We start from the raw sequence: 51,243 nt of genomic DNA on the forward strand, positions 1-51,243 counted from the left end.
ATTAACATTTCAATAAAATCACTCGAACTGACAGGGTATGTCACATCGAGTGAATTTGATGTCCGATAGGAAAATCAAATTTGTATCGAGATGTTACTCATTTTTTATATCTAATTACAGGAAACATAGTTCCTTTTTTAAACTCGGTATTTTCTGTTTTTGGAATTTCAATAAAACCATCAGCATTTACAAGGCTTGCTAAATCGGCTGAGCCATTTCCTTTAATTGGAATTGCTATTAATTGTCCGTTTTCAGAAATTAATTTAACTTGTAAAAAGTAGGTTAAATTAGGTTTAAAAATAACATTTTCATTAATAATAGCCGTTTCTTTTAGATATTTTATTCCTGCTGATTTGTAATACCAATCATAAAAATACACCAAGCAATTTACAAAAGTGGCAATTGGATTTCCAGGAAAAGCAAAAACAATAGTATTATTATCAGATTGACTAGGTTGATAAACACCCTGTTTACTAGTGTTTAAATCATCTGCGATGCCGAACCAGAAAGGTTTTCCTGGGCGTTGGGCTACCTTGTGAAATAATTTATCAACGCCTAATTCGGTTAAAACTTCGGGTAAAAAATCAAACTTTCCTTTGCTAACTGCGCCACTAAATAATAATACATCGTATTGTTGTAAATAGCCGCTTATTTTTTGTTTTAAAATAGTTTTGTTATCGGTAATATGTGCGGTTTCTGAAGGGATATCTAACTCTTTTAATAAAGAAACCAAGGTGTAAACATTCGATCTTCTTATTTGATACGCTAGCGGATTTTCATTTACATCAACCAATTCATCACCAGTAGAAATAATCATTACTTTAGGCTGTTTTGCTACTTTTATAACTGATTTACCAACCGTAGCAATTACGCCAATTTCTGCCGCTGAAATAAGGGTGTTTTTATGGATTAAAACATCGTTTTGTACGTTGTCTTTTCCTTTGGGATGTACATTCTGATGTGTATTAATTGTATCAATAGTAATTGTTGCAATTCCATTTTTGATACTAACATCTTCATATCTGATTACCGTATCGCAATTTTTTGGCAATACTGCGCCTGTCATTACTTCAATGCAGTTTGCTGAATTTTGCAACGTTAATTGCGCACTTCCTGCAGGCTGAATTCCTTCAATTTTAAAAGTGCGTTCTCCATTTTTAAAATGAATATAATTTATTGCAATTCCGTCCATGGCAACACGATTAAAAGGAGGGAAGTCTCTATCGGCAACAATATTTTCTTTTAAAATCCGCCCAACAGATTCTATAAATGGAATGTTTTCTGTTCCAAAATCTTGGGTGTTTTCTAGGATTATCTCTTTTGCTTTTTTTACTGAAATCATATATTTACTGATACTTTTTTATAAAATATTACCCACCGATTGTACTCATACTCTCACTTACACTTCCTTGTTTTCTATTTGCTTCGGCAATAAAACCATTTTCAGGTTTTTCTTTTATTAATGATAAAAAAAGTGTTTTTAAATCATCATTAGAAGCACCATTTCTGATAAAATCACGGAGGTTAAAAACACCATCATCAAACAAACAATTTTTAAAAGTTCCTGTTGATGTAATTCTTATACGGTTGCAATCATTGCAAATAGTACGGGTAAAAGCAGGAATAATCCCTACAGTTCCTTGATGATTTTTGATAGAAAAATTACGAGAAGTTGATGATTTTTCTGAGATGATATTCTCTACAGAATATTTCGATTTTATCTCCTTTATAATTTTATTATAATTCCAGTTTTCTTGAATATCTCGCTGTCCTTTTCCGTTAAAAGGCATTTCTTCAATAAATCGAACAGCCATATTTTTATCTTTAGTTAAACCTACAAAATCAGTAATTTCATTGGTGTTAAAACCTGATTGTACAACGATATTCAACTTTAAGTGAAGACTACTTTTTTCTAGTAATTCTAAGGTTTTATATACCTGATTAAAAGTATCACGACGTGTAATTTTCGCAAATTTATCGGCATGTAAACTATCAATACTTAAATTGATCGTTTTTACTTTTTTAAGCTTTTCTAAGGTTGTAATATGTTGGGCAACCAATACGCCGTTTGTGGTAATATTTATTTCGTCTAATAAATCATTATAAGATAGCATTTCTAAAAACGACATAAAATCTTTACGAGCAAAGGGTTCGCCACCCGTTAGCCGAACTTTATTAACACCGAGTTCGGTAAGTACTCGAATAATTCGGTACATTTCTTTGTAGGTTAACAGCTCTTTTCTAGGAACAATATCAATTCCGTGGGCGGGCATACAATATTGGCAACGAAGGTTACAGCGATCGGTTACAGCCAAGCGAACATAGTTTATTTGCCTGCCGAAATTATCAATAAGTTTGTGCATACAACAAAGATACGGATTAATGAAACAGTTATTTCCTGTCTTTTATCATAGTTTTATAGTGATGTTTTTTGTGGAAAAGACAGGTTCTTAAACAATTTCCATTTTCTTCAACAAAAAAGAAGCGTTCATATTTTGACATACGCCATTTTTCATTTTATAATCGAAATCTAATTCATTATTAATAATTTCGGCATCAAAATAATAATTTTTCACACTGCTATATTCGTTTGATAAATCACATAAACTTACGTCATGCGTAGCAATAATTCCTGTTGATTTTGAGTTGTTTAATTTTTCAACAAATTTTTTAGAACCGATTGCTTTATCTTGACTATTTGTTCCTTTTAAAATTTCATCTAAAATGATAAAATAATTATCAGTTTTAATTTCGTTTACGATAAATTTTAAACGTTTTAATTCGGCATAAAAATACGATTCGTCTTCGCTTAACGAATCTGAAGTTCGCATACTGGTAATTAATTTTATCGGATTATAGCTTGCTTTTTCAGCACAAATCGGCAAACCTGTGTTCGACATTACAATTGCCAATGAAATGGATCTTAAAAACGTACTTTTCCCTGCCATATTTGCACCTGTAACGATAAAAAAGTTTTCGGTATCAATAATAAAATCGTTGTCAATTCTTTTAGAAGGATTTAATAAAGGATGCCCTAAATTTACGGCGTTTAAAACGGCTTTTTCATTGCTGATACTAGGAAAAATATATTCAGGTTTGTTAAAAACAAAGTTGGCTAAGGAGTTTTGTGCATCAAAAAAAGAAACCACATCAAACCATTGCGCAACGGTTGTTTTATAAGAAGTAATCCATTTTTCTATTTTAATAGTATTGCGGATATCTAACAAAAACAGCCCGTTTCCGAATAGTGCAATCATCAAATTACCACGTTGGTCAAAGGCATCTAATTTTTTAGAAAATTCTTTAAAAATATCCGAAGCTTTTTTATTTCCCTTTTCACTTTCTTGTTGAATTTGTTGCTGTTTATCTTTTAAAATTGAATTTGTAAAAGTTTCATTTTCTATCTGTGCTAATAATTGATGATATTGATTAAAAGTTTCTTTGGCTTTTCCTGTTTCTGTAGCTAATTCTTGAATATTTTTAAAATAGAAAGCGGTAATAAACAATCCAATTAAAAACCAAATTAAAAGGATTGAAAAAGGAATAATACTAAAACTTAATAATCCAATTAATATTAATGATACCCCTGAAAAAGCATACGAAAATAACATCAAAAAAGAAGGAATCTTTTGTTGATATGAAGTTATCCAGTTTACAATACTAGGAATGGCTGTTTTGGTATTTATTAAACTAGCAATCGCCGTAAAATGTTGTCGCCAAATTGTTTTTAAAGCTAGTTCTTGCGTTACTTTTTGGCGTTTATCAATGTCTTTTATAGTGTTACTTGTTAAAATAGTTGCTAATAATTTTCGACCTTCACTTGTTGCTGTTCGGTTTATATATTGAAAAAAAGAACCGACTCCAAATAAATCAATATCGTTGCTAAAATAATGCTCAGGATTGGTAAATTCTTCACCGCTATCTAAATTTGAATAGTTTCCTTTTAATACTTCTATTTCAGTTTTATTGATGTTTAATTTTGCCTCTGCAAGACTTTTTTGCTGTTTTAATTTGAGGTGTTTTGTAATTAAAACCCCGAAGGTAATAATTGCTAAACCTGTTAGGATAAAAAATAAATTATCTTTTGTAAAGCCTACGTATGCTGATGTTGCAATGGTTAAAAAAGCCAAAAGACGTAAAATTCGCGTGGTTAACAACTGTTTTTTTAGCGTAATTAACGTGGTGTTTAAGCTGTTTATTTCTTCTTTATAAAATTGAATTGGTTCTTGCATTTTCTTGAAAATAATAGTGTAGATAAATATTGAGGTAAATGTACATATAGCAACTTACATATCTTTATAAAATTGTATTTTCGTTGTATGCCAACTTCATTAGAACTTCAACTAAAAACATTGCCCACTTCGCCAGGAGTTTATCAATATTTTGATAACAACGAAGTGATTATTTATGTCGGAAAAGCAAAAAATTTAAAGAAGCGTGTTTCCTCTTATTTTACCAAAACTCATGAAAATGGTAAAACACGAATCCTAGTAAAAAAGATTGCCCGCATTGAACATATTGTGGTTAGTACGGAAACTGATGCTTTATTATTAGAAAATAATCTGATAAAAAAATACAAACCTCGCTATAATATTTTACTAAAGGATGACAAATCGTATCCGTGGATTTGTATTAAAAAAGAGCGATTTCCACGAGTTTTTTCTACTCGAAGCGTTGTAAAAGATGGCTCGGAATATTTTGGTCCTTATACCAATATTAAAATGGTGCAGTCGCTGTTAAGTTTGATAAAAGAACTGTATCCACTGCGAACTTGCACTTATGATTTGAGTGAACAAAAAATAGCATCTTATAAATATAAAGTGTGCTTAGAATATCATTTAAAAAATTGCAAAGGTGCTTGTGAAGGCTATCAGCAAGAAGAAGATTATCAGCAAGAAATTACAGCAATTCGAAATATATTAAAAGGAAATTTTAAAGAAATTTTAGATAAATTACAAAGCTTAATGCTCGGTTTTGCTTCGGAAATGAAATTTGAAGAAGCTCAGAAAATCAAAGAAAAATTAGCGTTGCTACAAAATTATCAAGCAAAATCGACTATTGTAAATCCGTCTATTAATAATGTGGATGTATTTTCAATTATTTCGGATGAAACTTATGGTTATGCAAATTTCTTTAAAGTGATGAACGGGTCAATTGTACAATCGTACACCACCGAAATAAAAAAGAAATTAGAAGAAAGCAATAAACAGTTGTTAGAGCTGTTTATTATTGAAACCCGAAATCGATTTAATTCTTTATCGAGAGAAGTTTACGTGCCTTTTGATGTTGATTTAGGAGAACAAATAAAAGTAACAGTTCCAAAATTAGGCGATAAAAAAAGAGTGGTAGATTTATCAGAAAGAAATGCAAAATATTATCGAATTGAACAATTAAAACAATTAAAAATAGTAAATCCTGAGCGTCATATAAATAGAATAATGAGGCAAATGCAAAGAGATTTACGTTTGCAAGATGAACCTCGACATATTGAATGTTTCGATAATTCAAATATTCAAGGAACGCATCCCGTAGCCGCCTGTGTGGTTTTTAAAGACGGAAAACCTAGTAAAAAAGAGTATCGACATTATAATATTAAAACTGTTGTAGGAGCAGATGATTTTGCCTCGATGGAAGAAGTTGTTTTTAGAAGATATAAACGTTTGTTAGCCGAAAAACAACCATTGCCACAACTTATTATTATTGATGGAGGAAAAGGACAATTATCATCCGCCTTAAAAAGTTTAGATGCTTTAAATTTACGAGGAAAAATAGCCATTATTGGAATTGCAAAACGATTGGAAGAAATTTATTATCCGAATGATTCTGTTCCGTTGTATTTAGATAAAAAATCGGAAAGTTTAAAAATAATTCAATTTTTACGAAATGAAGCCCATCGCTTCGGAATTACCTTTCATCGGAATAAACGAAGTAAAACGGCTATAAAATCGGAATTAGAAGAAATTCCAGGTATCGGTGAACAAACTATTGCTACTTTATTACGTAGATTTAAATCTGTAAAAAGAGTAAAAGAAGCAACATTAGACGCTTTAGAAGAAACAATAGGAGTGTCAAAAGCAAAGAAGGTAGTGCAATTTTATCAAAAGAAAGCGCTTTAAAAATTGGCTTAAAAATTGATGCTAAAATCAGCAGAAAAATAAAAAGTAAAAAGATGAAGAAGTTACTAATATTATTGTTTTTTCCAGTGGTAATGCTGGCTCAAAATCAACCAAAAATAGGACTGGTTTTAAGTGGTGGTGGGGCTAAAGGGCTTGCTCATATTGCAGTTTTAAAAGAATTGGAAAAATCGGGTGTTCAAATAGATTATATTGGTGGAACAAGTATGGGGGCTATTATTGGTGGCTTATACGCTTCAGGATATACTGCCGATCAAATTAAGGAAATTGTGTTAACGACCGATTTTATGGCAATGGTAAGAGATCAGGTGCCTAGAAGAGAAAAGCCTTTTTTTAATAAAGAACACAACGAAAAATACGCTATTACTTTGCCTATTAAAAACAAAACAATAGGACTTCCTTTAGGATTGTCAAAAGGACAAAATGTTTTAAATTTTTTAACAGAATTATTAGCTCCTGTTGATGAAATTAAAAATTTTTCAAAGCTACCAATTCCTTTTTATTGTGTTGCCACCAATATTGAAACAGGTAGTCAGGAGGTTTTGGAAAAGGGTTCTTTGCCTTTAGCTTTAAGGGCTAGTGGTGCATTTCCATCATTATTAAATCCTGTAGAAATTAACGGAAAATTAATGATCGATGGTGGTGTAGTCAATAATTTTCCTGTTGATATAATGAAAAAAAAAGTCGATTTTATTATTGGTGTTAGTGTGCAAGGAAAGTTGTTAGAAAAAGTAGAACTATCATCGGCAGCTTCTTTATTAATGCAAATTATTAACTTTCAGATGTATAAAAAATCGGATGAACAAGTAGCGTTGCTAGATGTTTATTTACAACCAAATTTAACCGATTATAATGTGATTTCTTTTGATAAAATTGCTGAAATTTTAAAAGAAGGTGAAAAAACAGTCAAACCTTTTAAGCCTGTTTTTGATAGTATTGCCAAATTACAACCCATCAAAAGAAAAGCTGCTGTTATAAATTTAAATAAAGGAAAATTTTTAGTCGATAGAATTATTATCAAAGGAAATAAAAATTATACGAACGATTATATTTTAGGAAAACTTCAGTTGTCAGAAGGTGACAGTGTTTCTTACCGAGGAATTTCAAGAAAAATAAACAGTTTAACTGCTACCAATAATTTTAGAAGAATAGATTATCTTTTAAGTAAATCTTTTTCAGGTAAAAAAATTATGCTAACTGTAAAGGAAGAGCCTATTCATTCTTATTTACGACTGGGCTTACATTATGATGTTTTATATAAATCGGCAGTATTATTAAATTACAATTACAAAAAACTGCTAAAACAAAATGATGAATTGTCTTTCGATGTTGCTATTGGTGATCGAATTCGTTATAATTTTGAATATTATATTGATAACGGAATAAAACCAAGTTACGGTATTTCGTCGCGGTATAATTCTTTTAAAGATGAGTTTTTATTTGACAAAAGTTTAATTAATATAAGATACAATGATTTTACAAATGCATTTTATTTAAAAACTACTTTTAATAAGAAATTTGCTTTGGGTACAGGAATTGAGCATAAATGGTTGCAAGCTTCTTCAGGAAATGTTTTAAAAGAAGGTAAGCAATTGTTTTTTGATAAAAGTAATTATGTAAGTTTATATGGTTTTTTAAAATTAGATAGCTACAATAAAGTGATATTTCCTACGGAAGGTTTTTATGCTGATTTTGGTTTTAAATGGTATGTTTGGTCTGATAGAAATAACAAGTTAAACAAGCTACCGACAGAAAATGATTTATTTCATCAATTTTCACAAGCAAATGCCACGGTTGGTTTTGCTACGACCTTATTAAATAATTTCACCTTTCAATACACTTCTGATATAGGCTATACTTTAGGTAAAAAAACATCTCAAATGCTTGATTATCGTTTGGGAGGATACAACAAAAATTATATCAATAATTTTAAGCCTTTATATGGATATGCCTCAGGAGCTTTAAGTAATCAGTCTTTTTTAAAGTCAGAATTTAATTTTAGATATAAAATTGCAAGCAATCATTACGCTACATTTATTGCTAATTATGCGCGTGTAGAAGAAGATATTCTTTTGGGAGGTAACTTTTTTAACAATACCAAATCGGGCTATGCTTTGGGGTATAGTATGGAAACTTTTTTAGGCCCTGTTGAATTGAAATATACTTGGTCGCCAGATCATAGCGAAAAACATTGGTTATTTAATTTAGGATTTTGGTTTTAAACATAAAAAACCCCATTTCTTAGTGAAATGGGGTTTTTATGATAATTAAGATAGCCTTACTTATTTACTTTTTTTTCAAGAAAAACTTGTATTGTAAATATTGATACGCATCTCTTGGTAATACTTTAATCCACTTTTTGTGTTGTAAAATCCATTTTAAACGAATAGAAATAAACCCTTTTGTTAAATAAGCGGCTATAAAAGGATGTACATTTAATGTAACTTCTTTATATTCTTTACCACTATTAAGCAAGCGTTCTAATTCAGCTTCTATTTTATCAATTAAAATAATAGGAGCTTCAACTTCTCCGTTTTTATTAGGATTAGACTCTCGTGTTTTTATTGCTAATTCAGGTCGTACACGCTGTCTTGTAATTTGTATTAAACCAAACTTACTCGGAGGTAATATTTTGTGTTTAGTACGGTCTAAAGACATTGCATCTTTTAAATGTTGATATAATTTCTGTCTGTTTTCAGTAGTCTTCATATCAATAAAGTCAACCACTATAATTCCACCCATATCACGCAGTTGTAACTGACGTGCTACTTCGGTTGCGGAAATCAAGTTGACTTCTAAAGCAGTTTCTTCTTGGCTTAACCCCTTGTTTGAGCGATTACCACTGTTAACATCAATAACATGTAGTGCTTCGGTGTGTTCAATAACTAAATACGCACCTTTGCTCATTGAAACTGTTTTACCAAACGATGTTTTTATCTGACGTTCAATACCAAATTTCTCAAAAATTGGTGTGTCAGATTTGTGAAGTTTTACAATATCTTCCTTTTCAGGATAAATTTCTTGTAAATATTCTTTAATTTCAACCATTAAAGTTTCATCGTTGGTTACAATACTTGTAAAAGAATCGTTCATCACATCTCTTAAGATAGAGGATGCTCTGTTCAACTCACTTAAAATTTTTGTTGGGGTGTTTTGATTGGCAATGCTGTTACACATTTTTTCCCAACGTTCTAGTGAATTTTGTAAATCTTTATCTAGTTCTGCTACCTTTTTGTCTTGGGCAACAGTACGTAAAATAAGCCCAAACCCTTTTGGTTTGATGCTTTTTGCTAATTTTTTTAAACGTTCTTTTTCTTTTGGGTCTGCTATTTTTTGAGATACAGATACTCTGTTAGAAAAAGGAACTAAAACTAAATACCTACCAGCTATTGATAGTTCCGAGCTAATGCGCGGTCCTTTGGTAGAAATGGGTTCTTTTACAATTTGTACTAATAAATTTTGACCTGACTTTAGTACATCATGAATACTTCCGTCTTTATTGATGTCGTTTTCAGCACGAAAATTTTTTAAAGTGAAATCTTTATAATTACCTATGCTTACCTTCTTAATAAAATTATTTAAAGACTGTACTTGTGGTCCTAAATCATGATAGTGTAAAAAACCATCCTTAGGATATCCAACATTTACAAAAGCGGCATTTAATCCTGTCATCACTTTTCCTATTTTAGCTAGAAAAATATCTCCGACAGCAAATTTATTATCGCTTGTTTCTTTGTTTAATTCAATAAGTCTACCATCTCTTAGTAGGGCGAAATCAATATCAGAAGAATTTGAACGAATTATTAATTCTGTTTTCATTCTGAATATAGTTTTGTGCCTACGTAAAAATTTTACGAAGACGGATTAAAATTTGTAAACAGGTATAATTTTTATACCGTTTCAAGGTGTTAAAACCTTAATGTCAATGAACTGATTTTTTTTTTCAAATACTTTTAAAAGCAATGAAAAAGTAAGCGTTAGCTTACTTTTTCTTATGGCGATTTGCTCTTGCTCTTTTCTTTCTTTTGTGTGTCGAGATTTTTGCTCTCTTTCTTTTTTTACCGCTTGGCATAATTAAAATGTTTTATAAAATCTTCAGAAGTAAAGATTTTTGGTTAATACTTTATTATTTTACAGATACTTTAGTTTTAACACCCTCTGTAAACACTTTTGATGGTTTAAAAGCTGGGATGTTGTGTGCAGGTATTTTAATAGTTGTATTTTTAGAAATATTTCTACCAGTTTTTTCTGCTCTTGTTTTGATAATAAAACTACCAAAACCTCTTAAATATACATTATCTCCGCCTTCTAGTGCATCTTTTACCTCGTCCATAAACGCTTCCACAGTTGCTAATACATCTGCTTTTTCAATTCCGCTCTTATCTGAAATCTTCGATACGATATCTGCCTTTGTCATCCTATATATATTTTGGGTTTATTCTTGAAAATGAGGCTGCAAATATATGATAATTATATTTATTCCAAAAAGTTAACAAGAATAAAATTTTTTTAAAAACAAAAACCCTAATAATTTAAAAAATTATTAGGGTTTTTTTATTGTTCTAATAAATTACAATTTTAAAACAAACCAAGCATTTGCATCGGCAGTACTTGTTAATTTAACTTGCGTTGGGGTAATTTGATCTATTGTATATGGAGCTCCTTTAATAATATAATCAACTAAAGGATCTAAATGTGTGTAATAAGACCAGTTTAAACCTTGAGCTCCTTTAGATATGGTTAATTCACTATCATTATTAATAAGTGAAAAATCTAATTTTTGCTGTGTACTCCACGTTGTTGTTGGTGCTTTCGATTTAAAAAGAATACCAGGCGAAGTTTCATTTGTCGTTGTATTTCCAAATAAAATTGAGCGCTGTAATTCTTCACCATAAGCGGCACCATTGGCATTGTATATTTCAACATATTTATTAAAAAACTCATCAGAAGTGTCTGAAGGGTTTGTGGTGTCAATACTCCAATCTTGGTTTATATTAAATGGGCTTTTAGCTAAGTCAATAACAACCTTACCATCAAGAGATGTTAATTGATTTAAGGCTTTATTTAAGGTAAATTCACTTACTTGATTACCATCAACAGTAATTGCTTCATATAATTTAATTCCTGTAGGTGTAAAGTGATACGCCATGTCAATAGCCTGTTCAACCTCTTGATCTTCTCCATTTTCTTCTGATGTAGGAAAAGTAATATGACGGTTCGTTAGGCTAATTTCTGTAGCTTTACCATTAATGGCAGCACCAAAAACAATAGAAATAAAACTACCAACTTCGTTTACTTTCGCTAAATATACTTCAGGAGCTTCGGTAAGTTTAAGCATTCGCATTTTATTACGCGACTGCGCTCCTGTTAAGGTAATAACATCTGCTGTTTTAGAAGTTAATGCAAACTCGTAATCACCACCAGCTCCATCAGAATCGTTACTATTTGGGTTTGCGTAATAGTGCGTTAGCCAAGTGTAGGTATTAAAGGTTAATAAGGGTCCTGCGTTTGCAATTACATCAAACATATTTGATGCTTTTGTTGCAAAGGCACTTTCATGTACAACCTCTGTGGTTAAATCTTTATTGAATTTTACACCATAGTTAAAACCACCGATGTTTTGCTTTTCGTCAGGATAATATTCAATAATCCATCCATTTTCAGATGAAGTTAATAAATCTCTATATTCAGAGATTGATTTTTGAATTCTAACAGAAGTCGGTTCGTTAAATATTGCTTCTTCGGTATTGTTGTTACAAGATATTGTAACCCCTACGAATAGCAAAAATACTAGGAATTTATTTATTGTTTTTTTCATTTTTTCTAGTTTATTTTATCTAAATCTTGTGAACTTAAATTGTTGTACCTTTTTTGTATTTCAGTACGTAGCTCATCAATATCTATTTCCCAATTACTAATTAAATAACTTTTAATAATTGCCATTTTAGCATTAATAAGCGCTGCTCCTTCACCTGCTTCTACAAGTGTAGCATCCCATTTTTCGTTAGAATATAATACATAATGAGAAATTAATTCAACAAAATCATCACTTACTTGGTTACTAGAATAATCGCTAATAAAACCTGCTTTTAAAGATTCGCCAGCTTTCCATTTTTTACTCCATTCATCGCCAATATATCCTGCACCAACAATTTGATTAAAATCAGTAGAAAAAGGTTTCTTTTGGTGTAAAACATGCCCAAATTCATGGTGAATAGTATTAAAATAAGAACTGTTTAATTCTTCAACATTCGTAACATCTAACTCATTGATGTTATAAAGCGATACTTTAAGCCCTCCTTCTGCTGTTCCTAATAAAATAGTTCCATTGCTATTATATCCTGGTGATCCTACAAAAACTAATTGTTTAGGAAAGGTTTCTTTTAAAAAGCTAGCAGGTGCTATTGCATTATAAGCATCTAAACACAAATACTTAATTAGGTTGGCTAATTTTATTGATTTTTCATATTCAGAAGGAACTAATGTGTAATTAAAATCAGTTTGAATATCTGGTAATTTATATAAAATTTCAATATTATAAGGCGTTACAAATTCTTTCTTTAAAAATTTGTCAAAGTCATTCTGATGCCCAAAATCAGTGTTAATGGCACTTCTGTTTGGGTTTGGTAAATTAGTTTCTTCGCAACCACTAAATGTAATGGCTAGTGCTAAAACTATATATTTTATATTTTTCATAATTGTAGTAATTTTAGTTTTATCTAGGGTTAGGAGTTAAACCTGCGGTAATAACATCTTTAGGTAATTGTAATGCTTTACGGTTGTCGTTTGCTGTTAAAACATCGGCAACACTAATTGCTCCGTTTTTACCATTTAGGTATCTTGGTACAACAATTCCGTATCGTTTATTATCAAACCATCTTAAACCATCGTGCATTGTTAATATTCTTCTTAATTGAAGTGTATAATGTAACATGTTTTCTTGCGTACCAGCTGTTACTGTAAAAGAAGCGGTTAATTTTTTCTTCTGTGTAGCGGTAGCTTCTGTTGAATAAGGAACAGCATTGTAAAAAGTGTTTACTTGGTCAATAGTAGTTGTTGGTTGTTTTTGATTATAATTCATCGTAAATGAATTTAAATCTGCTAGGGCAGCATCGTATTGCTTTAACATTACGTTTGCTTCTGCTCTTACTAACAAAGTCTCATCCGTAGTAAATGGTGTTCGAACAGTTTTTAAATAACCAGTTTGTGCAACAGCATCTTTAGTTTCAAATAAAGACGGTAATTTCATAAACAACGTTTTATCTAAATTAGTTGTTTCATATACAACAGGTTTGTTATAAGGAAATAAACTAGCATTATCAGCCCATGGTAAGGCAACGCTTAATGTTTCTCTATTGGCAATAGCACTCGTGTGGTTAAAACGTGAACCTCTAAAAAAACCACCAAAATGACGCCCCGCACTTGATGAATATGCTTGGGTAAATAAAGCACTAGGGTCTTCATAATATGCCTTAGTTATAGGGTCTTGTTTTTTAACAACTTCACTTAAAGCTTTCCAATCTCTTAATACACTAGAAGGATTTACTGTTACTACAACAGAAGCATATTTCTTTGCTTTTGCCCAGTTTTCGTAGTATAAGTTAAAACGTGCTGCAAAGGCATAAGATGCTTTTACATTAAAGTGATATTTAGGTACGGTGTAAATATTATCGCTAATAAGTGGCAATCCTTTTTCAATATCTTTATTGATTTTTTGATACACTTCTTTTACGGTACCTCTTTTATATTTAGGGTTAAGTCTTGTTTCAGGAGCTTCTAAATAAGGAATCCCTAAATCAGTATTGCTACTTTTAGCGCTGTAGTGTTTACTAAACATATTAACCAATATAAAATGGCTATAAGCTCTGGCAATCAAAGCTTCTCCTTTTTCAGCAGCTAATGAAGCAGGGTTGCTGCTATTTTCAATTGAAGCTAGTGCTTGGTTTGCATTTGCAATGGCATTATAACAGCTTCCCCAAAGTGAAGCAGGCCCGTCATTATCGGTTTCAGTGATTTCTTTCCAGTACGATACTTGCTCTAAAAATAGATCGGTGTTTGGGTTGTCTAAACCGTAATCGTCAATATTATCAGAAGATAGTTCAGCTAACATACCATAACTAGTGCTAGGGTATGCTGAAACTAATATTTTTCTAATCTTATTATTGTTGTCTATTTCTGTTCTGTTATCAGGTAATTCGTCTAAAAAGTCACCACAAGAAATTGCAATGAAAGACAAAAGAGCGATTGCCAGTAATTTATTTATATTATTTTTCATTTTTTAATTTTAAAAATTATAATCCTAATTTCAATGTAAATGTAATTTGCTTCGCTAAAGGACTTGCAACTCCACCAGCGTTGAAAAATTCAGGGTCTTGTCCGTTTAATTTATCATCAGAATACAATAAAAATAAGTTAGTTGCTTGTAATTTTAAAGACAAACTTTTAACATTTATTTTAGTTACATATTCTTTAGGAAATTGGAAAGCTAATGAAACTTCTTTTAAACGTACAAAATCTCCTTTTGCAATTCGAGCATCAGAATAATTATACGCATTATAAGCAGTTCTTAAATCATATTCACCAACTCTGTTTTCTTGTCTTGTACTAGCAATTACAGGTACGTTTGTGAACTTTTCATCCCCAGGTAATATCCATCTGTTTTCAAATTCTTTTGGTAAGGCTGATAAATCAGAATATCTTGAACTAAAAACAGGATTTAAACGGATTACATTACCAAATGAGTAAGTTGTAAAGATGTTTAAACGTAAGTTTTTGTATTTAAAAATGTTTCCAAAACTACCAACATCTGTTGGGTCAGCAGAACCTGAATATTTTAAAAAGTCTAATTTGTCTCTTTCTTGAAAATTTAATTCTCCAATAGATACATTACCTTCTTGATCTTGAAAAGTAGGTAAACCTTCTTCGTTTAAACCAGCAAAAGGAATTGAGAAAATAGCTTTTACAGGGTATCCTTGTTTAGCAAAACCATATCCTGTTACTAAATCGATAACTCTTTGTTGTGAATCTAATTTTGTAACTTCATTTTTTGTTTTAGAATATACAAAACTTGTTTGCCAAGAAAAATCTTCTGTTTTAATAGGAGTTCCAGAAATTGATAATTCTAAACCACTTGATTTCATTTCAGCAATATTACCATATTTTATAATTTCACCACCAATACCTTGAGTATTTGTAGGGCCAATAAGATCAAAGTTATTTCTTTGGTACCAATCTGCACCAATAGCTAAACGACCGTCAAAAAGACTGGTATCAAAACCAAGATTTAATTCATGTTTCTTTTCGTAAGTTAATTCGCTATTTTCTAAGCCAGCTACGTATAAAGCACTTTCTTTACTTCCTGCAGAAGGTCTCCAAGGGTTATAACTTCTGATGTCAACTAATGAGTTTGAAACGCTTTCAGGACCTCTATCGGCAGTTAAACTGTATGAAGCTCTAAAAGTAAGGCTTTCTAAAGGGTCTAAATGAACAAAGAAATCTTCTTCATGTACATTCCAAGCACCAGATACATTCCAAGTAGGTAACCATCTAGATGCTTTCGATTTTCCTAATTTATTTGATCCTTCATAACGGAAAGTACCATTAAGAGTATAACGTCTTTTCCAAGAATATGTAGTGTTTCCAAAAAAGGCTAAGTTTCTGTATTTTGTATTTTTTAAACCGTAGTAAAGGGTGTTTTCTTCAATACTTTTTTTGAATAATTCATAGCCATAAAAAGGCACTTCTCCTAAAGAGTATTGTAGTCCCCATCCTGTAAAATTGGTTTTCTTTCTATCTGCAGAATTAGCCTCAGCCCCTGCGTAAAAGTTTACCGTATGGTCATCGTTAATAACATCTTTATATGAAAAAGTTCCTCTAAAATCATAGCCTAACATACTATGTGTAGTTTTTCTGAAAATTCCTCCTTCTGGTAAAACACTAATAGGTGTAGCGTATTGATTGTCAGGATCGGTATATAAAAATGGGTTGGCATTTCTAATAATTTCATTATAATCGGCTCTAAAAGCATTTGCCTGATTAGAAAACTCAGTAGTATTATGCTCTAAAGATGAGGTTTGGTATTTTAAAGCTCCTAATGCACTAAGGTTTATCTTAGAGTTTACTTTGTATTTTAATTCACTTTGAAATTTTAAGTCAACTACATTAATATCAATATAATTTTCTTCTAATTCTTTAGAAATATTAAAATCAGTGTAATTTCTAGTATAATTTTTAGTTGGGTCTAAAACTCTAGAAGTATTAAGGGCGTAAGAAAAAGGATTGATATCAAAATCTCTTTTTACGGTACCTGTTACCAAATCAGTATCTTGCGATAAAGTTCCTGGTGCTTTTTGTTTTCTAAAAGAACCGTTACTAATACTACTTAAAGTTAATTTATCAGAAATTTTAAAGATTGATTTAAAATTAGCCGTATATCTGTTAACGCTACTAGCTTTTGTCCATCCTGGATCTACCATAGCACTTAATGAAGCATAATAAGTAGCTCTATCGGTACCTGAAGATACATTTACCGCATGACTTTGTAAAGCATTAATATTAAATAATTCTTTAAACCAGTCGGTATTTCTAAGTTCTGCTTTTCTTAAAAAAGCTGCTCTAGATTGTGCTGTATTTCGAACGATAAAATTTCCGTTAGCATCTAATTTATCGTATAATTGATACATTTCACCATACACACCGCTTTCTCTAGCATTTGCAACTTTACTATAATTTAACCATCCACCAGCACGCATTTCTTCATAAACAGACATCTGTTCTTGTGAATTCATGATGTTAAAATCATTATAACTAGGTCTCATTCTAAAGGTAGTTGAGTTTGTATAATTAACATTACTAACACCCGCTTTACCTTTTTTAGTGGTAATTACAATAACACCTGCCATAGCACGTGCACCGTAAATTGAAGTAGCAGAACCATCTTTTAAAACCTCAAAACTTTCAATATCGTCAGAGTTTAAACCTGCAATTGCTGAACTTATTAAGGTACTTGCATCTCCTGATGATAAATCTCCAGCAGAAACGTCAATAGCATCTTCTAAAATAATACCATCAACCACCCATAAAGGTTTTGAATTTCCATAAATTGATGTTGCACCACGTACTCTAATTCTTGGAGCAGCACCAAAAGTTCCCGATACATTCTGTACCGTAACCCCAGCAGCTCTACCTTCAAGCCCTCTACTAATTTCAGGAACACCATCTAATTTGATATCCGCAGCTTTTAAAGAAGTTGAAGCCCCTGTAAATAATCTTTTATCGGTAACAGTAATACCTGTAACCACAATTTCGTTTAAAAGATTTTCATCTTCAGTCATAACAACATTGATAGCTGCCGTTGAATTTACTGTTTTTTTAACAGTTTTCATTCCTACGAAACTAAAAACAAGTACATCTTTTTGTGTTGTTTTAATGGTGTATTGTCCATCAAAATCTGTTTCTGTACCAAAAGCAGTACCTTTGATTAAAATAGTAACACCTGGTAATGGTCCTGATTGATCAGAAACAACCCCTGAGGTTGTTATTTTTTGCCCATAGGTGAGCTGAAAAGTTAAGATAAAAAACACTATTAATGTTTTTGTAATTTGTTGCATAAAATTAAATATTTGAATTAGTAATTTTGAATTAATAAAGTATTAAAATTGAAGGGTTGTTTTCTAAACGTTAAATTAAAGATACAATATTAACAAAATTTTAGCTTATTTAGGCTCTTTTTATTGATTTTTTAATAAATAACAGCTATCGGTTAATAATTAACAATGATGATTATGAGTGTTTTAGCTTATTAAAATTAAAATATTTATGCCTGTTTTAGAAGATAAAAAAACTAATTTTTAACGATTTTTTATGAATATAGGTGTGGCTAATTAATTTTTAAGACCTTAAAATGCTTAAAAAAGAATCCAAATAGTTCATTTAAAATAAAACCCCAATGATTACCTCACAACTTATATACTGGTATTTAAAAAATAAAAGAGATTTACCTTGGCGTAAAACCAAGGATCCTTATTTAGTTTGGTTAAGCGAAATAATGCTACAACAAACACGAGTAGCTCAAGGATTGCCTTATTTTATAAGTTTTACAACAAGCTTTGAAACCGTTTTCGATTTAGCTAAAGCAGATCAAACCACGGTACTTAAATTATGGCAAGGATTAGGCTATTATTCAAGAGCTAGAAACCTACATTTTACAGCAAAACAAGTAGCAAATGAATTTGATGGTGTTTTTCCGAATACCTATAAAGAACTCTTAAAATTAAAAGGAATTGGAGATTATACTGCATCGGCAATTGCATCGGTTTGTTATGACGAACCTGTGGCAGTTGTTGACGGAAACGTGTACCGAGTTTTAGCCCGTTATTTCGGTATAAATACACCTATTAATTCATCCAAAGGAATTAAAGAATTTAAAGAATTAGCACAAACATTAATTGATGTATCGCAACCAGGAATGTACAACCAGGCAATTATGGATTTTGGCGCTTTACAATGCAAACCTCAAAACCCATTATGCGATTCTTGCCCCTTATCAGAAAGTTGTGTGGCTTTAGATAAAAAATTAATTAAAGAACTTCCTGTAAAAGAGAAAAAAACAAAGGTTAAAAAGCGATATTTCAATTATTTAGTTGTTGTTACAGATGATCATAAAACCAATATCGAACAACGAATAGGCAAAGGAATTTGGCAAGGATTGTATCAATTTCCATTAATTGAAACAATAACAGCTATTAATGAAACACAATTAATTGAGCAGCCTGAATTTGCTGAATTTTTTCCAAAAGAAACGGTATTGTCGTTATTTAATCAAAAAGATATTGTTCATAAATTATCACATCAACATTTATCGACCAAATTTTGGATTGTAAAAACAACAAAGACCTCTAGTAAAACCATTTTGTGGAACGATATTAAGCAATACCCTGTGCCAGTGTTAATTGATAATTTTTTAAACGAATTTTTAACGAAGGCTTAGTTAATTTCGTATATTTGATTTTACACAAATAATGAACACATGGCAGGAACAGTAAATAAAGTTATTTTAATAGGTCATTTAGGTGATAAATTAAAAATGCATTATTTTGAAGGAGGAAATTCTGTTGGTCGATTTCCATTAGCAACCAATGAAAATTATACGAACCGTCAAACAGGAGAGAAAATAAGTAGTATTGAGTGGCATAATATTGTTGTGCGTAATAAATTAGCTGAAATTTGTGAAAAATACTTATCAAAAGGCGATAAAGTATATTGCGAAGGACGCATAAAAACACGTCAGTATGAAGCCGATGGACAAAAACGTTATACCACTGAAATTCAAGTACAAGAAATGACTTTTTTATCAACAAAAAAAGACCTTACTGTAAAAGCTCCTGTAGCTAATAAAGCTACAGAAAATAGCGCTACAGTAAAAGGAATATATCAAAATAATACAAATTTACAATAGTATTTTACTTAAAATATAAAAATTGGACACAGAACCCAACTCCTTATTTTTAGCGATATCAAACATTGATTTGTTAACAATAATAAACTGCTTAGTATTACTATCTTTATTAATATGTTCAGCGTTGGTTTCAGGTGCAGAAGTTGCCTTTTTTTCAATTTCATCAACCCAATTAAATGAACTTTCAACAACATCAAAACAAAAAAGCAATGCTGTATTGCTTCTTGAAAAGCCCAAAAAATTATTAGCAACCATTTTAATAACCAATAATTTTATCAATATTTTAATCGTATTGATATTTGCCTCGCTAGGAGAGGTGTTTTTTAGCGAACTCTCACAGGGTGTAAAATTTTTAGTAGAAGTTGTTTTTGTTACTTTTTTAATTTTACTATTTGGCGAAGTATTGCCAAAAGTATATGCCACCAGAAAATCGCTTTTATTTGCTAATTTTATGGCAAAACCAATTCAGTTTTTAAGTATTATTTTAACACCATTAAGCACGCCACTAATAAAATTAACCAGTATTGTTGAAAATAAATTAGGCAATAAAAATCATAATTTTTCGGTAGAACGTTTATCCGAAGCCCTCGAATTAACCGCTAGCGGAGCCACCACCAAAGACGAGCAAAAAATTTTAGAAGGCATTGTAAATTTTGGAAACACCGAAACCGTACAAATAATGAAACCCCGCACCGATGTTTGTGCTATTGCCGATAATACCTCTTACGAAGAGGTTTTAAAAACAATTTTAAAAAATGGCTACTCACGAAACCCGGTATATCATGAAAACATTGATACGATTATTGGAGTTTTATACGCCAAAGATTTATTGGCATATTTACATGAAAAAACCTTTGAATGGCAAAATTTGATAAGAGCCCCTTTTTTTGTGCCAGAAAACAAAAAATTAGATGATTTATTAGCCGAATTTAAAGAAAAGAAAATGCACCTAGCCATTGTTGTTGATGAATATGGCGGTACCAGCGGAATAGTAACTCTAGAAGATGTTATTGAAGAAATAGTTGGCGATATAAACGATGAATTTGACGATGACGATTTAACCTATTCAAAGCTCGATGAACACAATTATATTTTTGAAGGAAAAATAACAATAAAAGACTTCTGTCGTGTTTTAGATGATGACGATGAAAAATTTGAAACCTTAAAAGGAGAAAGCGAAACCCTAGCAGGTTTTATTTTAGAAATATCAGGGAAATTTCCTAAAAAAGGCGAAAAAATAAATTTCAGTAACTATACATTTACCATTGAAGCCTTAGATAAAAAACGTATAAAACAAATAAAAGCAACCCGAAATGTGTAAAATTTTCTGGCTAATATCTGCCTTATTACTAATAAATTTAACAAGTTGTACTAACGAAACTTTGCCAAAACCCAAAGCGTATTTAAGGTTAGAATATCCTACTTTAGGCTATCAAAAATTAAACGAAAATACCCCATATAGTTTTGATGTAGCAAAAAATGCCAGCGTTAAAATTTTAAAAAATAATTGGTTAAAAATCAAATATCCAACCTTAAAAGCATCTGTAGATATTACCTACCGACCTGTAAAAAACAACCTTAGAGAACTGTTTGTTGAATCTGAAAAATTGGTTTTAGAACACACCGTAAAGGCAGACCATATTTCGTGGAGAGATTATGCTAATTCCGATAAAAAAGTATATGGAAAAATGTGCGAAATATCAGGAAATGCCGCTTCACAACTACAATTTCATGTAACCGATAGCACGAATCATTTTTTAAAAGGTTCACTATTTTTTTACAGCAAACCTAATTACGATTCTATTTTACCCGCCGTTGAATACCTCAAAAAAGACATGATTCAAATGCTAGAAACCTTAAAGTGGAAAGACTAATTATATCTTAATTTATATTTTTTTTTGAAGCAATTTCCCGCTTTCCGCACTCGCTCTTTTTTTGAAGAAAAATCAAAAAAAGGAGCTCAAACAAATGCTTCAATCGGGGCTAGGCATTTTACAAAGTTTTGGAATTTTTTTTAAAAAATCATCATAATTATTTCAAATGAATAAAGAAAAAGAATCAGAAAAATTATATTATTATGGAAAAGATAATTATCAAAAAATTAAAGAAACAGCCGAAAAAAAAGTTATTGAATGGAAATGGTCTAAAGGTTCTTTAACTAATTTTGAGCCATTTTATAATGAAGAAAAAAAATATCCAAAATCCAAAAAACTAAAAACAGCGCCACAAGATAAAAATTATCACACGCAATATGGAGTAGATAGTTTAGGAAATATCATTGTAGAACGTGATTTTAATAGTATTGATTTCTATGAAACTTTTTATCAAATAGAAGTAAATAAAATAATTTCATTTCACTATTCTTATGGAAAAGATAAAGAAATTATTAACAGTCAAATTTTTTTTTTTGAAGATAGAAAAATAAAAAAAATAAGTTCAAGTGCTACTTATGCAATAGCAAATACGATATATATTTACAAAAATAATCTACTTGTTGAAAAGGAAGAAGAAAGATATGAGCGCGAAACTAAGGAAACTTCAAATAGAATATTTTATTACGAGTATGATGAATTTAATATCTTAAATGGAATTCGTTCGGGTAATTATTACAGGTATCAACGAAAAATAGCAGTAAGTTTTTCAAAATTAAAACAAGAGGTAGAAAAGAGAATAATATCGCTACTAAAACAGCATATAAACGAGTGTAAACCTGTAGAGAAAATTTTCACAATCTATTTAAGCTATGATTGCCAAAATTATTTTCCGCCTTCTATTTCATACGGAACAGAAGATGAACTAAACAATTGGTTAAAAAAGAAAGATTCACAAGACTACATATGGAATTGTGCCGAATATAAGTATTCTTATGATGATATAGGTTACAACAAACAAGATGAACAGCTTTTCCAACAAATAAATCAAGAGGTTTTAATAAATGAGAAAAATAATATTGCTGTTAAAACTATTCTAAATATTGCAATCGAATTAAAAAACAGTTTGTCTAAATTAGATTTGAATATTACAGATGATTTTGTAATAGTAGCATGTGATTATGAACAAATGGATTTGAAAAAAAATTTTAAGAAAATAAATCCTGAAAAATTTAGTGAATTTAAAGAATATTTACCTTAAAAAATATCGAAAAAAAAGAACTATTGAATTAGAGCCTGTTTAAATTTCATCTAAAAACAGTTTTATAGCATAAAACAAGAAATTGAATCTGTCAAAGCAGAACAGTTTCGAATCCTGATTTCTCATAGCTATGCAATGCTCAAATAAATAGACCTCACAGGTTTTAAAAACCTGTGAGGTCTGAGAAGTTTAACTAAAACATTTAATTTTTAAACAGACTCTTAATTCTTTTCAGTATTGTTTTTAATTCTTTAATTATTCATCAACAGTTGTACGCTTACTTTGTAATAATAAATAAAACTGCAATCCAAATAAAACAGCTCCCGAAAGTAAATGTATTGCTTGTGTTCCTAACGGAAATTCGGCATAATACATTAAAATACCTGTAATAGTTTCTAAAAATATTAAAGCGACAATCCAATTTACTAATTTATAGCCTAAACCTTTGAGTTGATTTAAGTAAAACATCGCTAAGTTAACCAACACAATAGCAATGGTAAACGAACGGTGAAAGTAAAATTTAAAACTCGGGTTTAGTAAACTATATTGTTTATTATCAAAACCAAAAAGCTTTACTTGCTGGTCAATAAACTGACGAACCTGAGTTCCCATCGCTATTTGAATCAATGAAAATACTACTGAAAAAATTAGTAATTTATTAAATAATGAATTGTATTTATAGGTTGTTTTTTTACGGTCGGAAACGATAAATAAAAGCCATAATAATAAGCCAACAATAACCAAACCAGCCACCATATGAATGGTAATAATAGTCGGTTTTAAATTAGAATCTACTACGGTTTTACCTAGCCATGCTTCAAAAATCATTAAAGAAAAAGCACCGAAAGATAAGAGTGTAATTTTTTTGTTTGTCTTCCAAAAAGAAAGCGAAACAAAAATTAAAAATAAAAACGGAATTCCTGCTAAAGCCGACGATAATCGGTTTATGTATTCGGTCCAAGTATGTAATTTATTAAACTTTGCGTACCTGTGTTTTGTATATTTATTCCAATTGTTATTATCAAATTCTTCGGATGTTTTTAAATTGTTTTCGGCAACAAAAAGCACTTCATTTTTAATAATAATCATCCCTTTTTCATATTGGGTATTTGGATGCCAAGTAATTTGAGCTTCCGAAGTAGGAGGAATGTAATAACCAAAGCATTTTGGCCAATCAGGGCACCCCATTCCTGAGCCTGTCATACGAACTACTGAGCCTGCTAAAAAAATAATATATACAGAGATTAATGCTATTTTTACTAAGAGAGGAAAATGTTTTTTCATCAAAAAAAAGTTTTTACAAAGATAAGATAAACTCATAAAAAAAGCTTCTCTAATGAGAAGCTTCGTTTAAGTATGTTTTAAAAAATATTAAGCTTTTTTCTGAGCATCGTTTTTATCGCAACATGCTTTTTCGCAATTTGTAGCACAGGCTTTTTTATCTGCATCACTTTTAGCACAACATGCTTTTTCACAAGCAGCAGCACAGGCTTTTTTATCACCTTTTACTTTTGAATCACATGCTTTTTTACAAGCTGCAGCACAGGTTTTTTTAGCGGCATCACTTTTATCGCAACAAGCTTTTTCGCATCCTTCTTTACAAGCTTTTTTAGTTGTTTCTGACGCTTTGTACATTTTTCCATTTCCAATAGCTTCGATAAAAGTAATTAGATCAGCTTTATTCGTGTTATTTTCATCATATTTTACAGTAGCCATGCTATCTTTAAATATAACATTGACTCTTAAAACACCTTCTTTTTTCGATAAGTCTGAAGCTATTTTTTTAGCACAACCTATTTCACAGGTCATTCCAGAAATATGTAAAGCTAGTTCTTTTATTTTTCTTGGGTTAGTTTTTTTTTGTTCTTGAGTTACCGTTTCTTTTTTTGCATCTTTCTTTGCCTCATTTTTACATCCGACAACTAAAAAACTAACTAAAGCAAGTGCAAATATTATTTTTTGAATTTTCATAATTTTAATTTATTAGGTTATTTAGCAAAGTTATCAATAAAATCAAATTTATAGTTATTAATAACCGAATTTTGTGTTTAAATGTATTGAAAATGAATAATCAACAACGTAAATGGGTTTATTTAATACTGCTAGCAATTGTTTGGGGGAGTTCTTTTATTTTAATGAAAAAAGCATTAATTGTTTTTACACCAATTCAATTAGGAGGATTACGGATATTAATTACGGCAGCTTTTTTATTATTGATAGGCTTTAAAAGTCTTAAAAAAATTCAAAAAAAACATCAAATTTATATTTTATACACGGCTTTTTTGGGAACTTTTTTTCCATCCTTTTTACTTGCTTTTGCTGTAAAAGGTATCGATAGTTCTATTTCGGCAATTTTGAATTCGCTAACACCTTTTAATACGTTTATTTTAGGAGCTTTAATTTTTGGGTTTACCTTTAAGAAAAAACAATTTATAGGAATTTTAGTCGGATTAATAGGAACACTTATTTTGATTTTAAAAGGTGCCGAATTAAATCCTAATCAGAATTATTGGTATGCTATTTTGGTTGTTTTTTCATCTATCGGATATGCTTTTAATGTAAATATCATCAAAAAATATTTATCAGATTTAGATGCCTTGGCAATAACAACAGGTAATTTTTTAGTATTGATTATTCCTGCTTCTTTGGTGTTGTTGTTTTCTGATTTTTTTACATCGGTTAAATTAAACGATCAAACGACTACAGCATTTGGGTATATAAGCGTTTTAGCCGTTGTAGGAACAGGAATTGCAAAAGTATTGTATAATAAAATGGTGCATTTAACGACGCCTGTTTTTGCATCATCAGTAACATATTTAATCCCAATTGTGGCGGTTTTTTGGGGCGTGACTGATGGCGAAAAATTAAGTTTAGTTCAATTATCAGCTGGTGGAATTATTTTATTCGGTGTTTGGTTGGTAAATAAGGCGAAATAAAAAAAGAGTATAAAATAGCGCATAAAAAAAGAGTCAAAACGGTTGTTTTGACTCTTTAAAAGTAGTTTTAAAAGCTCTTTTTACTGAAAATCAGCATTAGAAACTCCTTCGTTTATTTTTACTTCTTTTAATTTGAAGTTCATTTTCATAGGTCCCATTGATTGGATTACTAAATGAGGAAATTTAATTCCGTTTACTTCTTTATAATCAGAAAATTCTAAAGGTACTTTTACCTCTCCTTGAGGTCCTTTAGCTACCGATACTTCTTTCACTTTTAAACCTGATTTTACATCATAAAAAATCTCTTTTTTACCAAACATAATTACATAGGCGTTTTTACCGTTAATAGGTTCTATTCTGCTTAAAGTACCATTTTTGTAGGCTGCATCAGCAAAAGGAGCTGCGTTATTTTTTGCATCTTCAAGCTCTTTACCTTTTAATTGTTTCTTTTGCCCACGAGCTTCTTGATAGCCATTTGCACCATCAAAAACTTCTTTTTGCATTACATTTCCTGCCATTGAAACAATTGTTGAAGTTTTGTTAGGTGCAGCACTTTTTTGAACTAAAGTTAATTGCATTCCTTGAACTTTAGCTTCTGAAGTAGTTTTTAAAGTTTTTACACTTGCAATTTTATCTTTACCACCAATTGCTTTAAAATAGTTGTCAATTACTGAGGTAGAAGTAACACCTTTAGGAACAGGTAAACTCATTGCAGGTTTTGCAGTAGCATTTCCTTCTTTATCAAAATATTGAATGCTATATTCTTTGTTTTTTTCTAAGTTTTCTAAAACATCTGTTGCTTTTCCTGTAATTATAATTCGAGCATTGTTTGCTTTAAAATAGTTTACAGCAGCATTTTGAATATCGGTTATTGTTACTGAATTGATGTTTTCTAAGTAGTTTTCATAAAAATCAGTAGGTAAATTATAACGTGCAATATTTAAAGCATAACGAGCAGCAGTTACAGGTTTTTGAACTTCCATTACAAAATTACCAACATACTTTGCTTTGGCATTTTTCAATTCTTCATCAGACACTTTTTGTGTTCTAATTTTGCGAATTTCTTTTTGAATTTCAACTACTGAACTATCGGTAACAATGTTACGAACACTTGCACTAGCTCTAAAGGTAGCAGCATCTCTACTTTGTCTAATACTAGAATATGAACCATAAGTATAGCCTTTGTCTTCACGTAAATTTAAAAATAAACGTGCAGTTCCGCCACCACCAAGAATGGTGTTTGCTAATATTGCTGCGTAGTAATCTTTATCACCTAATTTTAAATCGATATTATTTGCTACTACAATTTCCGATTGTACCGCATTTGGCATATTGATAAAGTTAATTTCGGTTTTGTTTACGTTTTTTGGTTTATCAAAAGCAACAGCAGGTACATTTCCTTTTTTCCAATTACTAAATAATTTAGTAACCATTTTTTTAGTTTTTGAAGTGTTAATATCTCCAACAATAACTAAATAAGCGTTGTTTGGTTTGTAATAAGTATTGAAGTTGTTTTTAACATCAGCAAGGGTAATATTACCAATTGATTCTTTGGTTGTAAACTCTCCGAAAGGATGTTTTTTTCCGTAGATTAAAGCACTTTCAACTCTTCTTGCGATAGCGGTTACACTTTTTTCATTTGATTTTAAACCGTTTAAAGTAACAGTAATTTCTTTGTCAAATTCTTCTTTAGTAAACGCTGAATTTTTAACACCGTCAGCCATTAAACCTAATACTTCAGGAAAGTATTTAATTAATGAACTTGCCGATGCTCCTGAGCTATAAAAGTCAACATAAGCACCTAAATAATCTACTTTTTCGTTAAATTCATCTTTGGTAATGTTTGCTGTTCCACGTCCTAACAAACTTCCCATAACACTCGATAAACCTGCCTTTTCACCTTCAAAAACGGCTTTGTTATCAATAGTTAAGCTAGCAGATGCTCTTGGTAATTTATGGTTTTCAACCATGATTACTTGCAAACCATTAGGCAGTGTAAATTTTTTCACTTTTCCTAATCGTACTTTTGGCGCTGGTCCTGGTTTTGGTTGTACGCTTCTATCTATTTGTGCAGTGGTAGCAAAAGACATTGCTAAAATTGCGATAAGTGATACTATTTTTGTTTTCATAATATATTAATGTCTTTTGATTTATTTCTTTTTTGGTAAATATTCTAAAACTAATCGTTGATTTGGGTTTAGGTATTTTTTTGCAGCAGCTCTAATTTCTTCACGAGTAATAGAACGGAAAATATCAATTTCGGTGTTTATTAAATTGGTATCGCCATATAATACGTTAAAACGTGCTAAAGAATTTGCAACACCTTCAACACTTGCGTTGGCGTTTACAAAATCATTTTCAAATTTATTTTGTAATTTTTGATAGGCTTTTTCTGAAATTAAATTGGTTTGGATTTTTACAATTTCTTCATCAATTTCTTTGGTTAAATCAGTTAAAGAAGTTTTTCCTAAAGGAAGCCCATATACAACGTAAGTTCCGTAATCTTCTTGGCTAACACTAAAAGCACCAACTTGTAATGCCATTTTTTTAGTATCGACTAATTTTTTATATAAAACAGAACTTTTTCCATCACTTAAATAGGTTGAAATCATGTCTAAAACTCTTGCTTCTCTACTTTTCATAGAAGGAGTTCTGTAGGCATTTACAATTGCTGGAATTTGAATATTCGCATCATACGCCTTGGCATTTATTTGTTTGGTGATTGGGTCTTCTTTTATAAATTTTCTTGTTATTTCGGCACCTCTAGGGATGTTTCCAAAATAAGCTTCTACCAATTTTTTAGTTTTTTTGATATTGATATCACCAGCAACCACTAAAGTAGCATTATTAGGAACGTAGAATTTTTTATTAAAGGCTAAAAATTCGGCTAAAGTAGCGTCGTCTAAATGCTTCATTTTACCAATAGTTGTTCCTTTATAAGCATGCTTTTTAAAAATATGCTTTTTAACATTTTCTAAGAAACTTCCATACGGCTGATTGTCAACACGCATTCTTTTTTCTTCTTTTACAACTTCGTTTTGAGTGTCAACACCGCCTTGATTAATTACAGGGTGTAATAAACGTTCCGACTCCATCCATAAACCTAATTCTAGGTTATTTGAAGGGAATACTTCGTAGTAATAGGTTCTGTCATCGGTGGTATTTGCGTTGTTTTTTCCTCCGTTAGATGAAACAATTTTAAACCAGTCTCCTTTTTTAATATTTTTTGTTCCTTCGAACAATAAGTGTTCGAAAAAATGTGCCATTCCTGTTCTGTTTGGCTGTTCATCTTTTGCTCCAACATGATACATTACCGCTGTTGTTACTACAGGAGCTGCCTTGTCTTGATGCAAAATTACATGCATTCCGTTGCTTAAATCGTACTCTTTAAATTCGACTTTTTGAGCAGTAGCATAAAAGCCAACAAGTAAAGCCATTGAAAGAGTTATCATACTTTTTTTCATGGATATTTTTTTTAGTTTTTAACTGATTTTTATATAGGACGTGAAGTTAGGTTGTTTGTTACATATTATGATATCTAGATTTTAATAAGGCTGTTTTTTAACATTTTTTTGTGATTTTTATGTTTTTTTAAGGCTTTTTTTTAGTTGAAAAATATTTTTATAAGAGCCTGTTTAAAAATTAAATAAGCTGTCAGTTAGAGTGATTTTTTTCCTTCAAAAAAAATTGTATCGAGAACTTTTTTAGCATGAAATTCATTAACATAAAAGAATTCAAATTCTCGATACAATTTTAATTCCTTCTAGTCATTAAAAATCACTCGAATCGACAAGAATCATCAAAAAAAAAAGGAGGAGAACTACGGCAAATCAGGATGCGAACCTGAAATGAATTCAGGTTGACCGATGCGATTTATTATTATTCTGTTACAATTTTTTTAAAAATGAAATTAAACAGGTTATTAGGTTATTTAAGTTGAAAAATGATTTTAAAAGTTGTGAAATAATGTTGAAATATCTTAAATATGATGATGATGCCTAGCCCCGATTGAAGCATTTGTTTGAGCTCCTTTTTTGATTTTTTTTCAAAAAAGAGCGAGTGCGGAAAGCGGGAAATAGCTCCAAAAAAAAATAAGTATCAATTCAAATGTTTTGATAGATAGGTTATTATTGCTTTTTTAAGAAGTAAATACTTGTTTTGATGCAAATTAGTAGTAATTTTCTGAGCTTTAGATTGTTTGTTATTTTTATACAACGTATATTTGCACCCTCATTTTCATGAGGAAAATGTAAACTAATAACGCAAAACAAAAAGTATGTACGCAATCGTAGAGATAGCAGGGCAGCAATTTAAAGTAGCAAAAGACCAAAAAGTATTCGTACACCGTTTACAAGACGCAGAAGGATCAAATGTAACATTTGAGAACGTTATGCTAATTGCAGACAATGGTAACGTAACTATTGGCGCCCCAGCTATAAAAGGTGCAGGAGTAACTGCAAAAGTATTACGTCACTTAAAAGGTGATAAGGTAATCGTTTTCAAGAAGAAAAGAAGAAAAGGTTACAAAAAGAAAAACGGACACAGACAGTATTTAACTGAAATTCAAGTTGAATCTATCGTTGCTTCTGGAACTTCTAAAGCTGCTCCAAAGGCTGCTAAAGCTGCTCCAAAGAAAGCTGCGAAAAAAGCTTCTAAAGCCGATGATTTAACAAAGATTGAAGGTGCAGGACCTAAAGCTGCTCAAGCTTTAGTGAACGCAGGAATCGATACTTTTGCGAAAGTTGCAAAACAAGACCCAGCTACATTAAGTAAAATTTTAGTAGAAGCTAGTTCTCGTTTATCTCACTTAGTTACTACTACTTGGCCAAAACAAGCGCAATTAGCTGCTGATGGTGAGTGGGATGTTTTAAAAGTGTTACAAGACAAGTTAGACGGAGGAATTGAAAAATAATCCCGTACAAGTTTAATCTAAAAAAATCAAAATAAGATGGCTCATAAAAAAGGTGTCGGTAGTTCGAAGAATGGTAGAGAATCAGAATCGAAACGATTAGGAGTAAAGATTTTTGGAGGACAAGCTGCTATTGCAGGTAATATTATTGTTCGTCAAAGAGGTACAACGCACAATCCAGGTAAAAATGTTTACATGGGGAAAGATCATACTTTACATGCTAAAGTTGATGGTGTTGTTGCTTTCAGAAAGAAAAGAAATGACAGATCATACGTTTCTATAGTTCCTTTCGAGGCTTAAGAAATTTCTGATTACATATATTAAAGCTCAAACAATTTATTGTTTGAGCTTTTTTATGCGCTAAATTTAAAATATTGTGCATAAAAAAAAGCACCACCTTATTAGAGTGATGCTTTTGTTTACGATCAATTTTGATTAATCCCCCAATTTATCAAAATGATTTCCCATGTATATTATATAGATACAAATATGAATCAAAAAGCTAATAAATAAAAGCACTTATGTATAAATGGTATCATTTTATGTATGGATGGTTTTTATTTTGATTTTTAGCTATCTCCCTTTTTTTAAATAGTGTTTTTCAGCTTTTTGTGTTCTTACTTAGCCTAATATCGATTATATTTGAGGTAAAATTTGATGTATGTTACGAGCTGTAATTGTTGATGACGAGCCTAAGGCAATAGAAGGACTTTTGTGGGAATTGTCTAATTTTAATGACGACCTAGAGGTTATACAAACATTTACTCAAGCAGAAGAGGCTATAAAATATATAAATAATAATGCGATTGATTGTCTTTTTTTAGATATTGAAATGCCAACAATGGACGGTTTTCAATTGTTAGAAAGATTAAATAAAAAAGATTTTGCCATTGTTATTACAACTGCTTATAGTGAATATGCTATAAAAGCTATTAAAAATCAAGCGATTGATTATCTTCTTAAACCCATAGATTCTGATGATTTAGAAGAAACATTAAATAGGGTTAAAAATTATCATGAAAAAAGTAATAGCAGTGAAAAAATTGAACAAATACTTTCTAATTTTAATAACAAATTTAACAAAAGAAAAATTACAATTAATACCGATGGAAAACTCATCTTTTTAAAACAATCGGAAATTGTATTTGTAGAGTCGGACGGAAACTATTGTTCTATTCATACCATTAATAATAAAAAAATTGTGGTAACAAAAAAACTAAAAGAAATAAATGCACTACTTCCTGAAGAGCATTTTTTTAGAATTCACAATTCATTTATTATCAACTTAAATAAATTAAAGCAATTTATAAAATCGGACGGATATGTTATTTTAGAAGACAATCATAGAATCCCTGTTTCTCGTCAAAAGAAATCAGACTTTTTAGAAAAATTTTAAAGTTATTTTTATGAAAATAATCAGTTTTATAATTTTCTTATTTTTCTGTACAATACCGATTTGTTTAGCGCAAAAAAATGGAGATAGTTTCTTTTTAAATACTGTTAGTAAAAAAGAAGCAGCCTTTTTTAAGTCTAAAAAAATAGCAAAGCTTAAAGCTGCGCTAAAACAGGTTAGCATTGTAAAAAACAATGCCGAAACGCTTGTAATATTAAACAAGTTAGGTAATGCTTATAACCAACAAGACAACATTCGAGAAGCATTAAATTACCATCAAGAAGCTTTAGATATTATAGCCAATATTAAAAGTAAAAACAACGATATTAAACGCAGTGCTAGTATTGCAATAAGGAGTATTGCAACTATTTATATATCCTTAAAACAATATGAAAGAGCGTTAGGTTTACTTAATCAATCGATTATTATACAAAAAGAGATAGGCAATATTAGCGGCTTAGCGAGTAGTTATCAGCAGCGAGGAATTGCATATCAAAAAATAGGAAATTTAGATAAAGCATTGGCTGATTTTAAAAAATCGTTAGGCTATAACACGCTTAATAAAGATAAATTAGTAATGATAATTTGTCATAATAGTATTGCCAATGTTTTAATTATAAAAGGACAGTATAAAGCTGCTCACACCTGTTTAGTTGAAATACAAACACTTGCTGAAGATATTGGAAATAGCGATATTTTATCAAAAGTCTACAGCAGTTTAGGCTGGGTTTTTTTGAAATTAAAAGAAGATAAAAAGGCTGATTATTATTTGAAAAAATCATTAGAAATAGGATTAAAAGACACTAATTTATCAAATTTAGAAAATTGTTATAATCATTTATCGGAATTAAATAAACAAACAGAAAACTATAAGGCGGCATTAAATTACTATCAAAAATCAATTGAAATAGCTAAAAAAAGATTTAACGATAAAGATATTCGCTATGTAAATAGTCTTATTAATAAATGCGATATTGAAGTAAGTGCTAATAAAATAAAGAGTTTAGCTATTGAAAATAAAATAGCTAAAATAAAGAACATCCGAAATAGAAATATTTTAATTATAGTATTAATGTTGCTTGCTTTTTTTGGGTTTTTATTATACTCAACATACAGACAGCGCTTGTTAAAAAATGAAAAACAGATCTTACTTTTAGAACAAGAGGCTTTAAGAATTCAAATGAACCCGCACTTTGTGTTTAATGCCTTGAATTCGATTAAATTGTATATTATTAATAACGAACAAAAAAATGCGGTGTATTATTTAAATAAATTTTCAAAATTAATTCGTAAAATTTTAGAATCAAGCACTGTAAAAGAAGTAACTTTATCAGAAGAACTTAAAACAATGAATTTATATATGAGTATTGAAAATATCCGTTTTTCAAATGCTATAAAATATATAGAAAATATTAGTGAAGATATAAATTTAGAAAGGATTAAAGTGCCTCCATTAATTTTACAACCTTTTTTAGAAAATGCTATTTGGCATGGTTTATCATCAAAAATAGGAAGCAAAAAACTAGAAATATCTGTTGTTAAAATAGCCAAAGAATTTATTAAAATTGAAATAGAAGACAATGGTATTGGTAGAAAAGAAGCACTTAGAATTAAAAGTAATAAAACCTTAAACAGAAAATCAATAGGAATTGACTTAACAAAAGAGCGCTTGAAAAATTTTTCTACACAATTTCAAAATGAGTATTCGTTGGTTTATACTGATTTGTTTGATGAAAATAAAAAAGCAAAAGGCACAAAAGTTTCCTTGAAAATACCTTTGCATTAAAACTAAAAAAAGCGCTCTTTTCGAACGCTTTTTTAGTGATTTATTTCTTGAATTTTAGAACTTCAGAACGTCCTTTTTTGAAGATTTTATTACTAGCATGTGTACCTTTTCGTAAGGCTTTTTGTTCTTCCCAAGATAATTGAATGATTTCTTTACAGGCATCAGAACAGGTGTTTTCCATTTTTTCTGAACAGGTGTCGCACTGAATAAACAATAAATGACAACCTTCATTGGCACAGTTTGTATGCTCATCACAAGCTTTTCCACATTGATGACAATTAGAAACTACATCATCGGTAATTCGTTCGGCTCTTCTGTGGTCAAAAACAAAATTTTTACCAATAAATTTATTTTCGATTCCTTCGTCTTTTACCTGACGGGTATATTCAATAATTCCGCCTTCTAGCTGAAAAACATTTTTAAAACCTTTGTGCTTGTAATATGCCGATGCTTTTTCGCAACGAATACCACCAGTACAATACATCAATAGGTTTTTATCCTCTTTATTATCTTTTAAATCTTGTTCAATAATATCTAACGAATCTCTAAAAGTATCAACATCGGGTGTTACTGCGCCGTCAAAATGACCAATTTCACTTTCGTAATGATTTCGCATATCTACACAAACCGTGTTTGGGTTTGCTAGCATTTCATTAAAATCTTTGGCATTTAAATGCACACCTTTGTTGGTTACATCAAAAGTTGTATCGTTTAAACCATCGGCAACAATTTTGTTACGAACCTTTACTTTTAATTTTAAAAACGATTTATTATCGTGCTCAACAGCTACGTTTAATCGAATATCTTTTAAAAATGAAATAGCATCTAATTGTTCTTTTAGGGCTAAGAAATTTTCAGAAGCTACTGATATTTGGGCGTTAATTCCTTCGTAAGAAACGTAGGTTCTACCTAAAACATCTAATTCGTTCCATTCTAAGAACAATTTATCTCTAAAAAGTTGAGGGTTTTCTATTTTATAATACTGATAAAATGAAATAGTAATACGGTCTTTTCCTGCTTCGTCTATTAAAGCAGCACGCTCATTGGCGCTTAATTTATTGTACAGTTGCATGCTATACTTGTTTTTAAGTGATACAAAATTTGATGATTTATTTAAAAAATCAGTACAAATATACTTGTTTTTTGTGTTTTATTGTTTGAAAATAGACTTTTTGCAGTAATTTGATTTTTTTTAAGTGTTTATTTAAAATATCATAGCAAACAGGCAAAAATGATTCGTTTTTTTTAAATCTTTGTCTTAATAAATATATTAGTTTTAGTAACTTATTATAAAATAATAAAAATGAAAGTAGCAGTTGTAGGAGCCACAGGAATGGTCGGTAATGTAATGTTACAAATATTAGCAGCACGTAATTTTCCTGTAACAGAATTAATTCCTGTTGCATCGGAACGTTCGGTAGGAAATAAAATTGAATTTAAAGGAACCCAATATAGTGTTGTAGGTTTGCAAACAGCGGTGGATATGAAACCCGATGTTGCTTTATTTTCAGCAGGAGGAGAAACCTCTTTAATTTGGGCACCTAAATTTGCCGAAGTAGGAACTACAGTTATTGACAATTCATCGGCGTGGAGAATGGATGATACCAAAAAATTGGTAGTGCCTGAAATTAACGGAGATGTTTTAACTGCTGAGGATAAAATTATAGCAAACCCTAACTGTTCAACCATTCAATTGGTAATGGCGCTAGGACCTTTACATAAAAAATATAAGATGAAACGCGTGGTCATTTCAACTTATCAATCGGTTTCAGGAACAGGTGTAAAAGCGGTGCAGCAATTAGATAATGAAGAGGCTGGAATTGATGGTGAAATGGTATATCCGCATCCAATTGGAAGAAACGCCTTGCCACATTGCGATGTATTTTTAGAAAACGGTTACACCAAAGAAGAAATGAAATTGGTCAAAGAACCAAAAAAGATTTTAGGCGATGATTCTTTTTCAGTAACAGCAACCGCAGTTCGAATTCCTACGGCAGGCGGACATTCAGAAGCTGTAAATGTGCAGTTTGAAAATGATTTCGACTTAGTAACTGTACGTGAAATTTTAGGTAAAACCGACGGTATAATTGTGCAAGATGATGTGCAAAATAATGTATATCCGATGCCAATTTTGGCACACAATAAAGATGAAGTTTTTGTAGGACGAATCCGAAGAGATGAATCGCAACCAAACACCTTAAATATGTGGATTGTTGCTGATAATTTACGAAAAGGAGCCGCCACAAACACCATTCAAATTGCCGAATATTTAGTAGCGAATAAGTTACTTTAGTTTTAAGAGATAATTTTATAGGTTGATTAATTTTATCGCTTGTTTTATATATAGTTAAAATCCTGTGTTTATAGCACAGGATTTTTTTATTTTTGAAAGATGAATGAAAATCAGATACTAGAAAACACGATTACCTTTGTAAAAAAAACCTTGCAAGGAGCAGAAGCCGGGCATGATTGGTTTCATATAGAACGTGTTTATAAAAATGCGTTGTTAATTGCTAAGGATGAAGAGGTGGATGTTTTTATAGTATCGTTGGGTGCTTTACTACACGATATTGCCGATGCTAAATTTTATAATGGCGATGAAACAATTGCTCCTAAAATGGCACGTCAATTTTTAGAAAATCAGCAATTAAATGAATCAATAATTCTTCATATAGAAAATATTATTAAACATATTTCTTTTAAAAGTAGCTTAGATAAGTTGTCATCAGCTCAAAAATTTAGCTCCCCAGAATTGGCGGTAATTCAAGATGCTGATAGGTTAGATGCAATTGGTGCTATCGGAATTGCCCGTTGTTTTAATTACGGAGGCTTTAAAAATAGAGGTTTATACGATCCTGAAATACCCGCAAATTTAAAGATGACAAAAGCCGAATATAAAAATTCAACCGCCCCAACAATTAATCATTTTTATGAGAAATTATTGCTTTTAAAAGATAAAATGAATACTAAAACAGCTAAAAAAATTGCCCTTGCTAGGCATGAATATATGCAGGGTTTTTTAACCCAGTTTGATGCTGAAATTAATGGTGTATTGTAATTTTTATAGCTTATTAAAATATAAAAAAGCAGCTAGTTTTCTAGCTGCTTCTTAAAAATTAAACAGGCTCTTATTCTCCTGGAAAATTAGGTTTTCTTTTTTCTAAAAACGCCGTTGTTCCTTCTTTAAAATCAGCTGTAGCAAAAGAATCGCCAAATTCGGCAATTTCAGTTTCATAACCGTTAATTCCGTCTTTAAAATTATCGTTAACAGCTCTAATTGCAGCGCTAATTGCTACCGATGAATTACGCATTATTTTACCTGCTAATTTTTCTGCTAAAGGCAGTAATTCCTCTTGAGGAACTACATAATTTACCAAGCCCCAATTTTTTGCTTGTTCAGCAGAAATCATAGCTGCGGTCATAATTAATTCCATTGCTTTTCCTTTACCAACTAATTGAGGCAAGCGTTGTGTGCCTCCGTAGCCAGGAATTACCCCTAAAGAAACTTCTGGTAAGCCCATTTTAGCAGTATCTGAAGCTATTCTAAAATGACATGCCATTGCCAATTCTAATCCGCCACCCAAGGCAAAACCATTAATAACTGCAATTACAGGGGTTGATAAATTTTCGACTAAATCAAATAACGATTCCTGCCCAAATTTAGCTAACCTTTCACCTTCTTCTGTAGTAAAATTTGCAAATTCAGAAATATCGGCACCCGCTACAAAGGCTTTTTCTCCGCTTCCAGTAATAATGATTGTTTTTACGCTAGTATCATCTTCTAAATTTTCAAAAACAGTACTTAATTCGTTAATGGTAGCGCTGTTTAGGGCGTTTAACTTTTTAGGTCTGTTAATGATAATTGTTGCTAATCCGTTAGTGGTTTTTACTAAAATATTTTCAAAATCCATAAAATTTATTAAATTTAGGTGTTAAGTTTTAGGTAAAATTACAGTGAAAACAGTTCCAATTCCTTCTGTTGATGTGAAGTAAATAGAACCATCATAGGCTTCAATTATATTTTTTATCATGGCTAAACCTAAGCCCATTCCACTTGTTTTTGTGGTAAATTTAGGTTCAAAAATTAACTCTTTATTTTTAGTTGTAATACCTTTTCCGTTATCAGAAACGGTAATTTTTACGTTATTTCCTTCGGAAGTTACTTTTACTTCAATTCTCGGATTTTTTTCATCTTCTTTAATTGCTTGTGTAGCGTTTTTAACTAAGTTTGTTAAAACTCTAATTAATTGTGTTTTATCTAAATATGCAAATAATTCAGGTTCTTTGGGAACAAAATAAATGTAATCTTCGGTAAAAATATCTAACGAATGTTTTACAACATCTACGACATCGAGTTTTTCACGACGCTGTGTGGGCATTTTTGCAAAATCAGAAAATGCAGAAGCAATAGCGCTCATTACATCAATTTGTTGAATAAGTGTTTCGCTATATTCAGCTAGTTTATCTTTAATTTTTGGATCTTCAGGATTAAATCTTCTTTCAAAACTTTGTACCGATAAGCGCATCGGTGTTAGCGGATTTTTAATTTCATGCGCCACCTGTTTTGCCATTTCTCGCCAGGCTTGTTCTCGTTCGCTTTTGGCTAGTTTTACGGCGCTTTCTTCTAGCTGATCAATCATATTATTATACGAATCAACTAATGAATTTATCTCTGAACTTGCCGAATTTAAAGTGATTTTTTCGTTTCGTTGATTTAAACGAGTTTCTTTAATTTTTTCAGAAATCGTTTGAATAGAGCGTGTAATATAGCTCGATAAAAAATACGCCAATGCAATAGCAATGACAAACATCAGTAAATAGACAAGCAATAAACGCGATATAAATTCTCGTAATTCCTGCTTTTGTTCTTCGTTATCTTGGGCTATTTGAAGCTCTAAAAGTCCAATTCGTTTAAAGCGGGTATCGTTTATATAGGTATATGATGATTGATAGGTAATTCCTTTGTTATTTCGGCTTTTTAAAATTTTATGATTGGAATTATTAGCTAGTTCAGTAACAATTTCTGTGGTTAAATTGGGTGCTTTTTTTTGATCAAAATTATAGGGAATTGACGATTTTAAAAGCCGCCCATTCATGTCGTACATTGACACAGTTAATTTATGAACATAGGCGATATCGTAAATTCGGTCTTGAAATATTTTGGCTAAATTATCGGTGGTAATCGGGTAGGTTGTTTTGCGTTTTAACTCAATTTCTATATCGTGTTTTGTAGCACTTTCTTTTCGGTTAAAACGCTGAATATTATAGTCTTCGGTTTGTTCGCCATATTGAATTATGGTTACTGTAACAATTAAAACCGATGCCAATAATACCAATAATATCATGGAAAGGAAAATTCTAATTCGTAAAGATATGTTATGGATGTTTAGCAAGTTGTATGGTTTTATTTGTTGGTGTAATTTTACACTTAAATTTTTTCTTCTTTTGTATGTAAAAGACGTGTTAATTTAATGGATAAATCTAACAAAATAATTTTAGGATTTCCGTTTCTTTCAATATGATATTGCGCATCATTTAGTTCTTTATCAATAATTAAAATATTTCCGCTATGTATAAAAGGAGCAAATTTTTCTAATTTAAAATTAGGCGTTTTTGTTTCTAAAAAGACCAAATCATTTGCGCCATAATTTAATAATAATGCCTGTCTAAAAAATTGCAAGCAATATTGTAAAAACTGTTTTTGTGTTTCTCGTCCTGCTTTTGCAATGGTTTCCGACCAGCCTATTAAATCTTGAATAACAGCCGCATTTCCTTTGGCTTTAAAAGCGGCACGAATCCAAGTAATAAACCATTGTTCAAAAATTAAATCGTTCGAATTATTGTTTAAAATATGCAGTGCTTTGTTGTAGTTTCCTTCAGATTGATGCGCTATTTTAATAGCTTCATTTTCTGATATCTGTTTGTTTTTAACCAAGGCGTTGGCAATATCAGCTTCGCTTAAAGCAGGGAAATTTAATGCCTGACAGCGCGATTTTATGGTATTTATAATCTGCTCTTCATCTTCAGTAATCAGTATAAAAACCGTTTTTTCGGGCGGTTCTTCAATAAGTTTTAATAATTTGTTTGCCGAAGCGATGTTCATTTTTTCTGCCATCCAAATTATCATCACTTTAAAACCACCTTCGTATGATTTTAATTGCAGTTTTTTAACAATATCAAAAGCTTCATCAACCCCAATTTGTCCTTGTTTATTTTCAACCCCAATTTGTTGCAACCAATTAAAGAGACTTCCGTAGGGTTGTTTTTCAATAAAAGAACGCCAATCGGCTAAAAATAAATTACTAACAGGGTGTTTTTTTACCGCATCGTTGGTGGTTACAGGAAAGGCAAAATGCAAATCGGGATGTTGTAATTTATTGCATTTTAAATTGCAAGCATCCGCATTATTTGACGAATTACACAGCAAATACTGGGCGTAGGCAATTGCCATAGGCAGCGTTCCTGAACCCTCTTTACCAACAAAAAGTTGTGCGTGAGGTATTCGGTTGTTATCCGCAGATTGCTGTAAATGTTTTTTAATATGTTCTTGCCCTATAATTTTATCGAAAGTCATGCAACAAATATAAGATTTCAAATAATAGCACAATACACCAAGCAATCAATAAAAAGAAATAGCAAGATTGTTACAGGCTTATTGTTTAGAATCGTTCTATTTTAGTATATTTGCTAGTCAATATTATACGTATTATTTTGAGTTCAATTGCAAGTTTACAAATTGGTGAGAGTGGAATTATATCCGAAGAATCATTAGATGTTATTCCTTTAAAATTATTAGAAATGGGCTGTTTGCCTGGAACAGAAGTCGAATTGTTGCAAATTGCACCCTTAAAAGATCCGATATATATCTGCGTAAACGGAAGCCATTTAGCAATTCGAAAAGAGATGGCGAGCCAAATTTTAATTACCAAAATTTAACGGATATAATCAATGAGTAAACGTATAAAAGTAGCATTAATAGGAAACCCAAACACAGGAAAAACTTCTTTATTTAATCAATTAACAGGCTTAACTCAAAAAGTAGGAAATTATCCTGGGGTTACAGTTGATAAAAAATCAGGAACTTGCCAGTTATCAGAAAATAGCACAGCAATTATTACCGATTTACCAGGAACTTACAGTATTAATCCAACTTCGATGGATGAAAGTATTGTTTTAAAAAGTTTGCTAACGGTAAAAAATGAAAAACCAGACGTAATTGTAATTGTTGCCGATGTTGAAAATTTAAAGCGAAACTTATTGCTTTTTTCTCAAATTCAAGATTTAGAAATTCCGATCATTTTAGCCTTAAATATGGCGGATCAAATGAAAACTAAAGGGATTTCTATTGATATTGAAAATTTAGAAAAAGAATTACATACCAAAGTGGTTTTAATATCTGCTAGAAAAAATCAAGGAATTGATGTTTTAAAACAAGCAATAGAAAACTTTAAAAATTTAGAAGTATATTCTAATTTTAAGGAAATCACCACTAAAATTGATGCTGATTATTTTGAAGAATTAGCTCAAAAAAGTACTAAGTTTTCAGTCTATGAATTATGGATGATGCTTACAAAACAGCATACCTCTTTACTTTACTCAACCGAAAAAAAAGCCTTAGAATTGTTTAGCCATGATGTATCTAAACAAAAAAAATACCAGCACAAAGAAACCATTTATCGCTATCAGAAAATAAATGATACTTTAAAGAAAACCTATCAAATTGATGCTTCAAAAGCAACAGATATTCGTTCAAAATTAGATGCTATTTTTACCCATAAAATATTCGGATATTTCATTTTCTTCGGATTATTATTATTGATATTTCAATCGGTTTTTGAGTGGGCATCTGCTCCGATGGATTTTATTGACGGTTTATTTGCGAGTATTTCAGACTTAGCCAAATCGAATTTACCAGTAGGAATGTTTACCGATTTGTTATCCGAAGGAATTATCCCAGGAATAGGCGGAGTGCTTATTTTTATTCCGCAAATAGTTATTTTATTTTTTTTCATCGCCATTTTAGAAGAAACAGGCTATATGAGTCGGGTGGTTTTTTTAATGGATAAAATTATGCGTCGTTTTGGAATGAGTGGTAAAAGTGTTTTTCCGTTAATTTCGGGAACAGCCTGTGCGATTCCTGCAATTATGGCAACCCGAACAATTACTAGCTGGAAAGAGCGTTTAATAACCATTTTAGTAACACCATTTACTACCTGTGCGGCGCGTTTGCCGGTATATGCTATTTTAATTGCACTGATAATTCCTGATACTAAATTGTTTGGTTTTATAGGTTTACAGGGTTTAACTTTGTTAGGATTGTATGCGCTTGGTTTTGGTTCTGCAATTATTGGTGCGTATATTTTACATAAAACATTAAAGATAAAAAACACCTCATTTTTTGTAATGGAAATGCCTAATTATAAAATTCCATCGGTAAAAAATGTGTTTTTTGATGTGTTGGAAAAAACCAAAGCCTTTGTTTTTGATGCAGGGAAAATTATTTTAGCGATTTCAATTGTATTGTGGTTTTTAGCATCTAACGGAGCTTCAAATTTTAAAAATGCCGAAAAAAATGTTACAGAAAATACAGTAAATAAGCAGTTATCAAAAAAAGAGTTATCGCAAAAAATAGCTTCCGTAAAATTAGAAAATTCCTACATCGGAATGGCAGGAAAAGCAATCGAACCAATTGTAAAACCACTTGGTTATGATTGGAAAATAGGTATTGGTTTAATTGCTTCTTTTGCCGCAAGAGAGGTTTTTATCGGAACCTTGGCAACTATTTATAGCGTTGAAAATAACGATGATAATATTGCTACGATTAAAGCAAAAATGGCCTCTGAAATAAACGAAGAAACAGGAGAAAAACGTTTCAATTTTGCTACAGGAATATCATTATTATTGTTTTATGCCTTCGCAATGCAATGTATGGGAACTTTAGCAATTGTTAAAAGAGAAACTAAAAGTTGGAAATGGCCAATGCTACAACTTTTTGGAATGGGATCTTTGGCATATTTATCGGCTTTTTTAGCCTATCAAATACTGCGATAATGCAAGAAATTATAACGTATATAGCTGTTGGTTTTGCGGTATTATTTTTAGTAAAGAAATTTTTTATTAAAGATAAACAGCAAGAAGGCTGCGCTACGAATTGCGATTGCTCTTCATAGAAAAGAGTGTCTAATTTTGTTTTGAAATAAACAATTAATGTATTTTTGTGGTATTATAATTGATTATTTAGTTAAAATACAATTCATTTAAAATTAAAACATGAAAAAAACACTTTTAATAGCGGTACTTTTTATCGGTTCATTTGCACAGGCACAACAAGAAGTTAAGGTAGATCTTTTAGATGCTTTGGCGCTTAAAACAGTAGAAGTTTCTTATGAATATTACACAACTGAACGATCATCAGTAGGGCTTTCAACATTGATTAATTTTGAAAAAAAATCCAAAGATTTTAGATATAATGAAAACTGGATGATTACGCCTTATTTCCGTCATTATTTTACAGATAATAGCAATTGGAATTATTTTGGAGAGGTTTTTATGGGAATTAACGGTGGCGAAAAAGACAAAAAAGTTGAAACAGCGGGAGTTGTTGAAAACATAGAAGAAAAATATACCGATGGTGCTTTAGGTTTGGCAATTGGATCTAAATATGTGTCATCAGGTGGTTTTATACTTGATGTTTATGCAGGTTTAGGAAGAAATATGTTTACCTCAAAATCGCCAGTTGTTGTGCCTAGAGTTGGTATCAATTTAGGATATAGGTTTTAGAAATTTTATCTTTTTTGATAAAAAATCAACAATATAAAGTTAAATAAAAACCCCGATATATCTTTTGAAATATGTATATCGGGGTTTTCTATTTCTAGTGGTAAAAGCCTTGTTTTAAGCGCTTTTTTGTTTTTTCATCTGAAAAATATTTGCTACAATAAAACTGATAATCGCAGGTAAAACCCATCCTAAATTATGGGTTGCTAGCGGAATAAAACTTTTGATAGGCGCTAAAAGTTCTTTATCAATAATAAAATCTAAAACATCAGGAATACTAAAAAATAAGGTAACAAAAACCACTGCTTTAAAAACAATTTCTGAAGCATATTTATCAGCCAATAAGTTTAAAATAATTAAAACAATAGTGGTCGGATAAACAAGCATCAAGGCAGGTAAGGCAATATTTATAATATATTTTACGTCAAACTGCCCAACTAAAATACCTACAACACAAGCAAAAATAGCAGTTGCCATATAGGCTTTATCCGAATTTTTGCAAATCCCTTTTATATAATCTGCTGTTCCTGTAATAAGCCCAACCGCTGTTGTAAAACATGCCAAGGCAACCAAAACACCTAAAAATAAGGTTCCAATATTTCCTAAAGTTTGCGAACTCAAAGTACTTAAAACTTCTGAACGAGTGGCATCATCGGCAAAAACAGTGTTAAATAATGCGCCGTTATAAATAAGCCCTGCGTAAATAACTAAAAGCCCTAAACCTGCTATAAAACCTGCTTTGGTAATTAAATCTTTTTTAACCTCGAAAGAGGTATTTTTATTAAAATTCATCGAAACAACCAGCACGCCACCAACAACCACGGCACCAATAGCGTCAAAAGTTTGATAACCTTCAAGCAAACCGCTTACAAAAGGCGCATCGAATATTGAGGGGTTCATAGCGCTTGGCGTGGTAAATATTCCGACAACAATAATGGCTAATAATATAAATATAATTAAAGGAGTTAAAAACTTTCCTAATAAATCTAACACTTTATTTCTGTTCATTACAAAAATAAAAACCAAGCTGAAATATAGTAAACTTGTTATTAAAGAACTGCTTTCAAAATAAGGAGCAATTGCCATTTCGTGAGTAACCGAAGCGGTTCTTGGTGATGGTAAAGCCACGGCAATAGCATAGACAATTAGGCAGTAAGCGCTACTAAAAATAGGCGATACTTTTTTACCAAAATCGTACATGGTTCCTTGTAGTTTTGCGTGGGCTAAAATTCCTAAAATAGGAATAAAAACGGCGGTAATAAAAAAACCAAGAGTTACCAAACTCCATAAATCAGCGGCATTTTTTCCTAAATAAGGAGGTAATATTAAATTTCCTGCGCCAAAAAACATAGAAAATAAAGCGAAACCTGTAACGTATATATCTTTCGTTTTGTTCATTTTTAAGTACTTTTATAAATATAAATAAGGGTGAAATTAAACCTAAAATCAATTAAAAATTAAAGGGGTTCAAAAGTATTAAAACTCTTCAAAAAACAATGCTTTTTTTTATATAAAACACCCTAAAATAGTAGTATTTTAAAATTTATGGAAAATTATATAATTTATAAAAATATTAAAATTTTTTACACCGAATCAGGCAAAGGAAACCCCCTTGTTTTATTACATGGTTTTTTAGAAAGCTCAAAAATGTGGGAAGATATGGTTTGTAATTTATCAAAAACAAATCGGGTAATTTGCATTGATTTATTGGGGCATGGAAAAACCGATTCTCTTACTGAAATTCATACAATGCAAGCAATGGCTTTGGCGGTAAAATCGGTTTTAAAAACCTTAAATATTGAGCAATTTCATATAGTTGGTCATTCTATGGGAGGCTATGTGGCATTGGCGTTGGCTGAAAAATATCCGAAGGAAATAAAAGGAATATGCTTGTTAAATTCAAGCGCAACATCCGATGATCAAAACAAAAAAAAGTTACGTGAAAGAGCTTGTAAAATGGCAAAAACAAATTATGAAATTTTGCTGAAAATGTCTATTTCTAATTTATTTACAGCAAAAAATAAGGCAGATTTTCCAGCAGAAATAGCACAAACAAAAAAAGAAGCTTTTAAAATTACGGCTCAAAGTTATATTTCGGCAAGCCAAGGAATGCGCCTAAGAGCAAATACCGAAGCCGTTTTACAACGCATTGAAAACCGTTTAATTATTGCAGGAAAAAATGATGCAATATTAAATTTTAAAGAAATTTCCGAACAGGCAAAGCGCACAAACACACCTTTACACAAGCTTAGTGGCGGGCATATGAGTCCTATCGACAATAAAAAAATATTGTTAAAAATCCTTCAGAAATTTATTACAGATTAAGTTTTTTTGAAGCAATTTCCCGCTTTCCGCACTCGCTTTTTTTGTTTTTTAAAAGGAAAAACAAAAAAGAGCTCAAACAAATGCTTCAATCGGGGCTAGGCATTGTGCTTTATTTTATAGTAGATTTTGTAAATTAGCATCAAACTATTTTAAACATGCACATTGATCACTTAGCCAAAGAAACTTCAATTTTAAATAAATTTTTAACAGAAATAAGAAGCGTTGAAATTCAAAAAGATTCCATGCGTTTTCGTAGAAATATTGAACGAATTGGTGAAATATTAGGCTATGAATTAAGTAAAAAACTAGCCACTAAAACCAATCAAGTTACAACACCTTTAGGCGTAAAAGAAATAGAAACACCTGTTAACGATATTATTTTATGCTCTATTTTAAGAGCAGGATTGCCTTTACATAACGGGTTGTTAAATTATTTTGATGATGCCGAAAATGCTTTTATATCGGCATACCGTCATCATCCGAATAACGATGACGAATTTGAAATTGTAGTAGAGTATTTTGCCTCGCCATCAATTGAAGGGAAAACCTTATTATTGGTCGATCCTATGCTTGCTTCGGGGCGTTCGTTAGTAGCGGTTTACGATGCTATAAAAAAATATGGAACACCAAAAGAAATTCAAATAGTATCGGTTCTTGGTTCATCGGAAGGGGTAGAATATATTAGTAAATTTTTTCCTGAAAACACCCATTTATGGATTGCCGATATCGATAATGAATTAGACGATAAAGGATATATTGTACCAGGTTTAGGCGATGCTGGCGATTTAGCTTTTGGTACAAAAATGTAATATCATAAAAAATTAGCGATTATTGAACAGCTAAAAAACAACAATAATACGGCATCGGAAATCCAACTTTTTTGAAACAATTCTATTCCATTGGCTAAAACAATGGCTATCGGAAAAAAGAGAAATAACAATTCGGTGCCTGTTTTATGCGGTATTAAAAGTGCCGTAATTAAGGCAATAAATAAGTGAATACAGGTTAAAATCCAATTTTTTCTAAAGGTATTTAGTACCGATAATGCTTTTGGTGTTTTTAAAATAAGTGCATAAAATACTAAAACAGCTATAAATAGTATTGAAAATAAATGCTTTTTAGTTAAGTAAAAGTCAATATTATACGATAAATTCCAATCAAATAATTGGTAAAAAAGTGGCATTTCATTGTACCAAAAACAATAAGTAAAAAACAAAAAAATAACACTTATAAAGCCAATAAAAGGAGTTAATAATGTTTGATAAGTAAAGTGTTCGTGCAGGTAAATAGCGGTGTATAATAATACGACAAAAAGCAAGGAGTAAGGCTCTATTAAAAAAGAAACCCCAAGCCATAACCCACCGTCAAATAGCTTAAATAAGCTGTTTTTAGACGATTGTAAGCTGTAAACTTTTCGTGAAAAAAGTAAGATACTGAAAGCCACTAAAAAAGTTTTATCAAGACGAATAGCTTCAGGAAAAAAACCAAGAAGTAATACAAAAAATAAAAAGGCGTAAGAGTTGTCAAAGGTTAATTTATTTTTAGTAATTATAAAATTGAAAACACTAAAAATAAGCAAGATACCTATTAGTTCTTTTGCTGTTTCTAAGGAAACTTCTTTGGTTGCTAAGCTAAATGAGAAGTAACTTAAAAACAGTGCGAAAAGCACTATAAAATTAACAGGTTTTGATTTACCGAAAAAATTGGCTAACATAGTTTCTTTTTATACTTTTGCAAACATAAAGATAATCAAGTTATGTTAGGATTAAATATTTTTAGATTAATTGCAGATTTATTTACTTTTATATTACAACCTTTCAAATGGTTGCGATTAGAAGTTGCAAAAGGTGACTTAGGTTGGTGGACTTCAAATGCCGTTAATTGGGTGTTTGTTTTTATCTTAATACTATTATTTGGATACTGGATGTGGCAATCGGCTACTTTCTTGAAAAAAGGAACTGAAGATAAAGCTTAATTTACAGACACATTGGGAAGCAAAAACAAACTGAAACGTTTCAAAGAAAATGAAACGTTTACAAACGTACTTCAACCTACGAGAGAAGAAGTAACAGGAAATTTTTCTTTAAAAGGAAAGTGGAACACCTTCTTTAAAAACGACAATCCTATAGTTTTAGAACTTGGTTGTGGTAAAGGAGAATATACCATTGCCTTGGCAGAAAAAAATCCAGATAAAAATTTTATCGGTATTGATATTAAAGGGGCTCGTTTTTGGCGTGGTGCTAAAACAGCTATCGAAAACGATATGCAAAACGTTGCCTTTATTAGAACCCAAATAGAATTAGTTGACCACATTTTTGCTGAAAATGAAGTTGATGAAATTTGGATAACTTTCCCTGATCCGCAAATAAAATATCAACGTACAAAACATAGAATGACCAACGCGACATTCTTAAAAAGATACGATCATATTTTAAAACAAGACGGTATCATGAACTTAAAAACCGACAGCGAGTTTATGCACGGTTATACTTTAGGTTTATTACATGGAGAAGGGCATGAAATTTTACATGCAAATCATAATGTTTACGTAAATGAAGGAGCGCCAGAAGAAGTAACTTCTACGCAAACTTTTTACGAAAAACAATATTTAGAAAAAGGGAAACCTATTACTTATATCCGTTTTAAGTTAAAGTATTAACTTTATTTACGTGAGTAGTAATCAAAATTTTTTCGAAAGAGTTTACCAAGTATCAAGGTTAATTCCTTACGGAAGAGTAACTAGTTATGGCGCTATTGCAAGGTATTTAGGAGCAGCCAAATCGGCACGAATGGTAGGTTGGGCAATGAATAATTCACATACCAAAGATGTTCCTGCACACAGAGTTGTAAATCGAATTGGTTTGCTGACAGGAAAACATCATTTCGAAGGAACAAACCTGATGCAGCAATTATTAGAAAGCGAAGGAGTTATTGTTATTGACAATCAAATACAAAATTTCGAAACTGTTTTTTGGAATCCAATAGATGAATTGTAAGCGGCTTTTAATTAAAGCTCAAAAGAATATAAATGATATAAAAATAGGATTAAATCAATAATGATTTAATCCTATTTTTGTTTTTATAAAGGTAAAATATGCACTTAATATAAATAAACTCTAAGAGTTTGTTTAAAAATTAAAGAAACTGTCGGTTCGAGTGATTTTTTTCCTTCAAATTCCTTTTAGTGATTAAAATCACTCGAATTGATAAAATTGACAAGAATCATTAAAAAAAGAGGGAAGAACTACGGCAAATCAGGAAGCGAAACTTAAGCTAAAATTCCTTTGACAGATTCGATTTCTTATTTTTCTGTTACAAAAATTAGTTAGATGAAATTTAAACAAGTTCTAACCATTTTATGTTTTTTGCATTAAAAATAAATTATAAAATAGAATTATTGCATCATAAATTTTCACAATCTAAAGCCTTTATTTTCTGCGGGCTAAAATGTATCTTTGTAACTTAGCATTAATTAAATTAAATACTCAAATGAGTTTTAAAAAACAAGATATATACAAAGCTTTAGAAACAATTACAGCTCCAGGAGAAGGTAAAAGTTTAGTAGAAAGCGAAAACATAAAAAACGTCGTTACTTTTGGTAAAGAAGTAATTGTTGATGTAACCATTTCAAACCCATCTTTACAAGCAAAAAAGAAAGCTGAGGTAGAAATAACCAAAGCAATTCACACAAACGTTGACGCTACTATTGAGGTAAAAGTGAATGTAAAAGTAGAGGTTGTTCAAAAAGAAAACCCGAACGAAATTAAAGGAAAAGTAATTCCTAATATTAAAAATATTATAGCAATCGCTTCAGGAAAAGGAGGTGTAGGAAAATCGACCATAACCTCTAATATGGCAGTTTCTTTAGCTAAAATGGGCTTTAAAGTAGGTGTTTTAGATGCCGATGTTTACGGACCATCACAACATTTAATGTTTGATGTGGCTACTGAAAAACCATTGTCAGTAAAAGTAGATGGGCGTTCAAAAATGAAACCTATTGAAAATTACGGCGTAAAATTATTATCATTAGGTTTCTTTACCGACCCTAATCAAGCTGTAATTTGGCGAGGACCAATGGCATCAAAAGCATTAAATCAATTAATTTTTGATGCAGATTGGGGCGAATTAGATTTCTTATTAATCGACTTACCTCCAGGAACAGGAGACGTACATTTATCAATCGTACAGGCAGTGCCAATCAACGGAGCCGTAGTAGTAAGCACCCCACAAAACATCGCCTTAGCAGATGCTAAAAAAGGAGTTGCAATGTTTCAACAAGAAAGCATTAATGTACCTGTTTTAGGAATTGTTGAAAACATGGCATATTTTACACCAGCCGAATTACCAGACAATAAATATTACATTTTTGGTCAAGGCGGAGCTAAAAATTTAGCAGAAGATATTAAAACAAGTTTCTTAGGTGAAATACCATTAGTACAAAGCATCCGTGAAGCAGGTGACGTAGGGCATCCAGTAGCATTGCAAGAAAATACGCCGTTAGAAAATGCCTTTAAAGACGTAACAAAAGCAATGGTTACCGAATTGTTAAAAAGAAATGAAAATTTACCAGCTACCGAAGTGGTTCGTATAACCACTATGAGTGGTTGTAGCACTAAATAATAATAATTCAAAAGCAAGAGTATGACAGCAACAGAAATACAGCATAATGTAGAGAAAGCTTTAGAAGAAATCCGTCCTTTTTTAATAAGCGATGGCGGAAATATTAAGCTTTTATCTATAGAAAATAATATTGTAAAAGTTCAATTAGAAGGAGCTTGCAGCGGTTGTTCTGTAAACCAAATGACCTTAAAAAATGGTGTTGAAGCAACTATAAAAAAGTATGCACCAGTTATTGAACAAGTAATTAATGTGGCTTAAAAAGCTGATTTTTATCATTTTTAGAGTCCTATAAACGTATTATTTTTGGGCGTTCGGGCGTGCTTTCGCTACTCGCTTTTTTTAAATAGAAAAAATTTAAAAAAGAGCTCAAACAAACCGCTCAATCACTAACGCATTGAATAGTTACCAAAAAATAAAATCTCACAGAATTTAAAGTCTGTGAGATTTAAAACAACAACAAATGATTACAACAGATATCTTAATAATAGGGGCAGGTCCAACAGGATTATTTACTGTTTTTGAAGCAGGACTGTTAAAATTACGCTGTCATTTAATTGACGCATTGCCACAACAAGGCGGTCAGTGTTCAGAGATTTATCCAAAGAAACCAATTTATGATATTCCTGCATATCCAGAAATTTTAGCAGGCGATTTAACGCATAAATTAATGGAACAAATTAAGCAATTTGAACCAGGATTTACCTTAGGAGAACGTGCTGAAACTATCGAAAAACAAGAAGACGGAAGTTTTATTGTAACCACCAATAAAGGAACA

At 30.9% G+C, this 51,243-nt stretch carries 44 protein-coding genes (1 of these 44 only partly in view); 25 read left to right on the top strand and 19 right to left on the bottom strand.

The features are described from left to right. Positions 1-97: 97 nt before the first annotated feature. From DPIF8902391_RS00020 to DPIF8902391_RS00030, 3 genes are all read right to left on the bottom strand, one after another. Positions 98-1,342 (bottom strand): molybdopterin molybdotransferase MoeA, encoded by a 1,245-nt coding sequence (locus DPIF8902391_RS00020; protein WP_172504682.1) that lies wholly within the window; start codon positions 1,340-1,342, stop codon positions 98-100. Between the two features lie 28 nt (positions 1,343-1,370). Then, on the bottom strand, positions 1,371-2,363 hold the full coding sequence (gene moaA / locus DPIF8902391_RS00025; protein WP_172504683.1) for a GTP 3',8-cyclase MoaA: 993 nt from the start codon (positions 2,361-2,363) through the stop codon (positions 1,371-1,373). 87 nt (positions 2,364-2,450) lie between these two features. Continuing rightward, positions 2,451-4,232 (bottom strand): MutS-related protein, encoded by a 1,782-nt coding sequence (locus tag DPIF8902391_RS00030; protein ID WP_172504684.1) that lies wholly within the window; start codon positions 4,230-4,232, stop codon positions 2,451-2,453. 87 nt (positions 4,233-4,319) lie between these two features. Between DPIF8902391_RS00030 and uvrC the strand changes: the two genes are divergently transcribed. Together uvrC and DPIF8902391_RS00040 are read left to right on the top strand one after the other, a co-directional pair. Continuing rightward, the gene (uvrC, locus tag DPIF8902391_RS00035) at positions 4,320-6,116 is read left to right on the top strand and encodes an excinuclease ABC subunit UvrC (RefSeq protein WP_172504685.1); all 1,797 of its coding nucleotides are present in this window, start codon (positions 4,320-4,322) and stop codon (positions 6,114-6,116) included. Positions 6,117-6,169: 53 nt separating this feature from the next. Continuing rightward, positions 6,170-8,356, top strand: a complete 2,187-nt coding sequence (locus DPIF8902391_RS00040) for a patatin-like phospholipase family protein (RefSeq protein ID WP_172504686.1) — start codon at positions 6,170-6,172, stop codon at positions 8,354-8,356. Positions 8,357-8,420: 64 nt separating this feature from the next. Here DPIF8902391_RS00040 and DPIF8902391_RS00045 read toward each other — a convergent pair whose 3' ends face one another. The 6 genes from DPIF8902391_RS00045 to DPIF8902391_RS00070 all read right to left on the bottom strand — a co-directional run bounded on the left by DPIF8902391_RS00045 (position 8,421) and on the right by DPIF8902391_RS00070 (position 17,743). After that, positions 8,421-9,953 carry an Rne/Rng family ribonuclease gene (locus DPIF8902391_RS00045; protein ID WP_058883989.1) on the bottom strand — a complete coding sequence of 511 codons (1,533 nt, stop codon included), beginning with the start codon at positions 9,951-9,953 and terminating at the stop codon, positions 8,421-8,423. Positions 9,954-10,260: 307 nt separating this feature from the next. Then, positions 10,261-10,551, bottom strand: coding sequence for an HU family DNA-binding protein (locus tag DPIF8902391_RS00050; RefSeq protein WP_058883990.1), 291 nt, complete (start codon positions 10,549-10,551; stop codon positions 10,261-10,263). A gap of 153 nt (positions 10,552-10,704) precedes the next feature. Continuing rightward, positions 10,705-11,952: a DUF4302 domain-containing protein gene (locus DPIF8902391_RS00055; protein ID WP_172504687.1), complete on the bottom strand. Its 1,248-nt coding sequence runs from the start codon at positions 11,950-11,952 to the stop codon at positions 10,705-10,707. A gap of 5 nt (positions 11,953-11,957) precedes the next feature. Further along, entirely contained in the window at positions 11,958-12,830 is an 873-nt protein-coding gene (locus tag DPIF8902391_RS00060) for a zinc-binding metallopeptidase (RefSeq protein ID WP_172504688.1), read from the bottom strand. Between the two features lie 19 nt (positions 12,831-12,849). After that, positions 12,850-14,409: a RagB/SusD family nutrient uptake outer membrane protein gene (locus DPIF8902391_RS00065; RefSeq protein WP_198912909.1), complete on the bottom strand. Its 1,560-nt coding sequence runs from the start codon at positions 14,407-14,409 to the stop codon at positions 12,850-12,852. A gap of 16 nt (positions 14,410-14,425) precedes the next feature. After that, positions 14,426-17,743, bottom strand: coding sequence for a SusC/RagA family TonB-linked outer membrane protein (locus DPIF8902391_RS00070; RefSeq protein ID WP_172504689.1), 3,318 nt, complete (start codon positions 17,741-17,743; stop codon positions 14,426-14,428). Positions 17,744-18,081: 338 nt separating this feature from the next. Between DPIF8902391_RS00070 and mutY the strand changes: the two genes are divergently transcribed. The 5 genes from mutY (at position 18,082) to DPIF8902391_RS00095 (ending at position 22,722) form a co-directional block, all read left to right on the top strand. After that, positions 18,082-19,122, top strand: coding sequence for an A/G-specific adenine glycosylase (gene mutY, locus DPIF8902391_RS00075; protein WP_172504690.1), 1,041 nt, complete (start codon positions 18,082-18,084; stop codon positions 19,120-19,122). A gap of 39 nt (positions 19,123-19,161) precedes the next feature. Continuing rightward, entirely contained in the window at positions 19,162-19,590 is a 429-nt protein-coding gene (locus DPIF8902391_RS00080) for a single-stranded DNA-binding protein (RefSeq protein ID WP_058883995.1), read from the top strand. Positions 19,591-19,612: 22 nt separating this feature from the next. Beyond that, on the top strand, positions 19,613-20,911 hold the full coding sequence (gldE, locus tag DPIF8902391_RS00085) for a gliding motility-associated protein GldE (protein WP_172504691.1): 1,299 nt from the start codon (positions 19,613-19,615) through the stop codon (positions 20,909-20,911). Next, positions 20,904-21,464 (top strand): gliding motility lipoprotein GldD, encoded by a 561-nt coding sequence (gene gldD / locus DPIF8902391_RS00090; protein WP_172504692.1) that lies wholly within the window; start codon positions 20,904-20,906, stop codon positions 21,462-21,464. Before gldE ends, gldD begins: the two co-directional genes overlap by 8 nt. 166 nt (positions 21,465-21,630) lie before the next feature. Beyond that, positions 21,631-22,722 carry a hypothetical protein gene (locus DPIF8902391_RS00095; RefSeq protein ID WP_172504693.1) on the top strand — a complete coding sequence of 364 codons (1,092 nt, stop codon included), beginning with the start codon at positions 21,631-21,633 and terminating at the stop codon, positions 22,720-22,722. Between the two features lie 255 nt (positions 22,723-22,977). On the opposite strand, the gene DPIF8902391_RS00100 is transcribed toward DPIF8902391_RS00095, so the two are convergent. Continuing rightward, positions 22,978-24,006 (bottom strand): COX15/CtaA family protein, encoded by a 1,029-nt coding sequence (locus DPIF8902391_RS00100; RefSeq protein ID WP_172504694.1) that lies wholly within the window; start codon positions 24,004-24,006, stop codon positions 22,978-22,980. Positions 24,007-24,093: 87 nt separating this feature from the next. After that, a complete protein-coding gene (locus tag DPIF8902391_RS00105; RefSeq protein ID WP_058884000.1) occupies positions 24,094-24,693 on the bottom strand; it encodes a cation transporter in 600 nt (199 codons plus the stop codon). 92 nt (positions 24,694-24,785) lie between these two features. Between DPIF8902391_RS00105 and DPIF8902391_RS00110 the strand changes: the two genes are divergently transcribed. After that, positions 24,786-25,658, top strand: coding sequence for a DMT family transporter (locus DPIF8902391_RS00110; RefSeq protein WP_058884001.1), 873 nt, complete (start codon positions 24,786-24,788; stop codon positions 25,656-25,658). An 80-nt stretch (positions 25,659-25,738) separates the two neighbouring features. Here DPIF8902391_RS00110 and DPIF8902391_RS00115 read toward each other — a convergent pair whose 3' ends face one another. Continuing rightward, entirely contained in the window at positions 25,739-27,787 is a 2,049-nt protein-coding gene (locus tag DPIF8902391_RS00115; RefSeq protein ID WP_058884002.1) for a M16 family metallopeptidase, read from the bottom strand. A 21-nt stretch (positions 27,788-27,808) separates the two neighbouring features. Beyond that, positions 27,809-29,122: a M16 family metallopeptidase gene (locus DPIF8902391_RS00120; protein WP_058884003.1), complete on the bottom strand. Its 1,314-nt coding sequence runs from the start codon at positions 29,120-29,122 to the stop codon at positions 27,809-27,811. An 812-nt stretch (positions 29,123-29,934) separates the two neighbouring features. Between DPIF8902391_RS00120 and rplU the strand changes: the two genes are divergently transcribed. From rplU to DPIF8902391_RS00140, 4 genes are all read left to right on the top strand, one after another. Further along, on the top strand, positions 29,935-30,570 hold the full coding sequence (gene rplU, locus DPIF8902391_RS00125) for a 50S ribosomal protein L21 (RefSeq protein WP_101901801.1): 636 nt from the start codon (positions 29,935-29,937) through the stop codon (positions 30,568-30,570). Between the two features lie 36 nt (positions 30,571-30,606). After that, on the top strand, positions 30,607-30,867 hold the full coding sequence (rpmA, locus tag DPIF8902391_RS00130; RefSeq protein ID WP_101901800.1) for a 50S ribosomal protein L27: 261 nt from the start codon (positions 30,607-30,609) through the stop codon (positions 30,865-30,867). 361 nt (positions 30,868-31,228) lie between these two features. Next, entirely contained in the window at positions 31,229-31,963 is a 735-nt protein-coding gene (locus tag DPIF8902391_RS00135; protein WP_172504695.1) for a LytR/AlgR family response regulator transcription factor, read from the top strand. A 10-nt stretch (positions 31,964-31,973) separates the two neighbouring features. Further along, positions 31,974-33,746 carry a tetratricopeptide repeat-containing sensor histidine kinase gene (locus DPIF8902391_RS00140; protein ID WP_058884007.1) on the top strand — a complete coding sequence of 591 codons (1,773 nt, stop codon included), beginning with the start codon at positions 31,974-31,976 and terminating at the stop codon, positions 33,744-33,746. Positions 33,747-33,786: 40 nt separating this feature from the next. Here DPIF8902391_RS00140 and trhO read toward each other — a convergent pair whose 3' ends face one another. Further along, the gene (trhO, locus tag DPIF8902391_RS00145; protein WP_058884008.1) at positions 33,787-34,818 is read right to left on the bottom strand and encodes an oxygen-dependent tRNA uridine(34) hydroxylase TrhO; all 1,032 of its coding nucleotides are present in this window, start codon (positions 34,816-34,818) and stop codon (positions 33,787-33,789) included. Between the two features lie 231 nt (positions 34,819-35,049). On the opposite strand from trhO, the gene DPIF8902391_RS00150 reads away from it, so the two are divergent. Continuing rightward, positions 35,050-36,039 carry an aspartate-semialdehyde dehydrogenase gene (locus DPIF8902391_RS00150; RefSeq protein WP_172504696.1) on the top strand — a complete coding sequence of 330 codons (990 nt, stop codon included), beginning with the start codon at positions 35,050-35,052 and terminating at the stop codon, positions 36,037-36,039. A gap of 99 nt (positions 36,040-36,138) precedes the next feature. Then, positions 36,139-36,804, top strand: coding sequence for an HD domain-containing protein (locus tag DPIF8902391_RS00155; protein ID WP_058884010.1), 666 nt, complete (start codon positions 36,139-36,141; stop codon positions 36,802-36,804). A 70-nt stretch (positions 36,805-36,874) separates the two neighbouring features. Here DPIF8902391_RS00155 and DPIF8902391_RS00160 read toward each other — a convergent pair whose 3' ends face one another. The 3 genes from DPIF8902391_RS00160 to DPIF8902391_RS00170 all read right to left on the bottom strand — a co-directional run bounded on the left by DPIF8902391_RS00160 (position 36,875) and on the right by DPIF8902391_RS00170 (position 40,320). Beyond that, a complete protein-coding gene (locus DPIF8902391_RS00160) occupies positions 36,875-37,657 on the bottom strand; it encodes an enoyl-CoA hydratase/isomerase family protein (RefSeq protein WP_172504697.1) in 783 nt (260 codons plus the stop codon). 21 nt (positions 37,658-37,678) lie between these two features. Continuing rightward, a complete protein-coding gene (locus tag DPIF8902391_RS00165; protein ID WP_058884012.1) occupies positions 37,679-39,091 on the bottom strand; it encodes a sensor histidine kinase in 1,413 nt (470 codons plus the stop codon). A gap of 83 nt (positions 39,092-39,174) precedes the next feature. Beyond that, positions 39,175-40,320: a DNA polymerase III subunit gene (locus tag DPIF8902391_RS00170; RefSeq protein ID WP_058884016.1), complete on the bottom strand. Its 1,146-nt coding sequence runs from the start codon at positions 40,318-40,320 to the stop codon at positions 39,175-39,177. A gap of 137 nt (positions 40,321-40,457) precedes the next feature. On the opposite strand from DPIF8902391_RS00170, the gene DPIF8902391_RS00175 reads away from it, so the two are divergent. The 3 genes from DPIF8902391_RS00175 (at position 40,458) to DPIF8902391_RS00185 (ending at position 43,526) form a co-directional block, all read left to right on the top strand. Next, positions 40,458-40,682, top strand: coding sequence for a FeoA family protein (locus tag DPIF8902391_RS00175; protein WP_058884017.1), 225 nt, complete (start codon positions 40,458-40,460; stop codon positions 40,680-40,682). Positions 40,683-40,694: 12 nt separating this feature from the next. Beyond that, a complete protein-coding gene (gene feoB, locus DPIF8902391_RS00180) occupies positions 40,695-42,797 on the top strand; it encodes a ferrous iron transport protein B (RefSeq protein WP_172504698.1) in 2,103 nt (700 codons plus the stop codon). A gap of 219 nt (positions 42,798-43,016) precedes the next feature. Further along, positions 43,017-43,526 (top strand): DUF3575 domain-containing protein, encoded by a 510-nt coding sequence (locus DPIF8902391_RS00185; RefSeq protein ID WP_101906670.1) that lies wholly within the window; start codon positions 43,017-43,019, stop codon positions 43,524-43,526. 114 nt (positions 43,527-43,640) lie between these two features. On the opposite strand, the gene brnQ is transcribed toward DPIF8902391_RS00185, so the two are convergent. Beyond that, on the bottom strand, positions 43,641-44,921 hold the full coding sequence (gene brnQ / locus DPIF8902391_RS00190) for a branched-chain amino acid transport system II carrier protein (protein ID WP_058884021.1): 1,281 nt from the start codon (positions 44,919-44,921) through the stop codon (positions 43,641-43,643). Between the two features lie 147 nt (positions 44,922-45,068). On the opposite strand from brnQ, the gene DPIF8902391_RS00195 reads away from it, so the two are divergent. Together DPIF8902391_RS00195 and upp are read left to right on the top strand one after the other, a co-directional pair. Continuing rightward, positions 45,069-45,848, top strand: a complete 780-nt coding sequence (locus DPIF8902391_RS00195; RefSeq protein WP_172504699.1) for an alpha/beta fold hydrolase — start codon at positions 45,069-45,071, stop codon at positions 45,846-45,848. Positions 45,849-46,003: 155 nt separating this feature from the next. After that, complete coding sequence (upp, locus tag DPIF8902391_RS00200; protein WP_058884023.1) at positions 46,004-46,657, top strand: uracil phosphoribosyltransferase; 654 nt, start codon at positions 46,004-46,006, stop codon at positions 46,655-46,657. A gap of 2 nt (positions 46,658-46,659) precedes the next feature. Here upp and DPIF8902391_RS00205 read toward each other — a convergent pair whose 3' ends face one another. Further along, on the bottom strand, positions 46,660-47,562 hold the full coding sequence (locus tag DPIF8902391_RS00205) for a DUF6427 family protein (RefSeq protein WP_172504700.1): 903 nt from the start codon (positions 47,560-47,562) through the stop codon (positions 46,660-46,662). Positions 47,563-47,604: 42 nt separating this feature from the next. Here DPIF8902391_RS00205 and DPIF8902391_RS00210 point away from each other — a divergent pair, with 42 nt between their 5' ends. The 6 genes from DPIF8902391_RS00210 to DPIF8902391_RS00235 all read left to right on the top strand — a co-directional run. Beyond that, positions 47,605-47,823: a DUF6341 family protein gene (locus DPIF8902391_RS00210; RefSeq protein ID WP_058884025.1), complete on the top strand. Its 219-nt coding sequence runs from the start codon at positions 47,605-47,607 to the stop codon at positions 47,821-47,823. 12 nt (positions 47,824-47,835) lie between these two features. Next, positions 47,836-48,507 carry a tRNA (guanosine(46)-N7)-methyltransferase TrmB gene (gene trmB / locus DPIF8902391_RS00215; protein WP_058884026.1) on the top strand — a complete coding sequence of 224 codons (672 nt, stop codon included), beginning with the start codon at positions 47,836-47,838 and terminating at the stop codon, positions 48,505-48,507. 10 nt (positions 48,508-48,517) lie between these two features. Further along, entirely contained in the window at positions 48,518-48,844 is a 327-nt protein-coding gene (locus tag DPIF8902391_RS00220) for an MGMT family protein (RefSeq protein WP_058884027.1), read from the top strand. A gap of 493 nt (positions 48,845-49,337) precedes the next feature. Continuing rightward, positions 49,338-50,468 carry an Mrp/NBP35 family ATP-binding protein gene (locus DPIF8902391_RS00225; protein ID WP_172504701.1) on the top strand — a complete coding sequence of 377 codons (1,131 nt, stop codon included), beginning with the start codon at positions 49,338-49,340 and terminating at the stop codon, positions 50,466-50,468. Between the two features lie 21 nt (positions 50,469-50,489). Then, the gene (locus DPIF8902391_RS00230; RefSeq protein ID WP_058884028.1) at positions 50,490-50,726 is read left to right on the top strand and encodes a NifU family protein; all 237 of its coding nucleotides are present in this window, start codon (positions 50,490-50,492) and stop codon (positions 50,724-50,726) included. Positions 50,727-50,928: 202 nt separating this feature from the next. After that, positions 50,929-51,243 carry the 5' portion of an NAD(P)/FAD-dependent oxidoreductase gene (locus tag DPIF8902391_RS00235; RefSeq protein ID WP_172504702.1) on the top strand. Its footprint extends 705 nt past the window's final position, so 315 of the gene's 1,020 nt are visible here — the first part of the coding sequence; the start codon lies at positions 50,929-50,931; the stop codon falls past the right edge of the window.

Origin of the sequence: Tenacibaculum finnmarkense genomovar ulcerans (assembly GCF_900239495.1) — a bacterium.
Classification (GTDB): Bacteria; Bacteroidota; Bacteroidia; order Flavobacteriales; family Flavobacteriaceae; genus Polaribacter; species Polaribacter ulcerans.

What these genes read in the sequence shown, in the direction of transcription:
- DPIF8902391_RS00020 (WP_172504682.1), bottom strand. Translation starts at nt 1,342, where the DNA reads ATGATTTCAGTAAAAAAAGCAAAAGAGATAATCCTAGAAAACACCCAA.
- moaA (WP_172504683.1), bottom strand. Translation starts at nt 2,363, where the DNA reads ATGCACAAACTTATTGATAATTTCGGCAGGCAAATAAACTATGTTCGC.
- DPIF8902391_RS00030 (WP_172504684.1), bottom strand. Translation starts at nt 4,232, where the DNA reads ATGCAAGAACCAATTCAATTTTATAAAGAAGAAATAAACAGCTTAAAC.
- uvrC (WP_172504685.1), top strand. Translation starts at nt 4,320, where the DNA reads ATGCCAACTTCATTAGAACTTCAACTAAAAACATTGCCCACTTCGCCA.
- DPIF8902391_RS00040 (WP_172504686.1), top strand. Translation starts at nt 6,170, where the DNA reads ATGAAGAAGTTACTAATATTATTGTTTTTTCCAGTGGTAATGCTGGCT.
- DPIF8902391_RS00045 (WP_058883989.1), bottom strand. Translation starts at nt 9,953, where the DNA reads ATGAAAACAGAATTAATAATTCGTTCAAATTCTTCTGATATTGATTTC.
- DPIF8902391_RS00050 (WP_058883990.1), bottom strand. Translation starts at nt 10,551, where the DNA reads ATGACAAAGGCAGATATCGTATCGAAGATTTCAGATAAGAGCGGAATT.
- DPIF8902391_RS00055 (WP_172504687.1), bottom strand. Translation starts at nt 11,952, where the DNA reads ATGAAAAAAACAATAAATAAATTCCTAGTATTTTTGCTATTCGTAGGG.
- DPIF8902391_RS00060 (WP_172504688.1), bottom strand. Translation starts at nt 12,830, where the DNA reads ATGAAAAATATAAAATATATAGTTTTAGCACTAGCCATTACATTTAGT.
- DPIF8902391_RS00065 (WP_198912909.1), bottom strand. Translation starts at nt 14,409, where the DNA reads ATGAAAAATAATATAAATAAATTACTGGCAATCGCTCTTTTGTCTTTC.
- DPIF8902391_RS00070 (WP_172504689.1), bottom strand. Translation starts at nt 17,743, where the DNA reads ATGCAACAAATTACAAAAACATTAATAGTGTTTTTTATCTTAACTTTT.
- mutY (WP_172504690.1), top strand. Translation starts at nt 18,082, where the DNA reads ATGATTACCTCACAACTTATATACTGGTATTTAAAAAATAAAAGAGAT.
- DPIF8902391_RS00080 (WP_058883995.1), top strand. Translation starts at nt 19,162, where the DNA reads ATGGCAGGAACAGTAAATAAAGTTATTTTAATAGGTCATTTAGGTGAT.
- gldD (WP_172504692.1), top strand. Translation starts at nt 20,904, where the DNA reads ATGTGTAAAATTTTCTGGCTAATATCTGCCTTATTACTAATAAATTTA.
- DPIF8902391_RS00095 (WP_172504693.1), top strand. Translation starts at nt 21,631, where the DNA reads ATGAATAAAGAAAAAGAATCAGAAAAATTATATTATTATGGAAAAGAT.
- DPIF8902391_RS00100 (WP_172504694.1), bottom strand. Translation starts at nt 24,006, where the DNA reads ATGAAAAAACATTTTCCTCTCTTAGTAAAAATAGCATTAATCTCTGTA.
- DPIF8902391_RS00105 (WP_058884000.1), bottom strand. Translation starts at nt 24,693, where the DNA reads ATGAAAATTCAAAAAATAATATTTGCACTTGCTTTAGTTAGTTTTTTA.
- DPIF8902391_RS00110 (WP_058884001.1), top strand. Translation starts at nt 24,786, where the DNA reads ATGAATAATCAACAACGTAAATGGGTTTATTTAATACTGCTAGCAATT.
- DPIF8902391_RS00115 (WP_058884002.1), bottom strand. Translation starts at nt 27,787, where the DNA reads ATGAAAACAAAAATAGTATCACTTATCGCAATTTTAGCAATGTCTTTT.
- DPIF8902391_RS00120 (WP_058884003.1), bottom strand. Translation starts at nt 29,122, where the DNA reads ATGAAAAAAAGTATGATAACTCTTTCAATGGCTTTACTTGTTGGCTTT.
- rplU (WP_101901801.1), top strand. Translation starts at nt 29,935, where the DNA reads ATGTACGCAATCGTAGAGATAGCAGGGCAGCAATTTAAAGTAGCAAAA.
- rpmA (WP_101901800.1), top strand. Translation starts at nt 30,607, where the DNA reads ATGGCTCATAAAAAAGGTGTCGGTAGTTCGAAGAATGGTAGAGAATCA.
- DPIF8902391_RS00135 (WP_172504695.1), top strand. Translation starts at nt 31,229, where the DNA reads ATGTTACGAGCTGTAATTGTTGATGACGAGCCTAAGGCAATAGAAGGA.
- DPIF8902391_RS00140 (WP_058884007.1), top strand. Translation starts at nt 31,974, where the DNA reads ATGAAAATAATCAGTTTTATAATTTTCTTATTTTTCTGTACAATACCG.
- trhO (WP_058884008.1), bottom strand. Translation starts at nt 34,818, where the DNA reads ATGCAACTGTACAATAAATTAAGCGCCAATGAGCGTGCTGCTTTAATA.
- DPIF8902391_RS00150 (WP_172504696.1), top strand. Translation starts at nt 35,050, where the DNA reads ATGAAAGTAGCAGTTGTAGGAGCCACAGGAATGGTCGGTAATGTAATG.
- DPIF8902391_RS00155 (WP_058884010.1), top strand. Translation starts at nt 36,139, where the DNA reads ATGAATGAAAATCAGATACTAGAAAACACGATTACCTTTGTAAAAAAA.
- DPIF8902391_RS00160 (WP_172504697.1), bottom strand. Translation starts at nt 37,657, where the DNA reads ATGGATTTTGAAAATATTTTAGTAAAAACCACTAACGGATTAGCAACA.
- DPIF8902391_RS00165 (WP_058884012.1), bottom strand. Translation starts at nt 39,091, where the DNA reads ATGATATTATTGGTATTATTGGCATCGGTTTTAATTGTTACAGTAACC.
- DPIF8902391_RS00170 (WP_058884016.1), bottom strand. Translation starts at nt 40,320, where the DNA reads ATGACTTTCGATAAAATTATAGGGCAAGAACATATTAAAAAACATTTA.
- feoB (WP_172504698.1), top strand. Translation starts at nt 40,695, where the DNA reads ATGAGTAAACGTATAAAAGTAGCATTAATAGGAAACCCAAACACAGGA.
- DPIF8902391_RS00185 (WP_101906670.1), top strand. Translation starts at nt 43,017, where the DNA reads ATGAAAAAAACACTTTTAATAGCGGTACTTTTTATCGGTTCATTTGCA.
- brnQ (WP_058884021.1), bottom strand. Translation starts at nt 44,921, where the DNA reads ATGAACAAAACGAAAGATATATACGTTACAGGTTTCGCTTTATTTTCT.
- DPIF8902391_RS00195 (WP_172504699.1), top strand. Translation starts at nt 45,069, where the DNA reads ATGGAAAATTATATAATTTATAAAAATATTAAAATTTTTTACACCGAA.
- upp (WP_058884023.1), top strand. Translation starts at nt 46,004, where the DNA reads ATGCACATTGATCACTTAGCCAAAGAAACTTCAATTTTAAATAAATTT.
- DPIF8902391_RS00205 (WP_172504700.1), bottom strand. Translation starts at nt 47,562, where the DNA reads ATGTTAGCCAATTTTTTCGGTAAATCAAAACCTGTTAATTTTATAGTG.
- DPIF8902391_RS00210 (WP_058884025.1), top strand. Translation starts at nt 47,605, where the DNA reads ATGTTAGGATTAAATATTTTTAGATTAATTGCAGATTTATTTACTTTT.
- DPIF8902391_RS00225 (WP_172504701.1), top strand. Translation starts at nt 49,338, where the DNA reads ATGAGTTTTAAAAAACAAGATATATACAAAGCTTTAGAAACAATTACA.
- DPIF8902391_RS00230 (WP_058884028.1), top strand. Translation starts at nt 50,490, where the DNA reads ATGACAGCAACAGAAATACAGCATAATGTAGAGAAAGCTTTAGAAGAA.